The following is a 52,027-nucleotide window of genomic DNA, read 5'->3' as shown; positions in this document are numbered from 1 at the left end:
AAGTTGCTTGCTCATTTAATTTGCGGTTAAGCATGATAACTTCATTTCGCAAATGATCTATTTCGACTAAAGCTGCTTGGTGTAGCTGTAATAAGTTGTTATGATGATGTTCAAAAGAATGAGTATTTCCTATAACAGCAGGTACTTGCTGATCGATCGTTTCTTCTTGTACTTGTTGAACTGATGAGATAACAACAGTAGATTCAGCATTCTTAGTATGTTGTTTAATCTCTTTTGCATCTTTAACAGCTTGTTCATATTGCTTTCTTACAGTAGAGTTCCAACGGAAAGCACATGCAGCCGTTGTCCGCTCTAATTTCGAAGCTACCTCTTCAAAAGCTTTCATCTGTGTGCTACCAGTTTTAACATGTCTTAAGACAGTCTCCGCTAGTAATAAATCGTTATCATCACTCCATGAATTTCTACGTTCCATAGTTTTTCCTCCAATACTTTTAATTAATATTCATTTTTACCATTTATATTTAATTTATTCAGAAATAAGTATAAAATTACTATCATTTTGTGAGAACTATAAAAACCACCAACATTCTGTATGTTAGTGGTGAGATAAAAGGTATATACGTTGCACCTATAATATTATGTTTAACAAGTAATCTAATTGTTAAACTGCAACTTGATGAAAAGGTGATTTTATTATGTAATTTAAAAGAATAAAATATTTAAAATACGTAAAAAATTATGTTGACATCACGGCAGCGTGAATGATATTATAGGTTTATCGGATAAGTAAAAGTAAATACGAGTAAGGATGGTGAAAATGAGAATTAACCTTAATGATCCTGAGATTATGGATTCAAAAACGGCAGTAGAAAAATGGAATATCGATGATTCCACTTTACGAAAAAGGAAAAATGACTTCCCTGAAGGAACAATTCGAAAGATAGGAAATAGCTGGGCAGTCACTCGCGAAGGAATGGAAGCAGTGTTTGGAAAGCTGCTTGATGAGCAACACAAAGGAAAGTAATCAATGCTAAATAGAATGGAGAGTTTGAAAATGAATGTATATGAAATAATTTGGTTACACGGGAAAAGTGAATTTGTAACAGGAAATGATGTATCAGAAGCTATGAATAACGCGGGGCTAAGTGCTGGTGCTTTACGAGCGTTGGATTATTGGAAAGAGGTCGATGAGTTGCCTGACCACTTGAAAAACTACATAAGTATTTCTGAAGACGAGAATGTAGAGGAAATCCACAATGAGAATTTTATTGATAAGTTGAACGGAACTGGGTTTGAAGTTGGATCTATAACAGAAATAAAAATGGGAAGTTTGATATTTAAGTATCAATTTGTTGGCAAAACAAAAACAGGATATCAATATAAAAAGATAGTAGCGTGATTTTCATTAAAAAGGTTACTTTAATGGGAGGGAGAAGTTTTATGAAGCATTCGGTTGGTGATTCATTCACTGGACAAACGATGGATACATATCACATTGTTGAAGTAGATGAAGCGAAAAAAAGCTATAAGTTTAAGGTATTAAATGAAGATGGTTTATTTGAAAGGTTTGAAGAAATTTCAGAAGAGGATTTTGAAAGTGATATGGATTGGCAAATGCTTTAAGCCATTAAAATGACTGTTGTATAGGGAGTTGAAATTATGCAAAACTCAATTAATTTTAAAAAACGATTTGACATAAAGCAACGTTTACTAGAGAATAGTGGAGCATTTTTGACTAGTGAAAATTTAGGTAAATTGGAAGCAGCGTTCAAACCTAATGGAGATTTTGACAGAATAGTAGCAGAGCAAGTCGTTAAGGAGATTCTTGACATTCAAAGTCAGATGTTCCAATAAAATGGCTATTTCATAAGGGGGTGCAATGTTGGCATTTCACGGAACGCTTGCAGGCAATGACATTATACTAAGTGGTGCTATTGAACCTACAACAAAAGAGAACAGTGTATATGGAGTAAGAGAGGAAGACAATTTAAATCTTATGACTTCTGCTGGATACATATATTTGGCTTTGGAATTTGAAAAAGCTTATGAGTTTGCTTTAGCTTCTATGTTGCAAAAACGAAGAACATTTCTTGAATCAACAATATATATTTTTGAAACTGAAACCAAAGGTATGGAGTTCTACCCTGATTACGATGAATTAGGGAGATATGAAGAAAGTTTGAGAGTTGCTATTTCAGAGACGAAGACATATGCAGTAAAAGATAAGTTGTTAATTGGCACAAGGGTTAATAGGTACAAAAAAATTCTTGTAAAAAATTATAAAGAGGCATGTGAGTTATTGGATAGTGGTAAAGTTAATGATTATCCATGGGAAATATTAAAAAATAGTGAATAAATTTACCAATAAATTGCAAGTTTCATCTTAATATTATGGGAGGAATTCAAATGAAAGAGACATGGGTAATTGTTAATTCAAAAGGTGAGTATTTAAAGAAGGTATTAAATGCTTTCACTCAAGAATATACAACAGATAAATTTCAAGCTTTACAATATGAAGATAAATCATCAGCGCTTAATGAATGTGATGTTTTTGAGTCACCAAAATTAATTACAATATGACGATGAAAGAGATCTTTTATCTTGAAATTAAATAGGAGATGATGTGATGAGTACTGAATTAAGAACCAATAGCGAGCTGAAATTAGGAGATACATTGACAAGAGTCATTGTCACATTAGAGAAAGACGCAAATATCAAAGTAAATGTAACTCAACACGTTATCACAAGACAGTTCAGCGAGAATGGATTTTGTATTGATAATACGTATTTTAAATTATATGAAGATACAATTTACAAAACCAAATCCCATTTTGTGCAAGATGGTTACGGTTCGGAAATGTATTTGGTAGGAGAGGATGATAAAGAAGTAAAGAGATGTGAAGAAAATCTGATTGAAGATGTCAGAAACAAAGTTGAGGTAGCGTTACAGAATATTATTAGTTACAAAAACCGAATTGATAGTAATGAAAGGAATTATATTAGTGAAGTAGATAGAACTCCTTGGGGTGTAGACAAAGGATCAAAATCAGAATGAAATAGATATTTCAAGTGAATCGGAGGATAATAAATGAGAAAATATGAAGGTAATGATAACTACGGTCAACCAAAGACAAAATATGTAGAAGATATTTCTACTATGGAATATAAAGAGCTTATTAGAGAGACGAAGGACAAAATTTGGCTTTCAGCATATGCAAACAACAATCCAAGATCTGATTACCATTGGCATGTGGACGTATGCTATGACGAACTTTTGAAGCGTGATGGTAATGATTCTGGATATGTTCGTGCATATGAAAGTGTATCAAGAAGCATTTAACCCACGATGAAATATAGATTTCAATGTCTATTCTAAAGCCCTTAGCAGATAATGCAGGGCTTTTTTTTGTACTCTGTGTCTCTGTGGTTATTCGCAATAAAGTAAAATAAACAAACATAGCATATATTGTAGATATTTGTCAATATGAAAGTAATTAAACTAAATAATATTGACATTTAAATAATTAGAACAATTGTTCGCTTGTAAGGTGTAAAAAATGATATATAATAAAACTATATTGTTACTAAAGAGGTGATATTATGATTAACAACGAACTGCAAGAGACATACCGTAGAGGCGAAGTTTGGTTGGCAGATTTAGTAGGTGGATCGGTTGGCAGTGAGCAAGGTGGTGTGCGACCTCTGCTTGTCATCTCCAATAATGTAGGAAACCGTCACAGTCCCACAATTATTGGTACTGTAATATCTTCAGCAACAAATAAAAAATTGCTTCCTACGCATGTACACTTAATAGCTGAAAAACACAATTTGGATAGAGATTCTTTTGTTGGGACTGAACAAATCAAAACAATAGATAAATGGTGCTTAATGCACAAACTGACCGAAATTAATGAAGAAGCAATGGATGAAGTCAATGAAGCACTTATTGTTAGTTTAGGACTAAGCGACTACATAAATAAAAAATATATTAAGAGAAAGGAAGAACAATATGTTTAAAGTGATCGGTAAAGGTGTATTTTCAAAAGAGGCGTTAATAGAAAAGCTGCAAGAGTGGGGGGTTATTAACTCACAATTAGCAATAAAACAAGCTGAAACAAAAGGGAGAGCTTTATGTGGAGAGATTAGGATATTACTTTTCAGATAAAATGACTTGAGCCTACATGATCCAATTTGGATTGTGCAGGCTTTTTTATTTGTATAAAAAATGAGAATCATCAAAAATACATGTTGACTTTACTAATGTAAATGTTATAATTTACTTATAGAAAACAAGAGGCATCAAGATACATAAGTATTAAAACTATATTTTTATTGGGAGTTGAAGACATGAAGGCAACAGGTTTTAAAGATAAAAACAACAAGGAAATTCACGTTGAAACAATATGCTACTATGATGAAGCTGAACTTGAGATTTATATTGTAGAGGAAAATGGAGTGTATTATGCAGACCCAAGACAAAGAGATATGGAGAGAGAGCCATTAGAACAAGTTGCGCAGTGGTTGCGAATTATCGAATAAAATGATCATTGATCAAGAATAGAGAGAAAAAAGTATTGAATTTTGAGTCTAACGATGTTCATGAAAAGGGAGTGTTGATATAATCGAGTAAAGATGCGACTCAGTCTGAAAGATTAATATTATCAAATGGAGCTGCTTAACATCATGAGTGCTAATAAATCGATTATAATAACTCACAACGACATAATGAAAGATTGGGACTACGATAGGACAAACTTCTCACCTCTAGAGATATCAATTGATTCGCATAGAAGAGCATGGTGGATATGTGAAACAGGACATAGTTTACTTGAACCAATAAGGGTAAGGGTAAAGAACAATGGTTGTTCGGAATGTTTAAAAGTAAAAAGGAAACAAGATGAGGAAGCGAAGAAACAAAGCGATAGTATTGGTGAAATTGGATTAACTATTACATATGATGACTTAATTAAATATCCAAACGTATCAATTAGACGCTTTTTCAATGCTAATGCTGTATATTCTGCAATAACACTGAAGGATTTTATATCTATTACATGTGACAATAACAATGAAGCTAGGATCCACAATGCTTTATTAAGATTTGGGATTGAAACTTTGGAAGATGTACTTAATTCAACATATGATGACCTTTGCAAAATAAGGAATCTAGGTGAGCTATCACACAAACGTCTGTATGAATTACTAAAGTTTTTTTTCGAAAAACATCCAGAGTATTAAAATAAAAAGATCCATTTATGAGGAGATGATGAGTTTAAGAATGAGAAAAATATTATATATAGAGTCGTGGACTCAAATACTTTTTATTGCAAAACAAGTTGATTCAAAAATACACATTCAAGGAGAAGAAAAAGATATTAGAAAACTATCTTACCCAAGAGAGATTCTAATATGCGGTAATGATGAAGAACAATTCCTATGGGTATAAGTAATTTACTATGAATTGAATATTTGATCGTGAAAGGAGTGAACAATGTGAAATTTTCTGATATTAAACCGTACATTCAAATGAATGGTTATTCTGTCAATAGCACGTTAAGGTATCTTCCTACAACAATTAAAGAGTACCAGGATGATTTAGGTTTGGATTTGAATCCTGATTTCCAAAGAGGATATGTATGGTCAGTATTACAACAAGAACGCTATATAGAACACTTCCTAAGGGGTGGTACATCTGGATTAGATATTTACTTTAACCATACAAATTGGCACAAAACAAAGGGGAATGGTGATGGATGGTTTGTATGTGTAGATGGTTTACAACGTCTTACAGCTTGTCTAGGGTTCATGGATAGTAAAGTAAAAGCGTTTGGTCATTACTACCATGAGTTTGAGGACAGATTATCTACAACATTGACACTTCGACTACATATAAACAGCCTACAAACGCGTAAAGAAGTATTAGAGTGGTATTTGCAAATGAACAGCGGTGGAACTATTCATAGTGAAGAAGAACTGACGAGAGTCGAAGAATTACTAGCAGCAGAATCTCGTTAAATAGATTATTTTATGAGGAGATGTGATAACTTGTTAACTATTTATATGTATATGAAACAAGAACATCCAGAGATATTCGATGAATATAAAAGGTATCGGGAAGCACAGATATCGAATATACATAAAAACAAAGGTACAAAGGTTATAACGTTAAGAAGCGGTTATGGGGGATTTGGAGGACAAGAATTGATCATTCTTGGTATATCTGAAATCAATGATTATTACTATATTAATTTAACGAATTATAAAGGAAATGAATATTTGTGTTCGTTTGAAGACTTTCATAAGTCACTTAAAATTGTTGATAAGTTTGAATATGATTGGAATCTTGAAGATATTGAAACTGAAGATGATGAAGAAGAATAAAAGTTGTTGAAAGGATTCTTATATTTAAACTTTAATAAGTGGAGGGATGAAGATGTATAGAGTTATTAATCATGATATTAATGATGATATTTTAGATAAGGTGGATACTATCGAACAAGCAAAGAAAGTACAAGAGGAAAACTATTTTTTTATGACAGGAATCCAAGAGCTTAAGAGTGGAAAATGGATCGATGTTGATGGAGTACACGAAGAGCTTAGCGATTACATAAGCAATGCATTGCGATAAAAGAAGTATTTCATTTATATTTTTAGGGGGGATAAAATTGAAGATCAGGACTTTTACGTGTTTAAACGGTTTAGAGTTAATTGTTAAACATCGAAAATCAGCAGTAATTTTCGAAATGAATCAAGATCAAATTAATAATAAGCATGGTGTTACATATATTTATGAGCCTAAAGATTTTCTTGAATTATTTAATTATATTGAAATGATTTCAAAAGAATCTTGGGCTAATTTAACCTCCAAAGAAGCCGATAGTTTAGGTGCTGATTATTACGAATACTATGATAAAGAACTTGATAGTAATGGCTATCTTAGTATTCGTGAAAATACGTTACTTATAGATAGACCATACTTAGAGAGTAACAAATTGTATCAATTTAATAAAAGAAAAATGGAGTCATTTATTCATGAATTTAACAAATTAATTGTTAATGAATAGTTTGAAGAATTAAGCATCAATGGGAATGAAAGAAGTCTTACATTCTGTCAGGAGAGTGTTTACATGAGAAAAGAATTAATTGGCTGGTTAGAAGTCTATGAAGAATTAACTGCACTTTATGATACTAGAGCTGATATGAACGATAAGGACAGCCTTCGAAAATACTTGATTTCTCAGTTGGATGAATTTGATGGTTTAAAAGTGAAAATAACAATAGAGACAATGAAATAATCTTTCATGAGGAGATATAGAAAATAAAAACATGTCAAAATATAACTTGGGACAAATGTTCAATGTTCAGGTAACTGGTGTGAGAGAACCAAACATAGGTGAAGTCATTCCATATAAAAAAATGAGGATCAGGACGCATACTATTTTCGGATTAAGGAGAAACAAGACAAGGAATATTTGGCAGAACTTATTGGAATAAACATGTTAGCAATAATAGCTGGTTCGATGATTTATCATGAATATTTGAAATAAGTAAGCCTTCATAGTGGTGAATATCGAGAAAATATAAATATAAATAATAGAAAGTAGGTAGTTTAAATAAATAATGGTGCAGCTATAGGTTATATGATACTCGCAGCGAAAAACTGGTTAAAACTTGATGAAACTATGATTAGAAAATTAGAACGTGCAATGTATGATGCAATGGATGAGTACACTGAGCATGAGGCAGAAAAAGCTTATCACAATAACTAAGACTAGGAGAGAATACAATGCAAACACCTACAATTTTTCAGTTAGGCAAGCTATCTAGTGTAATAGAAGAAATCAATAAAGGAATCGGTTCTACATTGACTTTTATATCGCAAAGTGAACGATGTGGTTTGGAAATCTCCCTAACCTTTCCAAACTTAGTAAATGATATTGGAGAAATTAATGCAGTTTTAGAAAAGATATACAATTATTTTGGACTAAAGAATACTGATTTTAGCACATCTATTGAATCTGGATATGGGAAAACAAGAGTCATTCTTAAGAGCACAATTCAGGAATTGGTTATTACGGCATCAAACAGATGAAATGAAAGAGCGATTTCATGGGGAGATGAATACAATGGATATTGAATGGAAAGAGTGCCCCAATTGTGGGGCTAGGCATTGTGGCATGTTTGAGGACTGTTATCCATGTTTTGATTGTGATAGTGAAGCAGCCTATGATGCAAGGTATCAAGCCATTAGAATCGGTGTTAATGGCTTCAATGATCAGGTATCAGTTTTTAATCAAATAGGAAATCACAAATTAAGCTCGCATAATGTATATGATCGTGTTGCAGACGTCACCAAAGATTTCTATAGATGTGTTATTAAAGTCTGTAGTGAGGAAGTCGAGTTTGAAGTCGATGGTATGCGGTTTAAGGTCACTTGTGAACGTATTAAATAAGATAAAGAGGTAAAGAAAGCAGATTATATTAGGAAGTAAGCTTAGGTTAGGTTATTGGATAAATATCACAAGTGAATTTCTATCAGGAGGTTAATATATGTTTAGAAGTAAACTAATAATCAACGATATCGAGATATATTCAATTTCAAATCCTGCGCTTGAAAATTACAGAAAGTACGCAAAGAAAGCAGCCAGTATAGAAAGAGAAGTGCTAGAAAGAAAACTTACTGCCATTATTGTTAATTCAACAGATATGTCGAGTGTACTCAATAATAAACGAGTGTATAGATTTGGTGGCTTCACAATGATTGCAAATGAGAGGACAAAGAAGATCGAGGTACTTACTTGGGACTTTGATAGTCATAAGCCAAGCATAGGATTCGCAGCACGAGAAATGTCAAATAGGTTAAAAAAGACATATAAAGAATTGGGCTTAAGTAGTACTGGGAACAGTTTGGTTAGTGTGTAATTATAAAATAAAAAATAAAGGATGATATGCATGATTAACAGAAGACTTATCGAGAGAGACTACATGTTTAAAAAAATTAAAAACAACTCAGAATACATAGCAGACGATCAAATTAACAAATTGTTAGATGAGCATTCATGGTGTGATCTGACCTTCAGATTTATTGAAAAGGTAACTGGTTATAAGATAATTGTTCTCGATAATGACACTGGGACGGAAGTTGCTATTGATGACCTTAATCGAGTAGCGTATGACTTTATGATAAGAAATGTTGAATCTCTAAGTGTTCAACGTGCCAAAAACTTAAATTTCCAGAGTTATGAGCTGCTACATGCGTAAGGAGTAGAGTAGAATGTCAGAACGAGAAAGAATGATATCGATTTCAGAGGATCAGAAACGTTCATTAGCCAGTTTTTGATTGATAGTAAGAAGAAATACACTATAGATAAATTGATGGTTTAGAAAGCGAAATAGAGTTTCTAGACAGCAGATTGAAAAGATACTTGGAGGAGTCAACGAAGTGAAAATTATAGAATTTGCAGAAGTAAAATTAGGATTAAGGTTAAGTTGTCTTCAACAAGATTTATTATTGATTTTAGAAAAAGACTCAGATTTTATTAAATATGTAAAAAATGATTCACAGACCATGAGTGAAGTTTTTGATGTTTATCGGTTATGGCACAAGCGTCAAGCAGCTTGATCCGAAATTAATATTAGAATTAATACAAAAGCACAGGGATTTTACTCCTCTGTGCTTTCATTGTTACTATTTGTCGTATCTTCTTCTTCATCAACAATTGTTATCAGTTCATCAATATCTTCAATTCCCAGTGCATTAATAATTTTGTTCAGATTTTCTCGCGTGAATGTTTTGTTTTCATCGTTAGCCATATCGCCAATTGTTGCTTCTCGTACCTTGGTAATCTTATGTAATGATCTTTGGTCAAGCTTATGTTTAATAAGTAAATCGTCAAGCTTTGATTTAATAACTCTACGTTTCTTCTGCATAATATCCCCTATCTATCTATTAACAGGTTAGTGATATTTTCATTATATATGTAGGAACGAGAACATGACAATTAAATTAACATAATTCTCTTGACAATTGCGAAATTCGCAATTATAATATTCAGATTCTATAAAATAAATGCGAATTCCGCAATTGAGGACATCTATGAATGGACAAAAATATAGACTTGAAAAGTTAAAGCACTATGATCCTAAATCAAAAATCGAAACTTGGATATCGACAAATCTTAAAAGTGATGAGATCTATACATTAGAGATATTTTTAGTTGAGGGCTATAGAATTTTTGATTGTGAATTAAATAAAGAAGTTAAACGCATACTTATTCTAAACCAATAATAAATATAGCCCTCTACATTTAAAATAGTAGAGAGCCTATATTTATTTAGATGTCATACATATCAAGGACTTCAATCCATTTTATCTGGCAGTGGTCAGCAACAATTAAGTGTTCTTTATTGTCTGTAGTATGTATTTCTGCTTCAATTAGTTCGATAGTTTTTATGTTTAGCATATTTGATATTTTTTCCAGTGCTGTATCTTTAGATTTTTCTGAAATTGAAATAGAAATTGGTATTGTAATTTCTCCATAAACTGTAAAGCTCATTTAATCATCTCCCAATTGTGTGATTGTTCGTTAAGTGAACTTTCGATAGATTTAGTTTATGTTCGTTTAACGAAAAAGTCAATACTAAACTGAAGATATTTTGTTTGTTAAACGAACAATTATATGATAATATCCAGTTATAATAGTAAAGAGGTGAATTTATGTTCTTATTCCCTAAAAGATTGAAAGAGTTGAGAGAGAAAAGGGGATTGTCTCAAGAAGATCTGGCGGATAAATTAAATATTCCTAGGTCATCTTTAGCTAATTATGAGTCAGAGGACAACGACAGAACTCCAAGAAGAAAAAGATTAGAGGAAATTGCAGACTTGTTTGATGTTTCAGTAGATTATCTACTTGGAAGAGACGATTCAACATATATAGAATCCACTCCAGATGAATTCAAAGAAATAATATCTAAATTTGAAAACATAGAAGAAATTATTAAAGATTACTATTTAATAAGATTTAATGATATGTATAAAGATATATTTGACTATATCGATAAAGAAAAACTTTTTATAAAAGATCGTTTGAATGAAACTTTTGACTATTCACAATACGATGATTTTGAAACTCCAGAAGATGTCTATTTATCACTTAGTTTAAATTTCAAAATTCAATATCTTCAAGCTATGATAATAGATGCAAAAATTAAGAACTTAACTTTTGAAGACTATTTAACCAGTTATAATGTAACTTTTAAGTATAAGCAAGTGAGAACTAATGAAATTGATAATGCAGCAAATCAAGTGGATATTATGCTTAAGCGAACTCATGAATATTTACAAGCTATCGGTAGAGGGAGCAGGATTAATTCCGACAAGGGTTTCTTTGAGGATGCTTCAATTATTCAGATACCAATTTATGGTGAAATAAAGGCGGGATATGACTTCGTGGCTGAACAAAACATCATTGGTTACAAAATTGTGTCAAAAAAAGAAGTGTCAGATGGAGAGTACTTTTATTTAGTGGTAAAAGGCGATTCAATGATTGATGAAGGTATTAGGGATGGTTTTAATGTTTTAGTTAAAAAGCAAAGTTTTGTAGAGAATGGAAAAATAGGCGTAGTTATAATTAATGGGGATGAAGCAACTTTGAAACGTGTGTACTATGATGGTCTTAACGTAATTCTACAAGCCTCAAATAAGGAGATACCACCAAGAGTAATCCCTGTAAACGAAGTAATGATTCAAGGTCAAGTGAAATCAGTGGTGTTTGATGTCTAATGGCTAAGATTGAGATTTATTATGACTACTATGATAGTAAGTTATGTCCTCAGTGGATGATCATCCACTTTGGTAGTAAAGGAATTGATTGGAAGAAGAGATATATGTATATTCCCCTTGCAGCACCATTTAAAAGAAAAACATCAGAAGAGTTTATGGATTTAGAAATGATGCTTACTATTACTCTAGTTGATTTGGTTATGAATCCTGACAAGGAACATCAAATTGGTGTTAATCTGAATAGTGTTGTGAATAGAGTAAACAAAATGCGAGGCGAAGGGAGCTTTCCTTATGATATTAGTGATGTAAGTACATTTATCTTACAAGTATCAGATATAGAGGATGTTGCTGCTATGGACAGGAATGAACTCTTTGCATGGCGATAAAATAGATGAGCATTAGATATTGATAGTTTAGTTATATATATGAACAGACATTTAATTTCTGTTCATATGAAATAAATTAAATATGAAAATATATGTGTATATTATTGACTTTATAAACGTAAATATGGTAATATTCAGTTAATAACGAAAGGAGATTGAATAATGGATAATAAATTAAATTATGACAAAAAGTATTATAGAAATAAAAGAAGAGAAAAAGAGATACCACTGAGTGGAGCGCTAGCAAAATATGTTGGAACAAGTTATGGGCATATTCTTCAGTGGGAAAAGAAAGAGAATCACCCAATGCAAAGAGACAAAATCGAGAGATATGTTGCATATATTGAAGCTTATCCAGAAGAACCACTTGAGACAAATATCAATGTTTGAAAAGATTGAAATCGAAGATAGGATCAAAGTAATGTAGTCCACAATATGGTAGAATGATTACATAATATGAAAATTAAAGTTGATGAAATTCAGATTTTATGGGGAGATGGATTAAACATGGCATGGACTACTGGAGTTTATTATTTTACATTAGCACAAAATCACACACAAGATAATTCACTATCAACTGAGCCAATTAAGATTGAGGGAGCAATATGTTTGATTGATGAGTAGTTAAGTTTAGAGATATGATGGGTTATCCAAGTGTATTGAATTTTGAGCAGTATGAACAATTTTCGGCTATTTGGTTTAACCTAAGCAGCGAAGATACGAGTTTGGGTCTATGTTATAAGATTGAATCCTAATGAATGTCTGATTTCAAAAGGAGGGTTACACCTTGACGTTTGTTGAAGTGATTGATAATTCTGGTTACAGTTGCACTCATGGAGAGCTAGACAAGATTTTGTGATAGGTGAAATTGTTGAATTAATGTATCAAGATGGATGCTGTTACAAAGTCAAGAAAACAAATGGGTATGAAGCAACACTCAACATGAGTAGATTTAAGAGTTCATAGAACACGGATTTCATGGGAAAAGGAGAAATATTAAATGGGTAAAGTAATTGATACTGAATGGGGAAAATTAAGCGATCCAGTTAAAACAATTTTGGAAAGAATCGATATCAATCGTTCAAGTGCTGACATTAGAATTGGTGAGGTAGTAGATATCCCTTATTTCAAAGGAATATTCACCGAGGAGATGTCAGATGAAATTTTAAAATATCAACATTCTTCAGAGAATGAAGGATTTTATTCAGCTCAACAGGTTGGTGAAATTGTACATATCAATTTTTTGAAAGCGGCTTTTTGAAACTAATATTAACGATATTCACTGAGAAAGGTGGATTATATGCAGTATGATACGTTGGGAGAAGATTATTCCGAATGGAGATACTTTCTGGTACAAAGCTGTAATCAAACAAGAGACTTCCACAATTAGGGGTTCAATATTTTCTTATGAATGTTACGAAGAACATAATGACGGATCGAGAGGAAGTTCTCTGATACATGGGTGGCATGACACACTTTAAGGAGCCAAAAGATCCGTTGATAAAGAATATGACATAGATCCAAATGTAATAGCGAAGTGGAAGATGATAAAAAACTGATTTCATCAAAATAAAAGTGAGTAGGGATGCAGATGGGTACAAGATTACTAGCAGAAAAACTAATAAAAGCAGAATTTCCAGCAATTAAATATCTTAGAGTTCATACAACTGGAAAGGGAATAGCAACAATTTACGCTTGGGATGAAAACTTCAAAATAGATGATGTGAATATGAGAAAACTAAGTGAATTCGGAACAAATGAGATATTAGCTCACGTTTATTTTAATGTGAAGCCTTATGATCAATTAATGGTTGATGCAATTCCTGACTACCAAGAGCCATCTGAAATTATTGTCGAAGCAGCTTTAACAGGAGGCTTGAATAAAGAAGGTATTATAAGAACAATCAATAAAATTTTTCCGGATATAGATTTGGTTTATAATGGATATGACTCTGGTTCTGGTAATGTAAACTTTTATGTGTCTGATTCTGATAGAATTACGCAAATTGAGCGAGAGATAATAGAACAATATGTTTCTGAGATAATTCCTCTTGGAGGAACAGTTCAGATTTAATATTTATAAAGAATATAGACACGAGTTTCATGAAGAAAGGGAGTGAGTTTTAATGGAGATTGAAATTGGAAAGTTTTACGCTATGGATCATGAGAATGCTAAAGGTGAGATTGAAACGAATGTAGTACATGTGTTAGGTATACGTGATAATTTTGAAATAGAAGTAGAAAAACAATTTTACTTAACAGAGACAATGTTTTTAATTAATGGGAAGCTTGATTCCATCTATAAAAACGATTGGTTAGGTTGTTTTTTCAAAAGAGAAGGAACAACAGAAGAGATCGATTTGTTCCTACAGAGTAAAGAATCAAATCCAGAATTAAAAGAATGGGCAGAGTTAGTTGTAGGTTCTTTAATCAAATAAAACGGAGATTTCATATCTCAATAAAATATTTGGGAGGCAATGAATATGAATTACCATGATGCCATTTCTATGTTATTTGAAAAGTATAAAGATAATATTAACTGGATTTCAACCAAAGAAGAAAACAAATTGACAGAAGTAACTAGTATTGACAACTCGTCTAACGACAGGATCTATTTTCAGAGCAATGACAACTATATCTGTGCTAATCCAGAAGTTATTACAACAATTCGCTTTAATTCTAATATAAAAGTACCTCAAACAATCGAAGATTTATTTGTTCAAATCGATGGAGAGTATTCTCGTGGGGTAATCCCCTTTTATATTCACTTTCTTACAAGCTCGAACAACATTGAAGTAACTTTCGAATTCAAATAAAATACTAGTTTTATCGCATGTAGGAAGGAGGAATGTGAGTTGCGAATTGAAGACTTTGATGCAAATGAATGTATTAAAATTATAGATGTATCGAAAATAGTTCAGGGTGACATGCTTTGGAAAAATGGTGATATTGTACAAATAAAAGAGGTTGATGTATATGAGAATAGACTAGATGTATGGCGAAAAGATAAATATCTGAGTGAATTTATTTATGATTACGAGTTAAGAGCTATTGAAAAAGTTAGTGCGAGTAAATAAAAGAGTTGTTTTATGTGCTAACTATGGGGGAATTAAATGAAGAAAAACTGTGAAAGGTGTAAAGCGCTAGAATCGACATTTGTTGATTGGGACTGTAGTTTGGGATATAAGATTGATCCGAATAAGGCAATCCCATTGGAAAATTGCCCAAAACCTAAAACTAACATTAGGCTGGCAGAACTTGGTCTATTAAAATCCAGATATAGTTTAACACTTCAAGAGCTTGCTGAATGGAAATTTGTTTAATACCATAAAACCTGAATTACATGGGGTGAGGATTATTAAAGAATCAGTAAGTATTGTGAAAAAATTTCTGTTTGAGAGTACCAATTTTGAATCGAAAGAATCATTTCATGATAGGTTAGATGAATTGGCAGAAGCATATGAAACCATTCCTGAAGATGTTGCTGATGCTTATGATCAATTGACAGAGTATGAAATGTGGGAAATTATCAGAAAAATGGCTGTTGAAGGCAAGAGAAGGACAGCCAATAGAAACTGACTTTCATATGATAGGAGAAGATAATCATGGGATACATTAAAATCAGAGAAGGTACTTATAGAATGAGCAGTGTTTTAAGTGGTATTGACGCTGCTCACGCAATTAAAGACATTATCAGTAGTGAGAGAGGCATACCACCTTTACGTTTTGAATTCGATCATAGTACAGGTGGGTTTGCAGATGTTTTGGGTATGTACGCAAAGCAACAATTGGGTATTGGTTTAGAAGTAGATTTTGATCAAAAATCGGGTAGGCTAGTTATGTTCTATTTAAATACATGAGCTTATGAAAGTTCACTTTCATAGTATTGTGAGGGAGATTTGAAAAATGGATTTGACAGAAATGTTTAAAAGAAAAGGTTTTAAGTATAAGTACGTATTTATATTGGGAAATTTAGGAGATACATCGTCAATAAAAATTGTAGATGGATGGGAAAAGGAATTAATCAGTCCTGAAGAATTAGAGACACAAAAGCGCACAATGATGAAGAATTATAAATTGCCAGTGATCAATGTAGAAGTTGAAGAATTGTAAATAAAAGGTCAATTTCATAAGGATGGGGGTTAAATCAAAATGTTAAATAAAGAAGAAGTGTTAGACCGATTGAGCGATATCATTCTTTATGCCAAAACTGCAAAAGAAGACTACAACAATGACGATAAGAAAAAAGCAACTACAAGATTAATTGCTACTAAAGTTTCAATTGAAACGCTTCTTGACGATTTGAAAAACAAATAAAATGTCAGTTTCATGCTAAATAAAGGAGGGGTTTAGATTGAAGTTAGAGTTAAAGGATTATCTGGCAAACTATAGACCAGAAATTATTGAGGAATATCAGAGATATGTCGGTGATATACCTAGCGCTGGAGATAAAGTAGTATCTCTTGTTAGTGGATATGGTGGTTCTGCTGGAGTGACACGAATTGTTTTCGAAGTAAACGATAGAGATATTGTGTTACAGAATCCATCAGATCCTGAGAGAAGATTTTTATGCAGCAAAGTTAATTGGTGGAGAGAAGTAAAGCTAGTATGACGATAAAAAATCCATTTTACTATAAGTGAAGAGGAGATTAAGGTGAATCTATTTTCTATACTACAAAACAACCCTACTTATGTTACAGTAAATTTGCAAAGACACAATGGTGCTAAAAGAAGTATTAAGGTGATGATTGGCAACTCTTACATATGTGAACCACTAAATAAAAATAAGTTGAAGCATCGAGATCGTAAATTCGTAGTGAGTGGATTTAGGTATAGCAAATCTAAAGAACCATATCAAGCAAAGGTGATCTTTCGAGATACAGGGAAAAATGGATATGTTGATTTAGAAGATATAGTTGAATTTGAATGATAGTAAAAATACTATTTGATGAGGATGATCTAAATGGATATAAAGGAATTTTACTCAAATGAGATTGCATTTCTTAGTAATCATACTATCAAAATAAATTTTAATGAGAATTCTTTAGGTGTTACTTTAACCGATGAAGATGGAAAACAAATTGATTTTAAAGCTTTTAGTTTTTTACTTGAACAAATAAATACCTTGTATAATAAGAAAAAAGAAGAGTATTATGGTGAAGATAACAAGGGACCTATTGATGAATTTACTCGAAAAAGATTAAATCTTCAAGATTATTTACTTTACAAATATGAAGAGTTTGGAAATCATAAAGCCATTTCAGAAGTATTTCATGATGATAATCGAATATTAACTATACAAGAGTATGCTGTATCAAAAGAAACAAATTTACGCGCACAAGACTATGGGTTCGCTGCACATTTCAATATTTACGATCTAGAAAAAATTTTACCATCGATACTTAGTTTCTATGAGAAGAATAAACTAGAAAAGTAAATAAAAAGACTCTTTCATAGGAAAAATAAAGCAAAAGGAGAATTAAAATATGCCTATCGATGGAAAAAAAGAAGAACATGAAAGTTTTGGAATGCTTGGATTTTCGAGAACAAGTGGAGGGTATTCTAATCTGTTTGGGAGCAGCATTAAACACCAACATACGATTACAATGAGACTCAGACATGCGATTAAGGAGCGCGATTTAAATAAAGATTGGTATTACGGAAAGAGTGAAATTGTTGAGGTAGAAATGTCTCAAAACCAATTTGCTGAATTGATTACATCTATGAATATGGGCGATGGTGTGCCTGTAACTATTCGTCGGTTGAATGGTAAGAGGATGGATAATTGCCCAGAAGAAAACAAACGTGAGATTTTCGAAAAAGAATTTGAAGAAAGAATGGTTAATTTAAGTGAACGGTTAGAGAAGATTACAGAGGACGCGGAACGCATATTAGAAGATAAGACAGCACCGAAGAAATCTGATAAAGAACTTATTCTTAAGCAACTTTCACAACTTAGACAAGAAGTGTCTTCTAATATTCCATTTGTGGCAGCATCCTTTAATGAGCAAATGGATAAGACAGTTACTGAGGCTAAGGGAGAGGTCGAGGCGTTTGTAATGAATAAAGTCCACTCGTTAGGTATTGAAGGTCTAAAGGCAGAGTTTCTTAGCTTGAGCGAGGGAAAATCAGAATGAAATAACGGTTTCAAAGGGACAGAGGGTTAGAAGAATTATCTGAAATACTATTTTGCAATGTGAGGAGGTTACTTTTTTGAAGAATTTTTTCAAACATCCAATTACTGCATCGGTTATTTCATCTTTTATTATATTAGCTATTATCACTCCTTTTGTTTCATATGTAAAATCAATTCCACTTATAGAATCTATTAAAGTAATTTGGGAAGTTATACTATCTGTATTAAACTTTGGGGTTCCTATTTGGATAATAATATGCTTCTTTGTAGTTTTTTGGATCATTGTAAAAGTATTAAATTCTAAATCTAGCACAGAAATTCATCCATTCAATAGTTACAAGGAAGACATTATTGAAGGAGTTAAATGGGAATGGGAATGGATAAAGATGTATGATGGAAGTTACGACGTTAATAAAAATACTCTTGTTCCAACTTGCAAAAAGTGCAAAGGATTACTAATTTTAAAGCCAGATAGTGGAGATTATTATTATTCTGACAGACAAGTATTATATTGCGAACATTGTGATTCTAAACACAAAACATTGCAAGACCCAGAGGAGTTAATAAATAAAGTTAAGCGAGAGATTATTAGAAAAGTAAGATCAGGCGAGTGGAAACTGATAGAAGATATAAAACGATGATTTCATAGGAAAGGAATATGAGAAGTGAAAGCAAGGGGAAAAAGAAAGATATCTTACACTAGTTGATAAATTCAACAAAACGTGAAGCAGGATATACTTTCACTGAAATCTAGATCAAATATCGTTTTTATGGGGGAATGTATGAAACATTATCGCTTAGAAATTCTTAAAAGAATAATTGAATCAAATATACACATTATCGATTTAAAAAATGGTGAGATATTTAGTAAAAGAACTGGGTTAAAACTAGGTAGTTTTGACAATCATGGATATCTAACGTGTACTCTAACTTTAGAGAATAAAAATTACAGATTTAGAATACATGAGATTATTGCTATTGCTGGTTCATTGGTTGTAGCTGAATCTAGTCATATCATACATACTAATGGGATCATATCTGACAATCGCCTTGAGAATCTTCAGGTAGTAGAAAAAGGTGGGGGAGCAAAACATGCTTACAAAATGGGGAAAGTAATTGTACCTGTACTGTGTGGAGAACATGCCCCAACGGCAAAACTTACACTGAAGAAAATAGAAATTATTAAAAAAGAATGGAGTAATGGATCGAGCATGAGAAGTTTAGGAGTGAAATATGGAGTTTCTCATACTACCATTCGAAGCATAGTCCGAGAAGAAAGTTGGTCGCGGGGAAACTATAGAAATAAATAAAATTGGCATTTGATTTGGAATGAAAGGAGAAAGTAGTTGGAGAAGACAGTTAAAAGTGGCATAGCAGGTATGTGGAAAACATTCGTTAAAGGTGAATATTACACTTCAAAGGGCTATGAACCTTGTTTCTATTGGGGAAGGATTGAGTTCCATAGGAATTCATGGTTTGTAAATGAGAAAGAAGTTATTAGTGAATATTATGTCGTATTTCTAAATTATAATACAGATGAAAATTCACCCTCTTGGGTAAGAGATTCCTATATATATAGCAACAATTCAAGGGCTCATGATCCTGCAATAGAATTTAAATCACTTGATAATGCAAAAAGATACATTAGGAAAAAAATTAAAAGTAAAGAACGAATAAAGTGGATTTTTGAGAAAGTTTATGATACAGAATAGAATTGGGATTTGATAAAGAAAGGGGTATGATAATTGAAAGCAAGAGGAAAAACGAGGGATATACTTAAACTAGTTGGAGAGATTCAATTGCTAGTTGGTAGTGCAAAAGCAAATCAAGACAATGATAGGGACAGAATTAGTCATGAAGTTGCACAGAAACAACTAGAAAAGGCACATGAGCTTTGTATTCAGATTAGGAGTATGTACGATCCGATTGAGGATTAAATGTTAATGTGATGTAATTTAAATAAGGAGTTCAACTTCGTCACAAATTTATACTAACTGAAAGGATGGCTAGAATATATGAAAGAAACAAACTTGTCTATGTTAGAACATTTTGAGAAGTTGAGAGCTGCACTAGGAGTCAATCCTCCTTTGGTAATTGGTGAAAAAGCTTCTAAGTATTTAGATGAAAACGGTTATAAAAATTCCAGAGCTGGATATGAAAAATCAACAGACACAGTGTATATCCGAGATCCTAAAAGATATATCTCACTCGCACACGAAATGCGTCATAGCTGGCAAAAGAAACACCAAGGAAAAATAAAAATCGCGCTAAAGGAAGATTCAAATAATTTAAAGGGATTTAAAGGTGTATTTAATGATATGTTCATTTATCCCTTTACATTAAAAGAATTGGATGCGAATTGGTACGCAATAAAATATGGATGGATTAATGTGGGCAAATGGAGGACTGTAAAATATATTTTTCAAACTGCGCTAATGCGTACAATGTATTTTTTTATTACGGTGTCACTTATAATTTATTTTAGTAGGGAACATCTTTTATTTATTTTCGACACTTTTTTAGTAGAGTTGAACAGAATGAACTTACATAATTTCTTTTCAGATCCATCATGGCAATCTATAGGAGTTCTTTTTGGTGGTGTTCTAGTGTTTGTTGGTGCTTGGTTTGGAACCAGATTAGCCAATAATGCTAAAAGTAAGAGTGATCTTGAAGAACAGCGGAAAACCTTTGAAGCATATCTAGAGTTATTAACTACTGAGTTATATAATAACAAAAAAATATTAGAGGATATGATGCGCTATCTTTATAAAAACCCACCAATTCTTAATGCATTTGATGCAGTTCTTGTTGGAGCTAATCACTTGTCATATAAAACTTGGGAACAGATAATAGCATCAAAAGTTACACATTTACTTGAGCCTAAACAGTTATTAGGCTTCAATATTGTGAATCAGAACATTAAGAAACTCATAACTGCAACAAGCATGGAAGTTGCAGATTGGAGAAGAGCTTACGAATTCCACAAATATTATAAAGTAAACCCATCTAAAGAAGCTATGCAGCTTATTGACTTGCAGCACATCTTAGACCAGAAAACTAGTTTGTTAAAGAAGGAAATTGAGAAGGTATTAGAACATACTCAATCCGTTTGTAAATTAATCGAAAAGAGTTGTCAAGACACATGATTTTGATATAACGAATCTAATCTTTGTTCGAGAAATGAAGAATCTTTCTTAATGAACAAGTTTCATTTTTTTAGTACAGATTATTCTAGATGCATTTCAGACGAATGAGTGCGACAATAAATTCAGGGAGGTTGATTAATAATGGTGGAGATTACTAAATTAGTAGAATATCGAAACATTAAAAATAATGGTGTGGGATTTCTAGCTATCACAGATAAGAAATTACCTGTAAATTGCGTTCATCATACATCTTGCTATGAAGTTAAAGAGATGCATTTTAAACAAAAGGTTATTATCAGTGGATCGAAGAATGGTTCGTATTATTTTACTAGTGATTACCAAGACGCAATTAATAAATTTAAAAAAATGAAAACATGCCAGAAATGTTTCGGTGAATGAAATGACGGCTCCATCATAAAGATAGATTTGAGATCGCTATGAGTTTGGGGATAAGAATATGAGTTCTGTTAAATTTATAATGACATACAAAAATAAGACTAAATTTGCATCCAGTCTTTTAGAAGCCAAAGCTTGGTCAGAGACTTTACTAAAAGCGAATAGAATAACTTATACAATTAAAGACGCTCTAACAGGGCGTATTATGGTGGAATGGTTTCCCCTTGGTATTTGAGAGCAAAAGTACATACGAGGCTCTAGAGTCATTAACAGAAGCCATTAATGATAGTCTGAAACACCTCAATGTACCCCAGATAGATTAGCAGCTACCTCATTTACGCACAGCAACAGGTTTAATATCCCCCTTTTGAATGCTTTAAAGATATTTAATTTATTGTTCGGATATATTTGCGATGGCATGGTACAAAAGGAGAGGATTTATGAACAATATTGAGCAAACAAACGAACCATTAGTTGTACTAATGTATACTTTAATAACAGGACATCAACGTTCTGTTAATTTAACGAGAAACCAAGTTAAAGAATTTATTGTACACTTTTTAGCGAAGAAGATGTACGTAGTAACTTCATTAGGGGTATCTTATGGGCTCAATCCTGATCAAATATCAGATTTTCGAGTAAAAGGGATTTATCAAAGAGAGATCAAACTATATATTGGGGATTTGGACATACAAAGAGAAGAAATCGCAAGTAGTTATGAAAAGAGTGTAAATGAATCGCGTAAAACTGATTCTGAAATTTATAAAATAGAATGCAAATGTGGAGCAGCCTATACTATTATATTATCTAGTAAAACTTTTAAAGGAAGATGTAATGGTTGTGGTGAGACTCTATTTGTTGACAGAAAGTCAGAAAGAAGGATAACTCATAAAGGTTTAGCAATGCTAATGACTAATAAATACTTTGTAAACCAAGCATCTACAACATAAAATAGTTACTAATAATATAATAAGTATTTTATAATAAACATATTATTTGCATTTATTTTATGCGGAAAATATGTTTATTTTTATGCTTAATGTGATACAATGATAAAAAAGAATATTGATTATAAGGAGTGTTATGGCGAACATGGAGAATCAAATAGTTGAGTTGTCAGATGTACTACCTTTAATTTTCGCAGAATTGAATAAAAATAAAGAGCAACAAAGAGAAATTGAAGAAATTCTAGCGACTAAACATAAAATTCTAAGAGGGACTTTCGCTGAAATTTTAGTTAATTACGAGAGAATAGACCAATTGAATCAAGAAGAATTGATAATTTTAGTCAATGTATTATTTGATGTTACACAAGACACGAGAATAAAGCCTACTAATTTTTATAATAACAGAGAAATAACAAAAGCTAATAAATATCAACAAGAAAAAGCACCAGTACTGCAATTTCCATACACATTTAATAGTGTAATAGCTGCCCCTTCAGGTAGGGATTATGTAACTATCATGGATGTCAGAGAGTTGCGCGATTTATGGTTTTCTAAAATTCTAACATATAATTTTAATACACAAAGACTTTCGAAGAAAAAACTACTTAAAAATAGTAAGATTTCTGAAAAAGCTGATGTTAATATGAAGAGTGTAAAGAATATTGCTCGCTTAATGCTTGAGGGAAAATTTAAAGCTGACACAATTCTATTAAACATTCTTGTAGATGGGAATGACAATATAGAGTATTCTGATGGCGAACTGACTATTCATGAAGGCACAACAATTAACTTAATTGATGGAATGCACAGGCTTCAAGGCATGATCGCAGCTTTAGAAGAAAACCCTGATTTAGAGGGATTTATTAATGTTGCGATAAAGCATTACCCACTTGAAGAGGCACAGTTTTTACTCGGACAAATTAATACAGTAAACCGATTCGACAAGACACTTGTTAAACATTACATGGCTGAGACTATCGGTGCTCAGATAACTAAGGACTTAATGAATATACCTGAATTAAAGAATAGAATCTCTATCAAGACAACATTAGATAAGAAGCTAAATTTCTATACAAACTTTGCTATTCTTTCTGAAGCGATTGATTCTATATTTGAACCTCAAAACAATAAAGACAGATATGATATTACTGAAGTTCTAAAGAAATTTTTTGGATATCTTGTGCCATCATTTGAGAATGAGCTAGAAAAGAACAAAAAGGAAGTCGCAAAAATAAGTTGGATCAATCATCACAATCTTTTTGTCGGTTTCGTAGTAATAGCTAAAAAGCTTTATGATAAGTATGGAAAAGACTTCCCTGTGGATGAAATTGTACGGATCATTAATGGAATCGATTTATCTAGAAGTGAAGGTTCTAAATTTAATGACTTAATGACAACACAAGGAAAAGTTAATAGTAATAAAGTTAAGAAACAAATTAGAGAGTTCTTTGAAGTTGAAGTTGATAGCTTATTAGCATAATATCTGGTAAGGAGGGATCTCCAATATGTCTAACATTCTTTACGAGGACAAAATGTATAACGGCGAAGTTAAAGAACTTTTTATTTCTGAGTATGGATTAGGAACTCAGAAAATATTGAATAGAATATTTAAAATTTCTCAAGCTTCAGAAAATGATCTAGGGAAAGATTTATTTGAATTTAATCGAGAAGAATTAAGACTACTCTTTTTTCTTTATCGTGCTAAAACGGAGTACTCATCTAAGGCAAATGTGAGTTGGGTGCAGAAGTACATCGATTGGGCAATTGAAGAAGGGTATTATGATGGTATGAATCCACTTGATACAGTAGATACAAAGTGGAAAGAGCAATTTGTCAATAAATCCATTAAGAAGTATTGGACAGATCGTGAGGTCGAAAAAATTATTGACAGTCTTGTAAACTATCAAGATCGAGTTGTTGTTATCCTCCCTTTTAATGGAGTAAGAGGTGTTGGGAATTGTGAGATAATAAATCTTCAAGTGCATGACGTAGACGCATTTAATGAGAAACTTAGCCTTAGAGACTCTGATGGGAAAGTGGCTAGAACTATTCCAGTAAGTGAAAAGTGTATAAAGCTTTGTGAAGCTGCGTTAAAAGAAGATGTTTATGAGAAGAAGAATGGGAACGCAAGCCCTGATATTAAGGCTCCAAATGCAAGTTTAGTGGATAATAATTATGTTGTTAAATCAGCTATTACGAGAACTGATCATCATGACGAAGCAGAGAAGAATGTTGTTCACAGAAGACTAACTAATATCTCCAAATCAATTGACGAACCTCAGTTTACTCCATTGAATATTATTTATTCAGGTATGCTTGCTATGGCTAAAGACTTATACTTGAAAAATGGCAAGCTAGAAGATGAAGAGTATAGAAAAATATGCGAACAATTCAATGTATCTGTTGAACAAAGTTTATATAGGTTAAAGAGTGAGTTCTTAAACATAGAAACTATCAAAAGTTTATACCCCCATATTTAATGGGGGTTTTACTTTTTTTGAATTGTTAGAAATATGTGTTGACTTATTGGTATAAAAAATGATATATTGTATATAGAAATACATAATACAATTAAGGAAGTGGTAAAAATAGGTGGTCATTGAATGGATGGCAGATAGTACAGCAAAAAAAATAAGAAAGGTTGATCCAATTAGAACAGCTAGTTTTGAAGTACTGCAATATGGATTAAAAATAACATATAACACTTTGATGATAATTATTTTTTCGCTTCTCATAGGAATAGTATTAAATAAAACACATGAAGTAATTATAAGTATGCTATCGTTTGCTCTATTGAGGTTTTTTTCAGGGGGGTTTCACTTAAAATCATCTGATCGCTGTGTAGCATTATCTGTATCTATGATACTGTTGATAGCATTTACTAACTTTTTACCAGATTATCTATATGAATATATTAATTTCTTAACTCTGCTAGTATTACTGAAGTTTGCACCATCCAATATACATATTAAAACCAAGAAATCTTTTAACCAAAAATTTGTCTTTAAATCAATTTCATTGATACTAGTAATTACTAACATTACATTGATAGGAAATCAAATTATAGCAGTTGCATTCTTTATTCAGTCACTTACGACTATATATAATAGGAGTGAATAGCATAAATGGAATACATATTTTTTGTCCTATTATCAACATTGGAAGGGTTTTCAGTAATTTTATTAGGTCTAATTTTGTTTAGATATAGGTTTAAGAGTGTTCAAGTCTATTTAAAATGTGTCTTGGGTGGTCTTTTAATGGCTACTGCATCATTGTATTTTAATAAAATTGGAATTAGTTATATGAGCACAATTTCACAGATAGTTATTTTGATACTTACATATAAAGTCCTATTTTATAAAAGCATGTTATCATCAGCATTGATTACTGCAACATCATATTTAATTTTTGGAGCAATACAAGGTTTGTTTATTGTAGTTCTCATGCTTAATAATTTGGTTAAAACAGCAGACTTACAACCATTTACAAGTGATGGATACGCTATTCAATTCTTTTCATCTATGATCATAATTATCATTGTATTTATAATAAAGAGACTAAATGAAGGATTTTCATTCGATCCACATGAAAGAAAAGGTGTCAACTTTAAATATGATAATAAAATGTTATGGTTTCTAATTACGCTATTCCTTGTTTCCGTTATTTCATTTTATTCTGAGTATAAGGCGTTCATGAATCTTGAGGCATTTGCAATATTATTATCTATTGTTGTTATATTCTCAATAAGTTTGTTGGTTATCAATATAAAGAGAGAGCAGGAAGATTCTAAGTAAGAGACATGATAATTAACGAGAGGAGGTGAGTGCTTTGAAGAAAAAATTCGTATTATGTGTGTCCTCTTTTATTGCATTAGTAGCTACTTTTTTTGCAGTTTCTGATTCAGTGTTTTGGATCAATAAACCTGTTGCTCCAAAGGAGTTGATTAAGTAAGAAAGCAAAATTAAACTTTATGCTTCAATTAAGTAATAAATACATATTGAGGCATAAAGCTTCTTATTCTGGAGGTTACAATGGATATTGTTAATAAACTTATGGATTTTATTTATGCTCGCACAGATCGTGAAAGCAGTAAGAGTAAATTAAGTAATGAAATTAATGACTTCCTTCATGATTACATTCAATTATTTAATAGTGAAAATAAATTAGTGTTTGTCAACATTAGAGAATGTTTGTTTATTGATAGAAATGACAATATGTCAGAATTTACAACAAGAGACGGAGTTTACAAACATTATTTTCCATTTGAAGTTTGTTTGGACATTGTTAATAAACATAATTATTGCAAATCGGACAATAGAGTTCTAGTTAATATTGATCAGATAAAAAAATATGACAGTGAACTTGGAAGGATATATTTTGAAGATAATATAGATAAAACGAACTTGTATGCTCCTATGGCAAACAGGAGATTAAATAGTATCAAAGATTTAGTTGGAGAAGATAAGGACACCAATAAGAATAAAGTTCCAATTAAGCAGATGGGAATATCTGAAATGAAAAAAGCACTATTCGGTATGTTTTAATCCATTCGACAAAATAATACATTAATTGCAAATAATACATATCGCATATACAAAGTAAATAGAAAAGATTCTGTATACTTTGATAGATCTAAAATCACAGAGGGGTGGTATTCTTATTGAAGGATATTATTACATGAGTAAAAGGAGAATGTACTTTGACAACAGGCAGTATGGACGAGAGATCATTTTACTATGACATTTTGGAAAATTGGGATAAGAACAAGATGTATTTTATGCTGTGGATTGAATTTGTTTGTGGGTTTGGTTTCGATACTTTACTATATCAGGAGTTAGAATCCCTGATGATTGATAGTAACGACATAGATGCTTGGATTGATTGCTTCGACGGAAATTTTGATAGTGTAATAGAGACTACTGAATTGTTTAAACAGAGGCATAGTGCATAAATAAAAGACTACATAAGCTGCATTGTCAGCTTTTCTTCTTGTTATAATAATAAAAAATAATAAGTAATAAATATTGACTACGTATTTTCAATATGTGATAATTTTATAGAAGTTAATAATTCACATTAAAAAGATTAGTCCATAAGGAGAGAGAATTATGACAATCTTGTTGAATACTGAATGGAAAGCATTAATTGAAGATTTATCCCAGACGCTTCTGAACTCAGAGCCAACTGACCTCAGTAATCGAAAGTCTATCCCCACAACTGGTGGTGTGTATATATTCTCATCAATTGATGATAAACAGATCATCTACATCGGTCAAGCTGGTAATATCAGAGGGAGAGTTTTCAATTCACATTTGTACGAGATGAGAATTTCGAGCTTCAGGGGTGCGCTGCTAGGGTTAAAGAAGAATCAATTGCACACTCCTGTTGTTGAACGTAATGAGGATTTAAACCTATACATATTAGAAAACTATCACTTACGGTACAAAGAAGTTAATGATACGATTATACGTGGCTGCTTAGAAAGCTATTTGATTGGATTATTAAAACCGAAATATTCAGTCCCAACATTTAAGAGATAAGCAAATAATTCAACAATTTCATTTGAAATGTGGTGATAGTTTGGATCAAAAGCGATTAAGTGAGCAAATCACCATTTGGATAAATGATTCTGAAAAATATCTTAATTTAATTGAAAAAACTACTGGTCAAAAGTTATATTGGCATCAAAGATTGATATTGAAGAGATTTTTAAAGAAGAATAGGGCAATAAAATAATACTATCATAGGGAATTAAAAAAAGAGGAGGTAATATTTATAGCACCAAAACGTAAAGGGTTTAATGATTATAAAATAAATAATAATGAAGTAATAATATATTTAGAAAGAAAATCGGGTGAAATCCTAGAAACAAAAATTGACGTTGATGATTTTGAAAGGATTAAAAATCTAGGCTACCATTGGCATGCATGGTGGAATAAAGATACTCAGTCTTACTATGCCAGAACAATGATAAATTCATCTTTAGATAGTAAATATAAAAGAGGTACTCCGTATCTTCATAAATTGATTAAGGATGTCGAAGGAAGAGGGATAGTTGATCATATTATTCCAATGAATACATTAGATAATCGAAAATCAAATTTGAGGGTTGTCACAAAGCGCTCCAATACGGTCAATCGAAAAGGGGCAAATAAGAACAACCAGTCTGGAGAAAGAAATGTTAGTCTAATTAAAGGATGGTATTATGTACAGTTTCAAATAGAGGGTAAAAATACATGTGTAGCCAAATTTCGATTTTTTGATGATGCTAAAGGCTATGCTAACACATATCGAAATAAAATATACACTGTTGATGAAATGTAATATTATTAGAATGAAACAATTCTTTCAAAGGAATGGGAGTTGGCTATATGATTCAACATGGATTAGGAAATTTATTCAGCTTACTTAAGCAGATGGAACTTGAGTTATTGGAAATTGAAAAGAGGATCGCTAATGGAGTCTTAAGTAATTCGACTGATAAGGATTGGTACAAAAAATTAGTTGAAGATTATAGACAGAAGAGAGCTGAATTCGATAATTGGCTAACGAAGAAAGTGTATGAAAAAGAAGAGTAAATGAAATGAAGTCTTTCAATCGAAGTTAATAACTTGGTAAAAACTGAAATTGTTTCGGGATGTGCTAATAATTATTCGGTATTGGTTAGGAGGAGATTCTATGACTGAAGATAAATTGCTACATTTGGTAGATGCATTTCTTAATAGAGTACATGGTGTTTCTTATTCGTTTTCAGATAGCAGTATTGGAGAACTAAGACTGAAGCAAAAACGTGAGCAAGAATGGTGTAATCGAGCTGGTGTTTATTATTTTTCCCAAAATGGGGTAATTAAGTATGTTGGTAGAGCCACACCTAGTAGTGGTCTTGGTGAACGAGTCTATAATCAAATCAATGCATATGGTGGTAAGAACAATTGGGATAGTGTAATTACTGATGGGGAAGTAAAGTGCGGTTTAGTCATATTCACCAATAATGACGACTGGCATTGGTTAGCTGCTCTTGAAGTTCTCCTTATTGATAATCTTAGACCACAGTATAATTACCGAACATGATGATATAAGTCCCTTTTTTGGAGATATTTATGGAGGAATGAAATGTCTAATTTAACAAAAGCAATACTAATTGCAGCCAAATCTCATGATGGTCAATATGATAAAGGTGGCAATCCATACATATTACATCCATTGAGATTGCTTACAAAAGCTTTAGATGGTGAGTCTAGAATTGTTGCAGTGTTGCATGATGTGGTTGAAGACAGTGACTACACACTTGATCGATTAAGAGCTGATGGATTCACAGAAACAATTTTAGAAGCTCTAGATTGCCTAACTAGAAGAAGTAATGAAACATACGATGAATTTATTGAGCGTATCAAACCAAACCCTCTAGCTAGGCATGTAAAGCTTTTAGATATTAATGACAATAGAGACCTTTCAAGGATTCAGAATCCAACAGAGAGGGATTTTAAGCGTTTGAGAAAGTACGATAAAGCCATATCTGATTTATTAGCTTATGAAATGGAATGTGATTGAAGCTGTAAAGTTGTAGACTGCCGACCTTGATTTAACAAGGCTTTCGTCGAGACAAATCGTCAGCTAGAAAAATAAGTATTAGACTGAGGGGGGGAGAAATTGAAAATAGTAGGTGAAGTCCTTGCTATTGAAGGCGGTCAGAGTCTTGCGAAAATAGTGTTTCGAGCAGAGATCGTTCCTGCTGGTCGTGGATTCAATTTAGACATCTACAAAAAAGAGTATGACTACAAAATCAATGACTATCCGATTTATTCGCATACGATTGAAAGTGCAAAGAATAAATTTCGCAAGGCTGTTTCTCTCAGAATTGAAAGAATAAGATGGTTTGAAGAACCTTAGAGTCTTATACTTTATTTTCGAATCGAAGTTTTATTAAAAGGGGAGACAACATGAAAAAGTATTCTACTGATCAATACACTACTGTTAGAATGTGATATAGGTATGTACCTCATGATATATTAGTAAAAAATATAAATTATAAGGAGAAATTAGTATGCCCAGACCAAGAGTTTATAAGCTTGAATTTACACCCTCTATTGATGGTGGGGTAGATCCACAGATATACTTCAAGACAACAATAAAAGATGAGGAATTAGTAATGTTAATCAAAGTTTGGATGTACAAACTTGCTGATTTTGTGATGGAGTATTATTTTACTGAGGAAGAAATGATGGAACTTCTCGAAGCATTTGGCTGTAAGCAGATTTCTAAAGATGATAACTTTAGAACATATTATTCTGCGGATATGTATGAAATTTGGGAAGCTGCAAACATAGAACCAACTGAAGAGGATATGAACAATCTTAAATTTCAAAATGAACAGGCACAAAAAGTATTTGACAAAGTTTTAAAAAGATCTGATGATGAATATCTTGAACATGCTTTAAAGGATGAGAAATATAAAAAATATAATGATTATGCAAAAAAAGATTTCGATGCAGTTGCCCAAAGAAATGGTGTTGTATTGGAATGAAAAATAATATAGATAATCAGTTTGGTCTGTCTTACTCTAATTATTTGCAGATTCCTCGAAAGGTTTTGTAAGATCCGTTGGAGAACTGCGATAAAGGTAGGAGAATATTTCTAATGAGATGTAATGAAAGCCAAAATTAAGGCTAAGAATACTATTAAATAAAATATATAAAACTATTGACTGTAAATAATAATAGTGATATATTAAACACACGAAAGAGAAGATGTGCCACATGTCGATGCAAATGCATATGAAAGATACATTTCATCGCCACATAGAACAATAGAGTTGAATAAAATACATATCGTGTCCATGGCACGTTTATATATAAAATATACTCTTTGATAAGAAAATATCTCAGTGAAAGGATGTGACAGAGTATAGCTAAGACTAGCTCAAGATCCCCTCCAGTGTTTATCGTTTGCTTATAAATAAGTAATAAATGATAAACACACATAAAAGGGAGATTGATAATAAATGAGTAATTTACAACCTACATACGGAAATTTTGTTTTAAAAGGAATTGTTGGAGGAACGCAGTCAGACAAGTTTTATTCAGAAGGAACATCCAATGGTAATGCGTGGAGACGATTAAATTTTTCAATTAAGACAAATGACAATGCATCTGTATACGTTGAGATGATGGGCTCAAAAAACGAAAAAGTGAAATTTGTTGATGCATCAGATAGGAAGAATAAGAAAGAATACTTTGTTCCTTGGGCAGATCGCTTCAAAGAACGAACAGATAAAGCAGAAATTTTCATGGCTTCTAAAGTAGGTTTGATTAAAGATGAAGCAGGTAAGAATAAAGTATTAAGTCTGACTCAGTTCGATGCTGTTGAATGTATTAAGAAGCACCTCAAGGAAGGAGATTCAATTTATGTTCGTGGATCGATGCAATTTAGTGTCTATGAAGGTAAAGGGCAAGTCAAATACATAATTCAACAGATTTATCATACCTCTGAAGCGCTTGATTTTAGTGCAGAAGGATATGTGCCAGAAGCTTCATTTAATCAGGATATCGTATATCTCGAATCTGAATATGATTCTGAAACAAATAAGACAGCAATCAACACCAATATTATTTATAAGAGTAAAGGCGAAATTTGTGTAATGCCCTATATGTTCTTTATCAATCATGAAAAGTATAGAGGCGATGAAGATAAAGAAAAATTATTGCAAACACTAAAAGACAGTTTTGAAAATCTTTCTTATGGTTCTACGATTAAGGTGAATGGAAATATTAATATTTATGTAGAAAAAGTGGAGTCAGAAGTGGAAGAAGATTCAATTCCAGTGTCATTTGGTGGTTTCCAAGCAAAAGGACAAGAGTCTTATGTCAGAGGAACAACAATTCGTGAACTTGAAATCACAGGTGGTGATGGATCTACGCTGATTGATGCACGGTATAGCGAAGAAGACTTCGTACCAAAAGAAAGCCCATTTTCATCAGATAGTGTTATTGATATCTCAGATGATGAGGAAAATGACTCACTTCCATTCTGATAAAAGTAAAAATAATCTTTTATAAAAAAAAGGAGATTGTTTTATAGAAACAAAAGATAAAATTATTAAAGGTATCAGAGACGCAATGAGAATACTTACAATTCACAGAATGCCAACTTCCACTGAGTTGAGATCAATTAACTTTACTTGGTTAGAATCAGACATTTCTAGGAATGGAGGTCTTATATTCTGGGCAAAACAATTAAATTTGCCTTCCAAGAAACCCATCTTTAAGATTAAAGATGATGAAATTATAATACATATCAGAGAAATTATGAGTGCACTAAAAATTAATAGAATGCCATCGAGTTCTGAAGTTTTACAAACGTTTCATGAGGGTGAGGCATTACACAAACGGATTTGTGATTTAGGTTATCGATTCTGGGCAGAAAAGCTTAATCTTGAGATCAAACAAAGTGAGACGCAACTAGGTCAAGATTATGAGCTGGTTGCAATCAAAATGCTTGAAGAAAAAGGTTATAAAGTTGAGAGAATGACAACAAAACACCCCTTTGACCTATTAGTCAATGATTCTATTAGGATTGATGTGAAATCTGCTAGTGCTTATGATTTGAAAGGTAGTAGGTGTCATACATTTGGAATTAATAAAAGGTATGGATCTTGTGATTTGTATATTCTATTGGCTCTCAATGAAGAATCAGATGTTATAGAAAGAACATTTGTAATTCCATGCAATAAGTTACGTGTAGTTTCGATGTCAATCGGAAGAGAAAGTAAATATAATAAATATATTAATAAGTGGGATTATCTAGATACATATAATGCTTTTTATAAGAAAATTATATAAAATAAAAAAAACAAAGGGAGATGTTTAAATGAGTTTTGATTTAAGTTTATTGGGTGTTGACAAGAATATTCCGAAGGTTAACTTCCTAGAGTACACTGGTATTTTTGAAGCTCCTGAGAAATTTGGTAAGACCGCTTTTGCTGCTTTGTATCCCAATGCTATTCTTTTAGCTGCTGAGAAAGGCTATATGGCTCAGGTGATTAATAAGAAAGACATTAATAACTGGTCAGACTTTGTTAAGTTTGTTGACCTTCTCGCTAAGAATCGTGAGGCAATTGGAACTAGTGTTCAAACAATTATTATTGATACAGTAGATGAGCTGTATCCTATGGCTTCACCATATGTTGTAAAGAGAGAGAGTATCAATGATCAAGTGGCTTATAAAAGACTGAAGGACATTCCTTTTGGTCAAGGATGGACATTAGTTGATGAGGAATTTAAAAAGCAAATTAAACGAATTATCAGTATGGGCTTTACTATTTTATATTTAACTCATAGTACAGTTAAGAACATGAAGCCAAAAAATGCTGAAGCTTATGATGTATATAAATCAACTATGACAGATCGATGTGCGAACATTGTTTATCCTGCTTGCGATTATATCATTCATGGTGAGAGACGGAAAGTCGAGGTGTCTGAAGGTGTAACAGAACTTAAACGTGTCTTAACAGTTAAAGGGTCTGATGAAGCAGTTGCTGGAAACCGAGTCTACTTTGATGAAGATATCGTTTTTGACTCTGAAGAGGAAGCAATGGAAAAGTTCCAAGGCAAGTTTAAAGAAGGAATCAAACGTAATCTTGAAAAGGCAGGAATTAATACTTCATTAGAAAAACTAGAAGTTCAACAATTAAAAGAAAAAGAAGAGCAGATTAAAAAGTATATGGTAGAGGAGCAAGTTGAAATCGTTGCTCAAACTAAAGAAGAAATTAAAGATGAAATTGCCAAGGTTCTAGGAAATTTGAATGAAGAAGTTAAGAAACCTGATGTTGAGGCTAAATTCTTAGAATTATTAGGGATGAAGAATTTCACTAAAGTAGAAGATATTAAAAAGCTTCAAAAAGCATTGGATTATGTAAAAACATTGCCTACGAAATAAGTACATAACAATAAAATAAGTACATAACAATAAAATAAATATTTTAAAGTAATACATAGAACAAAACCCCTGACGTAAAACTCAGGGGAAATTAACTAAATATAAGGAAGTGAAGAATGAGAAGGAATTATGTTTATTCTTTAATTTGTTTCCTTGTGCTGGTGGCTACAATCTATGTTTTAAACAAGGATACCGATAAAGAAGAGAAAAAATTATATGAAAGTCCAGTTAAGGTCACAATGTCGCTGCCATATGAATTTGTTAAGTATAGTGTAAAAGATAAGGAATCAGAGTTAGAACCAGAGATAGAATTAGAGTCTGAAGTTGCTGACGAAAAACCTAAAAGAAAATATATAAAAGATGCAAAATTAAATGAAGATTTATTGGAATACATATGGAATAAATGCAATGAAAATCACCTATCATATGAAATGTTTTTAGCAATGATCAAGGTTGAAAGTGATTTTGGAAGAATTAAATTGAATTATAATAAAAATGGTACTGTAGATAAAGGATTGATGCAGATAAATTCAAGTAGTTTAAAATGGCTTGCTGATTTGGCAAATATCAAAAATCCCAACCCCATGAATGACTATCAAAGTGTTGATATGGCGATTGCCTATCTTGTTGAAGAAAAAAGTTATTGGAGTAGATTAGATATGTCAGATAAGCAAGTCTATTCTGCTATGCTACTTAGTTATAACAGAGGCAGAAATGGTGCTAAGAGCTATATTAAATCTCATGGATTTGAAAATGGTTATGTTAGAAAAGTTACTGAGTATAAACTTAAATATGAGAATGAAGGCGAGGAAGAGTAAACATGAAGATTATTGTTCTCGAAAGGCTTTGACAAATCTGGAAAAGCAACTCAAGCAGAACTCATATTTAATCGTTTGAAGATGCTTAGAATTTGGTAGATGAAAATTTGAAGTAAAATTTGTAAAAGATTAAGAGGGAGAATTGTAGGTTAAAAAATGCCGAAATTTATTAATTTAATTGGAGTGAAATTTAATAGACTTGTTGTTATTGAGAGATCGGTCAACAAGAATGGTAAAACAGCATGGTTGTGTGAATGTACCTGCTCATTAAAAACAAGAAAGGTTGTGCAAGGCGGACATCTTAAAAATGGATCAATTAAAAGTTGTGGGTGTCTCGCACGGGAAGTAAAGACTAAGCATGGCATGCATAATACTAGAATTTATTCAATACTTAGAGATATGAAGGATAGATGCAATAACATAAATAATAAATCTTACGATAAGTATGGTGGCAGAGGAATAAACGTATGTGATGAATGGTTGGATAAAGAGAATGGGTTTATTGATTTTTACAAATGGGCTTTGGAGAATGGTTATTCAAATAAACTGACAATAGATCGTATTGATGTAAATTCTAATTACGAACCAAGTAATTGTAGGTGGGTAACTATGGAAGTACAACAAAACAATAAGAGAAATAATGTATCAATTGAAATAAACGGACATACAAAAACATTATCAGAGTGGTCAAAATTTAGTGGAATACCCAGAGTGACGTTGGACAATAGATATAAGCAAGGTTGGGACAATGAAGATATATTAATACCCCAAAAGAGAAATACTGCCATTAGGCAATCGGGAGTTAAAGGAATAATTTGGGATAAGAGAAGATCGAAATGGTCAGTAATAATTATAGAAAAAGGCAAGAAAAGACAAATAGGGTCAGCAGATACAGTTGAAGATGGAGTTAAGATTAAAGAAATCTATTTAATGAAAGAGAGTGGTAAAAATTAAAATAGTTGTTATTTCTGGACTTGACAAAAGTGGTAAGCACACACAAGCCAATATGTTGACTGCAAGATTGGAGTCTGACGGTTATAGAGTTGTTAAGAGTGAATTTCACCGCTACGATACTGAAACAGGAAAACTGATAAGGAAATGGTTAAACAGAGAATGGGATGTTAATCAAATCAGTATCGAACTACTGATGGCGTGTGATAAACAAGCTCAACAAGAATGGATTAATGAGCTAGAAATGGAGGGGGTTGATTTACTGATTCTTGATAGATATATTCTTGATCAAGAAGTTTATGCTTCGGCAAATGGAGCAGATACAAAATGGGTAAAAGAATTACAAAGATATATGAGGCAACCAGATATCAATATAATTATCGATATTCCTTCAGAGGTAAGTATGGCGCGTAAAGGTAAACACAATAACGGAGACAATGACAGATACGAATCGGATAAAGAGATGTTGGATGCAGTAAGGAAATATTACTCAGATTATAGCAACAATAATAAGAACACTACTATTTACATAGATGGAATGCAATCTATTGAAGATATACATAGTGAGTTATTTGATAAATTAGTACAAATGGGAGTTGTAAAGATATGAGATGTATCAATTGTAGATACGAATATCCTGAAAACGAACAAGAAAGTAATATCTGCCCTCGATGTGATCTTTTCGAGGGTATTGAAACTAACAACATAGAAGAACTGGTCGATGAAAGATAGTTTTTATCAAAACAAGAGGAGTTGCTAAATGAATAAACAATTTAAATGTTTAAACGATGAACAGTTGCTTGAACTTTATGCCAAAACATTTGGATCTCTTAAATTTGAATCAACCGATAGTAGTTTGAATGATAATTTGGTCTTATATAAGAATGAGATTATTGAGAGAATGAACCAAACACCAGTTGAAGCTGAGAAACTTAGAGAATTATTAACAGATGTGCAGGTTGTAATGTCTGGAAAACGTCAAGAAGATGTTTTTAAATTACTCAGAGAAGATATATCCTTTTACCCAGAAATGCTAAAAAATAATGCAAAGATCATAGTAGCTATGGACAGGTCAGGCTCGATGGGTAGCTGGGAAAAATACATGGGTAGATCGATAATGCTCTGGATTGAAAAATTGTTATTGACCCTATATTCAAATGTTGAGAAAAATTTTATTGGATATGACACTGAAGCACATCATTTAGATGAAGAAGATTTGTATTCTATTGGTGAAACAGGCGGTACGATATGTTCAAGTGGTTTAGCTGCTGTAAATGAGCTGATTAATAATTATGACTACGAAACTGTAGATACATATGTTTTTCTTATTGGTGATGGTGATAATCTCTCATCCGACAATGATAGATCAATTCGCATCATGAAAGATATAACCAGAAAAGCAGAAAGGCTCTATTATTTCGAAATGAATAATTATGTCCGTTTTTCTACACTAGCAAGTGGAATTAAGCAAAATAATTTTACGGCAAACAATTTTAGAAGTTATATTGTTCAGACCAATGAAGACGTTTATTCGATAATTAAGTCAATGTTTGATAAGCAAAAATGGATTTTCAGTTAGAGGTAGATTGGATAAAAGGTAATGAAATTCGACTTTTATGGGAAAAGAAAGGAGTAAATAAGCTTGGATAAAACATTTGGATATGAGCTAGGAGATAAAGTTGTTGGAATTAGTATAACGAAAAATAGCTGGAAAGATATTGATATTAGAGGAATTGAAGGAACTGTAGTTGATTTTTATCATGAAGCTCCTCACATTGGAGTTGAATTTGTAGTAAACATTGGTGGTCATCATTGTTGTGGGCATAGTAAATATGGACATGGATGGTATCTGTATCCTGATGAAATAAAACTGTTAAGTTGTCAAAGTAGTTTAAAACGTCACGTATATCAATTATTTGAAAATAAACACATTAATGAAAATGATGTGTTTAACGATGATGAAATTTTCGAACAACTATGCGGATTATATGATAATGGCATTACATTAAAAATGATGAGCAAGGTTATCAAAGAGATTGAGAAAGAGCGTAGAGCTGATCAAATCAGTGATTTCGATGTCTACAGATTATGAAATGGAAATTATATCAGGAAAGTAGAGTGGTTAAAATGTTTAGTCCACACGGTCATGGAATGAGTTGCTTCCATTGTGATAATTGCCATTGTGGTTTCGGGGTTGATTGCCTCGATGTAGTTTCAGAAGATGAAATGATTTGTCCTCGATGTGGCAGTGATGACACAACTTGGACAGCAGAAAGAATTACGGGAAATACCTCGCGCGAATGGTATTTTGTTGAGCATTATGAAAAAGAGAAATCATGATCAAATGTAGATTTTAATGCAGACAAAAGAGGTAAATATTTATTGTTGAAATGGAGCTATTTCTATGAGTTTAAATAACCTGAAGATTAGGGTCAGTCCAATAACGAATACTATTTATGCAGGATACACAACTGGAAATACAGTTCGAAATAAAATAGACATCACAAAACAAGTGTACAATGCATTGATGCAACATATGGATCAGGATAGAGAGATTGAAATTCTAAGTTTAGCTGGAACAATCACATTCGCTCCAAAGGGGAGTAAGGATGGTCGTTAGTGTTCAATACATAGGAGCTTTAGAAGAGATGTTGAAGTACACTAGAATTGGAATTTTGCTTAATGATCTAGAGCAGTCGGATGAGAAGTATTATGTGGGAGTTGATTATGCAGGATTGAATAGTAATGAATATTCAATTGTTAGTGCATTCACCAAGGATGAGGAAGGCAGCTATATTTTTAAGTTTACAAAGATGATTTGAATTTAGCTAACTGATTTTATCACCAGCTCTTATAGAAAAGAAAAAGCAGCTTAATGCTGCTTCAACCAATTCTGTACTCACTCCAACGCAATGTTTGAGGATTGATTCTTGAAAGCTGGTTAAGAGTAGATTGGTTGCTACCTCTGTATTTATATCTACCAGCAGACTCACCAACAAGATAAGCAGGTTTTCCAAATGATGAAGATAAATACGAGATGACATCAGAGCTTGTACTCTGACTTGCAATAACCGTTGGTTTAACTTGTACTAACACGATGTTACCAAAATCAACTGCAAAAACTTTTGACATATAATACCCCCTATTTATGTGAGTGTTATGTAATGTCTAGTTGCTTTAAAATGAGTATATATCACTATATATTGTATGTCAAACATAAATTTGCACTACATTTAGTTAGGCTAGACCAATTTACAAAATGAAATGGTAGTTCTATCAGATTTAATGAGGTGACTTGATTTGGGTGAAATGGCTGAATACTATTTAGAAAGAAATATGATTAAACGTGGCGCAGTTGATCCACCAAGATCAAGAAAAAATAAAAAAATTACATGGACTAATTCAGAAGGTCAAAATTTTTATGAACCGCATGAAATGACTAGTAAACACTTGTTAAGTTGCTTGCATCTCTGTGAAAGGCGCGAAGGTTATAAAGGTGAAGGTTTCCTGAATCATGCGCCTACATATCGTGCTATGGTATTAGAATTGATTGAGCGAGATATCTTAGCATATGACTATTTTCAAAAATCCATCAAAGAACGACTGGATGTATTCTTTTGAAATTCTTCTTTTATAGGGAGAATGTAAGCCACGAAAAGGAGTAGACAATGGTTACTTTTAAAACAAGAAAATTTAATCCAATCGTATCTTTCAATGATGTTGAAGTGGATGTATCTTCATTACCTGACAGATCGATTACAGTAGAACAATACAAAACAGTCCGAGCGAATTCTGACGGATTCTCAGCTCTTCACTGTAAACTTGATAACGAATGTTTAAGATATGTTGTTGCTCACTATTTAAACAACAGTAGAAGAGAATCAGCCACAACATACGATTACGCACTAAAGAATGATATTATTCCAGAGTTACTTAAGAGACTGGAAGAGTAGAAGTTGATGGTTCATTATTTTATGAGGAAGTGAAATATGAAAAGAGAAAAAACAATCAAATACATAGTGGAAACAACAGTTGAAGTTATGGTTTCTCAAATTCTTGAGAAGAGTATAGATATTAGACATACGATTTGTGCCACTAAAGAAGCTAAAGCAGAATTTGGTTTGAAAGCAGAGGAGCTGATAAGTAACCTTGCTTCTTATCTTCCTAAGTATGAAGTCGGTATGATTCTTGAAGCCTTGGAAGATTGTATGAACAACTTTAGAAAAGGTGACCGACTTGAGATCACAAAAATTGAAGGTGAAAAAATTGTCTTAGATGGTGTTGTAGGGACTGATGAAGAGACTGTTACACAGTATTTCAAAATCGAAGGAATGATTTGTTAGTAATAATATTTCATAAGGAGAGATGAGTGTGTCTAATTATCAAATTAAAGTGCCAGTAACAAATTATCACGATACTAATATCACCACTAAAGATGTAATCAGTATTCTTGAACAAGAACAGAAATCAATTTGTGGTTGGTGGGATACTATTATTAAACACTCAGACGATAAGCATCGTTACTATAATCGAGGATATGGAAGTCATGATATTGGAGAAGAATATGGTGAAGTAGTGTCTGAGCACACATTAGAAAGCTTTAAGGTGATTGAGGCTGCTATCAATTACTTTAGATCGAAGAGTAAGTGAAACCTGTATTTCATCAGAAGAAAAAAAGGAGTAAAAAATGACAATTTCTTTATGGTTAATAGGTATTTATGTTTCCTGTGGTTCTATTTATCTCTTGTGGACTGTGGCGAATGAAGGTTGGGATTGGGATATAGGTCAGGGATGGATTAGCAATTGGATTGCCTATACTCTCGGTTTAATGTTTTGGTGGCTGTGGTTATATAGATATATAAGAAAGTAATCCATTAAAACTTGGATTTCATCTGAATCATTAAGGAGGGTCTATAACATGAAAACCTATAAAGTTAGTTTGTTTTATAATATTGGAAATTTACCTGAGTTACTAATACCTGAAAATTTGAGTCCAGATGAAGTTATAGTTTTTAGTACTTATGAAACCCATTATCCAGCAATCGAAAAAGAAGCTTTCAGATACAGTAAATCAAGCCCTATAAGGTACAGTGCAAAAGTAGAGCTATTGCATTAAGAATATATGATATTTGCTAAATTTCATCTGGAGGAGATGAAAGTTGAATGTATAAAAGATATGATCGTGGAATCAGAAGAATATGTTGGGAGAATTGCATTTCTTAAAGATAAAACTTATAAAAGTTACTACAAAGATATTACAAGTTATTATGAATGGAATCTAAGAACGAATTTGGTAAGAATCAAATGATAGGCAATGAAGATTAGTTTAATATGCACATTAAAGAAATCCATTAGATATTCGATTCTATTTGATAAAAAGGAGGGATTAAATGGACAAAGAAACACAAGAACGAACAACCAATCAAAAAGGTAGAATTCTCAATTTGCTTAGGGATGCAGGTAAAGATGGTGTCATGAATACTCAATTATCCAAAGTGGCATTGAGATACAACGCCAGAATACAAGAACTATATGTTCAAGGTTATGAGATTGAGATTCAACATTTAGAGGGCGGTCTTTCGAAATATATCCTATTGTCAGAACCAGAACAGATTAGTAAGAAGCCAGAAGCGGCTTTAGAAATTGTGGTTAATCAAATAAAAAATACATATGATAATAAAATTTCAAGTGAAGATCTAGAAGAATTACTGCAAAGAATGAACTGTAATGTTCGCAGAAATATTGGAACTTTTAGCCGATGAAACAAGGATTTCATTTAAAGGAGGTGCAAAGTTGAAACATTTTAGATCACACTGGATAATTTACACATTCGCATTTTTAACACTTTTTCTCTCTATACTATTCCCTGAATTTAAGATTGAAGTTAGTGGTGGATTTGCATGGTTCACCTTCTTAATTGCTCAATTTGTAGGTTTGTTAATGATATATACTGGTTTGTGTGGTGGTGAAGTTACTTATCAATCTAATGGATTGATTCCAATTGTAAAAGAATTGATTACAAAACTAAAAAACTCCAGATGAACTAACATCTGGAGAAGAATAAATGGTTATGAATAAATTATCCACATGCCTATTTTAACATAAAGAATAAAAAATATAAATGTTAATATCAGGATTGTGTGCATAAAATCAGCACTTCATACAGATGAGAGTTAGTTATAGAAAGGGGTATGATGTTAATTAAGAAAAGTAATCATAAGCACGAATATGAATTGGTTGAAATAAAAGAGAAGAACTGGTTTACGCATAAGAAAGTATGTATGATCTGAGGACATGAGTACAATCGATTAAGAATTGTGAATGATACGGAGGGAACTAAGTGTGTTTAACAGCAGCAGAACGAGAAGCAGTATTGACATATGACGAGGTATCAAACATCTATCATATCTTTTGCAGTTCTGGAAAAGAACAAACACGAATGAAAAGAGCAGGTTTTGTTCCATATAAAACAGATGCTGAAGGAAATACATATTACAAGGTAGAGCGTAAACAGATATCATTTAGAGCAAAGAGTAAACCAAGACATCTGACTGATGAGCAACGTCTGAAGCGCTCAGAGCGATTTAAGCAAATGCACCAAAAAAATCAGAATGCACAAGGAGAGATATTGTGAGTTTATATGTTTGCAAAATTGACGGAGCCGAGTTTCTAGAAGAGCAGCAGTTGATTGAACACATTAAAAATAAATATGTGAGTGTTTTGGACACAGAGATTAAAACTGATGGATTGAGCTGTGATAGCATTTATAAGATATTTAAAAATGAATTACCTAAATACGTTGATATTGATGTCAGAAGCGATATTGAAGATGGTGGTTATATTGTTAGTATAACATCCAAAAAATTTGAATGTGATTTATCATGTCAGGTGGGTGAGGGGGAATGGAACTATTACTATGCTCGATACCTAGATCCGGCTGAAGCTGTTAATTACTACAAGCAGTACTTTGAATTTGCTGACAATATCATTCAGAAAATCAAGAAGGAGTACAGTATCATTTTAACTGTCGAACGAATGTTTGAGTCTTCAGGAGAAGGAGAGCGAGACATAGTTTTCTCATTCCATATTGATGGTCAGAAATTAACAGAAGTTTACGAATTCCAACATGTTGATGATTTTGCAAAGAATTTTAAACAATATATCAGTAACGTTATTGAAGGGAAGATTGAAATACATAGACATGATTATGACACTGTGTTGACTATTGATGGCATCAATATTGGTGGGTTTATTAGTAGGAGTAAAAAAGTACGACTTGAGATCATTGAGTAAGGAATGAAATGAGAATTTGATCAGGAGGCAATCTATATGAAATGTAATAATACATATTGTTATTGGAACACTTATGAACAGTGCTGCCCAGATAGCGAGAAGAGGTACAACAGCGCAATCCCTAATACTCTTGACTGTCCATCTTCATTAAGAAAAGATTTTGAAGAACATTTAAATAATTTGGCGGATGAATGCATTGAGCTAATTCTTAAGCGCAACATGAAGGAACTAACTCAGATCAAGAAATTTATTGAGGGTCAAAGGAGACAGGTATGATTGAACTCTTTAAAAGTACATTCATTATCCTAGCAATCTATTTAATAATCGGCTTATTGTGGATAGCAGTTGAAATGCTTATTTATGGTCAGAGAACGCCTAGAATACTAGATGATATTATTGCATTTTTGTTCGCTGTTTCTCTGTATTTCAATTTCAAATGAAATCGTGATTTCATCAAGAAAGTGAGGTTAAGATAATGAAAATCAATAAAAATGAAAAGCCTTTAGATAAGATGTTTTTTGAAATTATCGTGGATACTTCAGTAATGAAAGCTTATAAATTGGGTACTGCAAATATGGCAAAATTTTTAGTTGATGTCTTGGAGAAGATGGAAATCGGAGGATTCAAAACAATTGGAACAAATGATCTTAGAGATATCATTAATAAGACTATGCTAGATGACAAAGAAACACATGCTTATTTTGAAAGACTATAAAATTGTAATTTTATATAAAGGGAGAAGATAGTTTGAGCGTGTTTGAATCAACGAGTATAGATAAAAATTTCGATTCTGTCATTGAGGACTTAAATAAGCTAAAGGAAATTACAATTAATAATTATATAAAGCTTGAAGAGTCAACGGAACTATCTAAAATTCAGAGACTACAACCATTGAGAATCGAATCATTTAGTGTTCGATTAGCAGAGAAGAAAGATTGCTGGAACTATAAACCAGTGCTTCGAGTGGAATGGAATGGATATGACACAGATAAATATATAAAAGAAAATGGATTAGCCAAAGGAATTCGTTTTGAAGAAAATTATCATTATGTATATATCTATTTTGATGAGACTAACAGCGAGTCACTGGATAGTCTGATCGAATTCGTGAAAATGATTGCAGAATCGGAAAAAAATATCCACGAAGAAAATATCGAAAAAGCAAAAGTAAATCGATCAACCGAAAAGAAAGTATTTGATATTCTTAAACAAATCGGAATCAATGAAACTTATTATGGTTATAAAACAAGCAGGTCTAGAGATACTTCAAAAATGTATTATGCTTTCCCATCTGAAATTAAGAAGCAGATTCCAACATACTATTCTGATAGTAAACTTGAGGATTTGTGTAAGTCAATTATCGATAAAGTGAAAAATATCTGGAACGATGAAGTTAATAAAATGAAGAAGCAGCGTCTTGAAAAAGAGAAGCAAGAAAAAGAGAAGGAAAGTAACAAGAAGTTGGCACTGTTGTTAGCTAAATATGATTTAGATCTTACTGATTCATGGAATGAGCTACTTGATAAAATCATTGAGAAAAATAAATATTTACGTTTAGCGCACTACCTTGAAGAAAATCGAAATGATTGGACTGATGGCTTCAGTTTTGCTGAAGCTGGATTAAGAAATTTCTCAGTTGAGAATGAAGTTGATCAAGATATTATTGATAACATTGAGTCTCACATGTACGAAGATTGGGATGGAGATGGCAGGGTGTTTAGAGACTGCAAATATAACTACAGCATTATTTATGGTATGGCAGCAGAACAAGATCCTCAATTGTACAAGGATTATGAAATCGTCAAAGAAGAGGTTGAACATTTTTAAGTTTTGCACACTAATCATGCAATGAAATAGGAATTTTAAGGGAGCGTATTGAATGAAGTTAGTGTCAAGAATGTTTCAAATAAATACTGATAAGGATTTTTTTGATAAATTCATTGAACTGTCTGAAAGAGTGAAAGGATTAGGATATTTATTTCAAAACACAAGCATCACCGTAACTGACGAAGAAGTCGCAGAGTGGGACTGGTCGAGTTGTGATGTTCTAGATGAAATTAAAGGACTACTTGAGGAAGCAAGCAGCAGAATTATCAGAAATAAATAGAGAAAAATAAATTGTAAAAGGATAATAGATGAAATATATAAAATACATATTAAATTTATTTGAAAGAAATAAATTATCAAATGAAGAGCGACAAAGGTCAAAACTTGACTTAATCGTTATAAGATTGGCGAATGAAAAGAATAAACTACTGTCCCTATTACCAAAAAAGTTTCAGTCTGAGTTTAAACAACAGGCGTACATTTCAGGAGGATGTATTTACTCACTTTATAACGACACAGATCCAAAAGATTATGACTTTTTTATTAAATGTCCAAAATTAGCAGCAGATCTATCGGATTATTTTAAAGAAGTCTCTGAGTACAAAGGAAAAAGTATTTGTGGTGGAGTGTATAAGAAACTAGGACTAACTGTTACGGATAATGCAATCTCTATTGGAAAGTATCAAATAATTACTCAATGGGTAGGAACTCCAGAAGAAGTAGTTGGACAGTTCGACTTCAAACATCTTCAGTTTTTTTATCAAAATGGAGTAGTTAATACGCTTAGTTCTTTTAATTTCTTATCAAGCAATCAACTAGTTTATAACGAAAAGAGAGCTAGAGATATTTGTGGGACAATTGTTAGAACAAGTAAGTTTCTACAACGTGGGATGAAGATCAAGCATAAAGAAATGGGGAAAATCCTTCTCAAACTGAGTGAGATTGGTTTCAGTGATCGTGAGATGAAAATCTTGAATGACATTAATTCCGAAAAGCATTTTGGATCATAGGTGAAACAAGAACGATTGATGAAGGACGTAAACAATATTAAATATTAATTTGGAGGATAATATGGGGATTCTAAATAATGAAGTTGAACTAATTACTGACAAGTGCATGGAAGAAATAGAAGATGATTTAGAAATTGAATTAGCTGAGTTTCAATCAGAAGGTTGGACAATCAATGACAAAGAAACAGCGATGAGAATTGATTATGTGTTGCATATGTTGGAAGAGAAAATCGCTGAAGATGAAGCTATTGCGAAATCACAAAAGGAAGTTATACAAGCTAAAATTGATAAATTGGAAGAAGATAAGAGCAGGTATGATGATTGGTTAGAACGATCAACAAAGGGATACCGTAACCGAATTGCTGACCTGAAACTACATCTCCATCTTTATCACCAAAGACTGATCGAAGCTGAAGAATTAGAAAATGTGAAGCGTGTATCAAATGGGAACAAACCATTAAAGATTAGTAAATCGATTAAATTGACATACAGAGACTTAGTTAGTAAACAACAGCAGCCTGAAATCATAAAAAATGATGAACTATTAAAAGATTGGATTGTAGATAACTATTCTTCATATATTTCATATGCTGAATTAGCTGCACTACTCGAAAGGAAAGAAGCAGAAGAGGTTTGTCAAGTTTCAGTAAGGGAATTAGAAGAATTAATTAGCAAAAACAATTCCGAGTATGTAAAACGGGATGTCAAAGTAAATTGGGGCGAGTTTAAGAAAACTCTGCAATTGGGAACAAAAAACATTAAAGAAACTTTGGAATCAGGTGAAGAGGTAGTGGTTGGTACGAAATTAATCTACTGCGATGAAAATGGAGTAGAAATCCCAAATGTAACTTTGATTGATCAAGGAGTTAAATTCGATTGGAAACTTAATAAATAATAAAAAATATGTTTACTTATAAAAATTAAAAATGATATAATAATATAGTAATATTAGTACATAGATAGATATTGAAATATTAGCCTCTTGAATATCGAACGCATGTTTGGTTATAATAAAGAAAACGTGTGTTCGTATTTAGGGAGTGATTAGATGAGTTTAGCTCCATTAGAAACCAAAGACGATATAAGATTAGTCAAAGACTTCATGATGCTTCCGATTGTTATGGATGTTTTAGAAGCTGATATCGATAGTATGCACAAGTCTAACTTGAAGATGCCAAAAATTTACACAAAGGCACTGAAAGCTGCTCAAAACAAAATTTTAGTGGATGTGTCTGATGTAAAGAAATTACTTAGAGTAAATGGAATTAAAATTTATGATCAACGTAGAACTAATCTTGGCTTAGAAGCCGACTATATGTGCAGAGGTTATCATCACAAAACATCTTTATTATGGAGCATCGTGAAATCTGATGTTCAAGAGCGCTTGTGCAAATACATGAGTATAGACATTACACAGGAATCTTAACATGGATAAGAGATGTGTGATGTTGATTGATTGCCAAAGTTTCTACGCGTCTGTAGAGAAAGTTGCACATCCAGAATACAAGGACAAACCCCTTGTAGTTGCAGGTGATCCTGAAAGAAGGTCAGGAATCGTACTCGCGGCTTGTCCACTTGCTAAGAAGTGCGGCGTTTCAACAGCAGATCGATTGTGGGAAGCACTGAAAAAATGCCCAGAGTTAGTTGTGATTAGACCGCGTATGCAAGAGTACATTGATGTTTCGCTGCAAATTTCAGAGATATTTAAGTCTTATTCAGATTTGGTGGAGCCATATTCGATTGACGAACATTTTGTTGAGATATCTCAAGTATTGAACATGTTTGGATCACCTTTCGAGATTGCAAAATCAATACAAGATAAGGTCAAAGAAGAGACAGGGATATATGTGAGAGCTGGAATTTCGGAAAATAAGATCCTTGCTAAGATAAGCTGCGACTTGATTGCAAAGAAAAATGAGAGTGGGATTTTCTATCTTCCAAAGACTCAATTGGATCAACACATTTGGAGTTTCCCAGTTGAAAAAATGTGGGGAGTCGGAAGAAAGATGAAGCAGCACTTGAACCGGCTAGGCATTCTGACTATTGGGGATTTGGCTAAAACATCATTGCCGCGATTAATTAAGTTGTGGGGTGTGAATGGTCAAGTGCTATGGCAATGTGCAAATGGTATTGATAACTCACCAGTAACCCCAAATACACACGATACACAGAAATGTATTGGGAATGGTATGACTTTACCCAGAGACTACGTGGAAGCTTGGGAGATTGAAGTGGTGCTTCAGGATTTGGTGTCTCAAGTTACGCGCAGGATGAGAGAGAAGAAGGTAATGGGAATAGTGATATCAGTAAGTTGTTCAGGTGCAGATTGGGATTTTCCTACGGGATTTAATCGTCAAATGAAGATGGAAGACCCTACAGATGCAACTTCAATTATCTTTAAGCAAGTTAAGAAGATATTCCATGCCAATTGGGATAAGGAGCCTGTTAGACGTTTAGGTGTTGCAGTTTCTGGCTTATCAAGTTCTGAGGTATATCAGCTATCGATGTTTGATAATAGTGTAACAGAAAGAAAGATTGACAGTGTAATGGATTTAATCAAGAATAAGTATGGCGAAACAGCGATACTTAGAGCAAGTTCGATTACTTCAGCAGGGCAAGCAATGGACAGAGCAGCTAAGATTGGAGGTCATTACAAGTGAGTAAAAAGCTACATGGTAATGGGATGTGGGAAGCAAGTAGGATGATGATTTCCGAACATAAAGAGGCAATATTGAAGCGAAATGAGGAACCAAACAGAGTACTAAAGCCAACTCTGGTTGATGATGAGATTACTTATATTGCTGATTTTATTACAGGAGCATATTGTGAAAAAGAGAGAGTGGCAATAGATATCTACGGCACTTGGGGTAAAAGAGAAATACTTGGCATTGTAAGCAGCATAGACCAGTACGGCAAGAAGATTAAAGTTGAATTCGATAATGGTTTTGAGTGGGTAGATTTTGATGAAATTTTAAGTGTAAGATCCAATTAAATCTTTATTTCAACGGGATATGACATGGGACGAAGAAAATGTGTCATATCCTGCGATTACCCAAGAAATAATGGAAGTGGAGGGTTGTGGGTGGCATTAGTAATATGTCAATGGTGTAGAAATAAGGATGAGAAGAGTTTGATGATTAAAGATACAAAAGGCTATTATCACAATGGAAAAGGTTGTTATAAAAGCTTACTAGATGATAAGGAATTCAAAAGAATTGAACGTGAAAAGCAAACAAAGTTAGCAGAGAAGATTGCAGAAGTATATGAACTGGAAAACATTCAGCTTATTCCGAGTCAGTTTTATCCGTATTTGCAAGACATACGTAATGATTCGAAATTGTTTGGAAAATTGGGCAAGTCTTATAAGAACGGAATTCCTTATGATGGAATCGCTTATACATATGATTACTGTAAAGATGCTATTAGAGAAGCACATAGAACAAAAGAGTTTAAGAATTTTTTAATGGAATTAAGATATGGATTAGCTATAGTTAAGAATAATTTAGTGGATGCTAAAGAACATTCTATCCGACAACATAAGAATAAGTTATTAACTGATCATAGTATTAAACAAGTGGAATCTAGAGATATGTCGTTAGATACAGGAGTAGAATATAAAAAAAGAAAAGATATGAATGATATTTCTAACTTATTATAGGAGAGTGAATTATATAGTTACATCAAAATACATAGAGCAATTTACTTTACCATCAGAAATTCACGAATCACTGTTTGTTGGTAACCTGTGGAAAAATCCGAATAATTATTCCAAGTATAAGACTCATAAAATTGTGAGGGAAACATTTACACAAGATATATGGTATTTCTATTATTACATTGGAAAAGAGATGTTTGATAATGGTGTAAGGAGCTTTGAGGACACAACTGTTTATTCTTATGTTTCTTCAAAACCGAAAGAAGGCAATAAAAAATCATATTTCGAACTATATAACGAATATGGTGGATTCTCGACAATTCAAGAACTAATGAGCGAATGTAGTAACAATAAAGGAAATGATGAATTTCATTTCAGTGAGATTCAAAAGTATGAAAGCTTACGACAAATGCAAGATAACAATATGATTAATGTTTTAAACATGGAGCATGTATTAAAATTAATTAATATGACATTGAAAGAACTGCAAACATTCTGTTCAGTAAAAGTAAAAGATGTATTTTCTCATATAAACTCAGGAGATGTTGTTGAATATAATTTAACTGAAGATATTGAGGAAGTTGTAGACGAGCTAGATGAGGGTGAGGAAGTAGGTCTCCCATTATTTGATTCACCAAGACTAACTAAAAAAATTAATGGACAAAAGCTTGGCAATCTGATGTATTTGGTACTGTCTTCGGGGGTTGGTAAAAGCAGTATTGTTACAGAAAAATTTGTGCTATCGTGTTTCGAACATAATGTTAAGGTGCTAAAAGACGAGACAGGTGAAATGAAGTTTGAAAAAGCACTTATCTTCGTAAATGAAGAGGGGAAAAAACGTTGGCAGTCCCGACTTCTTGCTACAGTAGCCTCTAGAATTCTTAAGAAGCCGATTCCGCGTGATGTTGTAAATAGGGGTAAGTATACTCCAGAGGTCAAAGAGATTCTAAAAGAGGCTGCAAGATGGCTTAAACAAAATCAGCCAGACTTTATAAAGCTAATTGTTTTAAAGAAGTATCGCATCGAAGATGTTATTAATCGGATTGAGCAGTATAGGGCAAGAGGTTATGATAAGATCTATTTTGATACTTTTAAGCCAGACCAATCACAAAATGTTGAACGTTGGTTGGCATTTTCAAACTCTGCACAAGATTTATACGATTGTATCAAGGAAGAAAACTATAACTGTTCAACTCTTGCTACGGTACAGATGAAGATCGGTAAAGAGTTTAGATATATTGATCTCGATAGCATTGGTAAGTCTATGGAAATAGTTGAAGTCGCAGCGATAGTAATGGCAGGTAGACTAATGTTTGCAGATGAATATCCAAATTGTAAATATGAATTAAAGCCTTACAACTGGGAAAAAAGTGGCTTTGATGGTAAGTGGCATAAAAAAGAATATGTACTAGATCCTGAAAAGAAATATTTAATTCTCTTCTTACCAAAGAATAGAGAGGGAAGTGAAGATGAACAAATCATCTATGAGGTGATATCAGATCTGAATGTTTGGAAAGAAGTTGCTTTTGTTCAAGTCCCAAACAATGGATCAAATTACAATAAGTAATCTCCGATATGGGGGAACTAAATGAGTACAGATTTAAAGGAAATTAAACAAACTCTTTTAGAAGAGAATAGAATTCAAGAGTTGCTTGAAAAAATGGAATGTGAATGCATTAAGGAGCGTTCAAATAGGTACGAAGCACAATTACCTGATAAATTCTATAGCGACAACTCCAGAAGCGTTCAAGTCTATTTAAATGAATCTATATCCTGTAAGATACG

At 32.5% G+C, this 52,027-nt stretch carries 97 protein-coding genes (2 of these 97 only partly in view); 93 read left to right on the top strand and 4 right to left on the bottom strand.

Translation table 11 applies throughout. The features are described from left to right. Positions 1-433, bottom strand: partial view of an RsfA family transcriptional regulator gene (locus tag NV379_RS02465; RefSeq protein ID WP_258205678.1) — the 5' portion only. 77 nt of this gene lie to the left of the window's left edge; only the first 433 of its 510 coding nucleotides appear in the window; the start codon lies at positions 431-433; the stop codon falls past the left edge of the window. A gap of 345 nt (positions 434-778) precedes the next feature. Between NV379_RS02465 and NV379_RS02460 the strand changes: the two genes are divergently transcribed. From NV379_RS02460 to NV379_RS02350, 23 genes are all read left to right on the top strand, one after another. After that, complete coding sequence (locus NV379_RS02460; protein WP_373426065.1) at positions 779-985, top strand: helix-turn-helix domain-containing protein; 207 nt, start codon at positions 779-781, stop codon at positions 983-985. A 30-nt stretch (positions 986-1,015) separates the two neighbouring features. After that, positions 1,016-1,360 carry a hypothetical protein gene (locus tag NV379_RS02455; protein WP_258205677.1) on the top strand — a complete coding sequence of 115 codons (345 nt, stop codon included), beginning with the start codon at positions 1,016-1,018 and terminating at the stop codon, positions 1,358-1,360. Positions 1,361-1,401: 41 nt separating this feature from the next. Next, positions 1,402-1,584: a hypothetical protein gene (locus tag NV379_RS02450; RefSeq protein ID WP_258205676.1), complete on the top strand. Its 183-nt coding sequence runs from the start codon at positions 1,402-1,404 to the stop codon at positions 1,582-1,584. A 36-nt stretch (positions 1,585-1,620) separates the two neighbouring features. Further along, the gene (locus tag NV379_RS02445; RefSeq protein WP_258205675.1) at positions 1,621-1,815 is read left to right on the top strand and encodes a hypothetical protein; all 195 of its coding nucleotides are present in this window, start codon (positions 1,621-1,623) and stop codon (positions 1,813-1,815) included. 28 nt (positions 1,816-1,843) lie between these two features. After that, on the top strand, positions 1,844-2,317 hold the full coding sequence (locus NV379_RS02440; protein WP_258205674.1) for a hypothetical protein: 474 nt from the start codon (positions 1,844-1,846) through the stop codon (positions 2,315-2,317). Between the two features lie 50 nt (positions 2,318-2,367). Next, positions 2,368-2,541 carry a hypothetical protein gene (locus NV379_RS02435; protein ID WP_258205673.1) on the top strand — a complete coding sequence of 58 codons (174 nt, stop codon included), beginning with the start codon at positions 2,368-2,370 and terminating at the stop codon, positions 2,539-2,541. Between the two features lie 46 nt (positions 2,542-2,587). Next, positions 2,588-3,016, top strand: a complete 429-nt coding sequence (locus tag NV379_RS02430; RefSeq protein WP_258205672.1) for a hypothetical protein — start codon at positions 2,588-2,590, stop codon at positions 3,014-3,016. A 33-nt stretch (positions 3,017-3,049) separates the two neighbouring features. Further along, complete coding sequence (locus NV379_RS02425; RefSeq protein WP_258205671.1) at positions 3,050-3,301, top strand: hypothetical protein; 252 nt, start codon at positions 3,050-3,052, stop codon at positions 3,299-3,301. Between the two features lie 260 nt (positions 3,302-3,561). Then, positions 3,562-3,978, top strand: coding sequence for a type II toxin-antitoxin system PemK/MazF family toxin (locus NV379_RS02420; RefSeq protein ID WP_258205670.1), 417 nt, complete (start codon positions 3,562-3,564; stop codon positions 3,976-3,978). Then, positions 3,971-4,126 carry a hypothetical protein gene (locus NV379_RS02415; RefSeq protein ID WP_258205669.1) on the top strand — a complete coding sequence of 52 codons (156 nt, stop codon included), beginning with the start codon at positions 3,971-3,973 and terminating at the stop codon, positions 4,124-4,126. The genes NV379_RS02420 and NV379_RS02415 overlap by 8 nt, the downstream gene beginning before the upstream one ends. A 182-nt stretch (positions 4,127-4,308) precedes the next feature. Then, a complete protein-coding gene (locus NV379_RS02410) occupies positions 4,309-4,500 on the top strand; it encodes a hypothetical protein (RefSeq protein ID WP_258205668.1) in 192 nt (63 codons plus the stop codon). Between the two features lie 144 nt (positions 4,501-4,644). Next, positions 4,645-5,199, top strand: coding sequence for a zinc-ribbon domain-containing protein (locus NV379_RS02405; protein WP_258205667.1), 555 nt, complete (start codon positions 4,645-4,647; stop codon positions 5,197-5,199). Positions 5,200-5,227: 28 nt separating this feature from the next. Then, positions 5,228-5,407, top strand: coding sequence for a hypothetical protein (locus NV379_RS02400; RefSeq protein ID WP_258205666.1), 180 nt, complete (start codon positions 5,228-5,230; stop codon positions 5,405-5,407). A gap of 47 nt (positions 5,408-5,454) precedes the next feature. After that, positions 5,455-5,976, top strand: coding sequence for a DUF262 domain-containing protein (locus NV379_RS02395; RefSeq protein ID WP_258205665.1), 522 nt, complete (start codon positions 5,455-5,457; stop codon positions 5,974-5,976). A 51-nt stretch (positions 5,977-6,027) separates the two neighbouring features. After that, a complete protein-coding gene (locus tag NV379_RS02390) occupies positions 6,028-6,342 on the top strand; it encodes a hypothetical protein (RefSeq protein WP_258205664.1) in 315 nt (104 codons plus the stop codon). Positions 6,343-6,394: 52 nt separating this feature from the next. Further along, the gene (locus NV379_RS02385; protein ID WP_258205663.1) at positions 6,395-6,589 is read left to right on the top strand and encodes a hypothetical protein; all 195 of its coding nucleotides are present in this window, start codon (positions 6,395-6,397) and stop codon (positions 6,587-6,589) included. Positions 6,590-6,626: 37 nt separating this feature from the next. Next, a complete protein-coding gene (locus NV379_RS02380) occupies positions 6,627-7,025 on the top strand; it encodes a hypothetical protein (protein WP_258205662.1) in 399 nt (132 codons plus the stop codon). Positions 7,026-7,088: 63 nt separating this feature from the next. Then, a complete protein-coding gene (locus tag NV379_RS02375; RefSeq protein WP_258205661.1) occupies positions 7,089-7,256 on the top strand; it encodes a hypothetical protein in 168 nt (55 codons plus the stop codon). A 491-nt stretch (positions 7,257-7,747) separates the two neighbouring features. Beyond that, a complete protein-coding gene (locus tag NV379_RS02370; protein WP_258205660.1) occupies positions 7,748-8,053 on the top strand; it encodes a hypothetical protein in 306 nt (101 codons plus the stop codon). Between the two features lie 34 nt (positions 8,054-8,087). Then, complete coding sequence (locus NV379_RS02365; RefSeq protein ID WP_258205659.1) at positions 8,088-8,414, top strand: hypothetical protein; 327 nt, start codon at positions 8,088-8,090, stop codon at positions 8,412-8,414. A gap of 97 nt (positions 8,415-8,511) precedes the next feature. Beyond that, positions 8,512-8,883, top strand: a complete 372-nt coding sequence (locus NV379_RS02360) for a hypothetical protein (protein ID WP_258205658.1) — start codon at positions 8,512-8,514, stop codon at positions 8,881-8,883. 30 nt (positions 8,884-8,913) lie between these two features. Next, positions 8,914-9,222, top strand: coding sequence for a hypothetical protein (locus NV379_RS02355; protein WP_258205657.1), 309 nt, complete (start codon positions 8,914-8,916; stop codon positions 9,220-9,222). Positions 9,223-9,403: 181 nt separating this feature from the next. Beyond that, positions 9,404-9,583: a hypothetical protein gene (locus NV379_RS02350; protein ID WP_258205656.1), complete on the top strand. Its 180-nt coding sequence runs from the start codon at positions 9,404-9,406 to the stop codon at positions 9,581-9,583. A 41-nt stretch (positions 9,584-9,624) separates the two neighbouring features. On the opposite strand, the gene NV379_RS02345 is transcribed toward NV379_RS02350, so the two are convergent. Next, the gene (locus tag NV379_RS02345; RefSeq protein ID WP_258205655.1) at positions 9,625-9,891 is read right to left on the bottom strand and encodes a helix-turn-helix domain-containing protein; all 267 of its coding nucleotides are present in this window, start codon (positions 9,889-9,891) and stop codon (positions 9,625-9,627) included. 166 nt (positions 9,892-10,057) lie between these two features. Between NV379_RS02345 and NV379_RS02340 the strand changes: the two genes are divergently transcribed. Continuing rightward, a complete protein-coding gene (locus NV379_RS02340) occupies positions 10,058-10,249 on the top strand; it encodes a hypothetical protein (RefSeq protein ID WP_258205654.1) in 192 nt (63 codons plus the stop codon). Between the two features lie 46 nt (positions 10,250-10,295). On the opposite strand, the gene NV379_RS02335 is transcribed toward NV379_RS02340, so the two are convergent. Next, positions 10,296-10,517: a hypothetical protein gene (locus NV379_RS02335; RefSeq protein WP_258205653.1), complete on the bottom strand. Its 222-nt coding sequence runs from the start codon at positions 10,515-10,517 to the stop codon at positions 10,296-10,298. 161 nt (positions 10,518-10,678) lie between these two features. Between NV379_RS02335 and NV379_RS02330 the strand changes: the two genes are divergently transcribed. The 49 genes from NV379_RS02330 to NV379_RS02090 all read left to right on the top strand — a co-directional run bounded on the left by NV379_RS02330 (position 10,679) and on the right by NV379_RS02090 (position 39,279). Next, a complete protein-coding gene (locus tag NV379_RS02330; protein WP_258205652.1) occupies positions 10,679-11,743 on the top strand; it encodes a helix-turn-helix domain-containing protein in 1,065 nt (354 codons plus the stop codon). Next, the gene (locus tag NV379_RS02325; protein ID WP_258205651.1) at positions 11,743-12,129 is read left to right on the top strand and encodes a hypothetical protein; all 387 of its coding nucleotides are present in this window, start codon (positions 11,743-11,745) and stop codon (positions 12,127-12,129) included. The genes NV379_RS02330 and NV379_RS02325 overlap by 1 nt, the downstream gene beginning before the upstream one ends. A gap of 162 nt (positions 12,130-12,291) precedes the next feature. Beyond that, positions 12,292-12,519, top strand: a complete 228-nt coding sequence (locus NV379_RS02320) for a hypothetical protein (protein WP_258205650.1) — start codon at positions 12,292-12,294, stop codon at positions 12,517-12,519. Between the two features lie 66 nt (positions 12,520-12,585). Further along, positions 12,586-12,753, top strand: a complete 168-nt coding sequence (locus NV379_RS02315; protein WP_258205649.1) for a hypothetical protein — start codon at positions 12,586-12,588, stop codon at positions 12,751-12,753. 376 nt (positions 12,754-13,129) lie between these two features. Beyond that, positions 13,130-13,390, top strand: coding sequence for a hypothetical protein (locus NV379_RS02310; RefSeq protein ID WP_258205648.1), 261 nt, complete (start codon positions 13,130-13,132; stop codon positions 13,388-13,390). A 330-nt stretch (positions 13,391-13,720) separates the two neighbouring features. After that, entirely contained in the window at positions 13,721-14,203 is a 483-nt protein-coding gene (locus NV379_RS02305) for a hypothetical protein (RefSeq protein ID WP_258205647.1), read from the top strand. A gap of 52 nt (positions 14,204-14,255) precedes the next feature. Further along, positions 14,256-14,567, top strand: a complete 312-nt coding sequence (locus NV379_RS02300; RefSeq protein WP_258205646.1) for a hypothetical protein — start codon at positions 14,256-14,258, stop codon at positions 14,565-14,567. 45 nt (positions 14,568-14,612) lie between these two features. Then, positions 14,613-14,945 (top strand): hypothetical protein, encoded by a 333-nt coding sequence (locus NV379_RS02295; protein WP_258205645.1) that lies wholly within the window; start codon positions 14,613-14,615, stop codon positions 14,943-14,945. A 39-nt stretch (positions 14,946-14,984) separates the two neighbouring features. Continuing rightward, positions 14,985-15,206 carry a hypothetical protein gene (locus NV379_RS02290; RefSeq protein WP_258205644.1) on the top strand — a complete coding sequence of 74 codons (222 nt, stop codon included), beginning with the start codon at positions 14,985-14,987 and terminating at the stop codon, positions 15,204-15,206. Positions 15,207-15,507: 301 nt separating this feature from the next. Beyond that, entirely contained in the window at positions 15,508-15,708 is a 201-nt protein-coding gene (locus NV379_RS02285; protein ID WP_258205643.1) for a hypothetical protein, read from the top strand. A gap of 26 nt (positions 15,709-15,734) precedes the next feature. Then, entirely contained in the window at positions 15,735-15,989 is a 255-nt protein-coding gene (locus tag NV379_RS02280) for a hypothetical protein (RefSeq protein ID WP_258205642.1), read from the top strand. A gap of 46 nt (positions 15,990-16,035) precedes the next feature. Then, entirely contained in the window at positions 16,036-16,242 is a 207-nt protein-coding gene (locus NV379_RS02275) for a hypothetical protein (RefSeq protein ID WP_258205641.1), read from the top strand. A gap of 39 nt (positions 16,243-16,281) precedes the next feature. Further along, a complete protein-coding gene (locus NV379_RS02270) occupies positions 16,282-16,446 on the top strand; it encodes a hypothetical protein (protein ID WP_258205640.1) in 165 nt (54 codons plus the stop codon). A 37-nt stretch (positions 16,447-16,483) separates the two neighbouring features. Then, complete coding sequence (locus tag NV379_RS02265; RefSeq protein WP_258205639.1) at positions 16,484-16,741, top strand: hypothetical protein; 258 nt, start codon at positions 16,484-16,486, stop codon at positions 16,739-16,741. Between the two features lie 42 nt (positions 16,742-16,783). Next, on the top strand, positions 16,784-17,059 hold the full coding sequence (locus NV379_RS02260) for a hypothetical protein (protein WP_258205638.1): 276 nt from the start codon (positions 16,784-16,786) through the stop codon (positions 17,057-17,059). Positions 17,060-17,092: 33 nt separating this feature from the next. Then, entirely contained in the window at positions 17,093-17,566 is a 474-nt protein-coding gene (locus tag NV379_RS02255; RefSeq protein ID WP_258205637.1) for a hypothetical protein, read from the top strand. Positions 17,567-17,615: 49 nt separating this feature from the next. Further along, positions 17,616-18,266 (top strand): hypothetical protein, encoded by a 651-nt coding sequence (locus NV379_RS02250; protein ID WP_258205636.1) that lies wholly within the window; start codon positions 17,616-17,618, stop codon positions 18,264-18,266. Positions 18,267-18,342: 76 nt separating this feature from the next. Continuing rightward, the gene (locus NV379_RS02245; RefSeq protein ID WP_258205635.1) at positions 18,343-18,906 is read left to right on the top strand and encodes a hypothetical protein; all 564 of its coding nucleotides are present in this window, start codon (positions 18,343-18,345) and stop codon (positions 18,904-18,906) included. Positions 18,907-19,047: 141 nt separating this feature from the next. Beyond that, a complete protein-coding gene (locus tag NV379_RS02240) occupies positions 19,048-19,575 on the top strand; it encodes a hypothetical protein (protein ID WP_258205634.1) in 528 nt (175 codons plus the stop codon). 36 nt (positions 19,576-19,611) lie between these two features. Further along, on the top strand, positions 19,612-19,977 hold the full coding sequence (locus NV379_RS02235) for a hypothetical protein (RefSeq protein WP_258205633.1): 366 nt from the start codon (positions 19,612-19,614) through the stop codon (positions 19,975-19,977). A gap of 33 nt (positions 19,978-20,010) precedes the next feature. Next, complete coding sequence (locus NV379_RS02230; protein ID WP_258205632.1) at positions 20,011-20,202, top strand: hypothetical protein; 192 nt, start codon at positions 20,011-20,013, stop codon at positions 20,200-20,202. A 78-nt stretch (positions 20,203-20,280) separates the two neighbouring features. Continuing rightward, positions 20,281-21,411 carry a hypothetical protein gene (locus NV379_RS02225; protein ID WP_258205631.1) on the top strand — a complete coding sequence of 377 codons (1,131 nt, stop codon included), beginning with the start codon at positions 20,281-20,283 and terminating at the stop codon, positions 21,409-21,411. Positions 21,412-21,552: 141 nt separating this feature from the next. After that, complete coding sequence (locus NV379_RS02220; RefSeq protein ID WP_258205630.1) at positions 21,553-21,810, top strand: hypothetical protein; 258 nt, start codon at positions 21,553-21,555, stop codon at positions 21,808-21,810. Between the two features lie 58 nt (positions 21,811-21,868). Beyond that, complete coding sequence (locus NV379_RS02215; RefSeq protein ID WP_258205629.1) at positions 21,869-22,042, top strand: hypothetical protein; 174 nt, start codon at positions 21,869-21,871, stop codon at positions 22,040-22,042. Between the two features lie 205 nt (positions 22,043-22,247). Then, a complete protein-coding gene (locus NV379_RS02210) occupies positions 22,248-22,757 on the top strand; it encodes a hypothetical protein (protein ID WP_258205628.1) in 510 nt (169 codons plus the stop codon). Positions 22,758-22,899: 142 nt separating this feature from the next. Further along, positions 22,900-24,234: a DNA sulfur modification protein DndB gene (locus NV379_RS02205; RefSeq protein WP_258205627.1), complete on the top strand. Its 1,335-nt coding sequence runs from the start codon at positions 22,900-22,902 to the stop codon at positions 24,232-24,234. Between the two features lie 25 nt (positions 24,235-24,259). Further along, complete coding sequence (locus tag NV379_RS02200) at positions 24,260-25,234, top strand: phage lytic cycle repressor MrpR family protein (RefSeq protein WP_258205626.1); 975 nt, start codon at positions 24,260-24,262, stop codon at positions 25,232-25,234. Positions 25,235-25,361: 127 nt separating this feature from the next. Beyond that, on the top strand, positions 25,362-25,874 hold the full coding sequence (locus NV379_RS02195) for an accessory gene regulator B family protein (protein ID WP_258205625.1): 513 nt from the start codon (positions 25,362-25,364) through the stop codon (positions 25,872-25,874). A 137-nt stretch (positions 25,875-26,011) separates the two neighbouring features. After that, the gene (locus NV379_RS02190; RefSeq protein ID WP_258205624.1) at positions 26,012-26,548 is read left to right on the top strand and encodes a hypothetical protein; all 537 of its coding nucleotides are present in this window, start codon (positions 26,012-26,014) and stop codon (positions 26,546-26,548) included. 237 nt (positions 26,549-26,785) lie between these two features. After that, positions 26,786-27,298, top strand: coding sequence for a LytTR family transcriptional regulator DNA-binding domain-containing protein (locus NV379_RS02185; protein ID WP_258205623.1), 513 nt, complete (start codon positions 26,786-26,788; stop codon positions 27,296-27,298). Between the two features lie 155 nt (positions 27,299-27,453). Beyond that, entirely contained in the window at positions 27,454-27,705 is a 252-nt protein-coding gene (locus NV379_RS02180; protein ID WP_258205622.1) for a hypothetical protein, read from the top strand. Positions 27,706-27,862: 157 nt separating this feature from the next. Continuing rightward, on the top strand, positions 27,863-28,294 hold the full coding sequence (locus tag NV379_RS02175; RefSeq protein ID WP_258205621.1) for a GIY-YIG nuclease family protein: 432 nt from the start codon (positions 27,863-27,865) through the stop codon (positions 28,292-28,294). 532 nt (positions 28,295-28,826) lie between these two features. Next, on the top strand, positions 28,827-29,078 hold the full coding sequence (locus NV379_RS02170) for a hypothetical protein (RefSeq protein ID WP_258205620.1): 252 nt from the start codon (positions 28,827-28,829) through the stop codon (positions 29,076-29,078). A 32-nt stretch (positions 29,079-29,110) separates the two neighbouring features. Next, positions 29,111-29,332, top strand: coding sequence for a hypothetical protein (locus NV379_RS02165; protein WP_258205619.1), 222 nt, complete (start codon positions 29,111-29,113; stop codon positions 29,330-29,332). A 100-nt stretch (positions 29,333-29,432) separates the two neighbouring features. Then, entirely contained in the window at positions 29,433-29,825 is a 393-nt protein-coding gene (locus tag NV379_RS02160) for a hypothetical protein (protein ID WP_258205618.1), read from the top strand. A gap of 42 nt (positions 29,826-29,867) precedes the next feature. Continuing rightward, entirely contained in the window at positions 29,868-30,305 is a 438-nt protein-coding gene (locus NV379_RS02155; protein WP_258205617.1) for a GTP pyrophosphokinase, read from the top strand. A 99-nt stretch (positions 30,306-30,404) separates the two neighbouring features. After that, positions 30,405-30,644 (top strand): hypothetical protein, encoded by a 240-nt coding sequence (locus NV379_RS02150; protein WP_258205616.1) that lies wholly within the window; start codon positions 30,405-30,407, stop codon positions 30,642-30,644. Positions 30,645-30,798: 154 nt separating this feature from the next. After that, positions 30,799-31,278, top strand: coding sequence for a hypothetical protein (locus NV379_RS02145; protein ID WP_258205615.1), 480 nt, complete (start codon positions 30,799-30,801; stop codon positions 31,276-31,278). A gap of 477 nt (positions 31,279-31,755) precedes the next feature. Beyond that, positions 31,756-32,784 carry a YorF family protein gene (locus NV379_RS02140; protein WP_258205614.1) on the top strand — a complete coding sequence of 343 codons (1,029 nt, stop codon included), beginning with the start codon at positions 31,756-31,758 and terminating at the stop codon, positions 32,782-32,784. An 85-nt stretch (positions 32,785-32,869) separates the two neighbouring features. Next, positions 32,870-33,592, top strand: coding sequence for a hypothetical protein (locus NV379_RS02135; protein WP_258205613.1), 723 nt, complete (start codon positions 32,870-32,872; stop codon positions 33,590-33,592). 28 nt (positions 33,593-33,620) lie between these two features. Continuing rightward, positions 33,621-34,688: an AAA family ATPase gene (locus NV379_RS02130; protein ID WP_258205612.1), complete on the top strand. Its 1,068-nt coding sequence runs from the start codon at positions 33,621-33,623 to the stop codon at positions 34,686-34,688. A 116-nt stretch (positions 34,689-34,804) separates the two neighbouring features. Next, positions 34,805-35,506: a transglycosylase SLT domain-containing protein gene (locus tag NV379_RS02125; RefSeq protein WP_258205611.1), complete on the top strand. Its 702-nt coding sequence runs from the start codon at positions 34,805-34,807 to the stop codon at positions 35,504-35,506. A gap of 156 nt (positions 35,507-35,662) precedes the next feature. Beyond that, on the top strand, positions 35,663-36,460 hold the full coding sequence (locus tag NV379_RS02120; protein WP_258205610.1) for a hypothetical protein: 798 nt from the start codon (positions 35,663-35,665) through the stop codon (positions 36,458-36,460). Further along, positions 36,447-37,067, top strand: coding sequence for a dTMP kinase (gene tmk, locus NV379_RS02115; protein WP_258205609.1), 621 nt, complete (start codon positions 36,447-36,449; stop codon positions 37,065-37,067). The genes NV379_RS02120 and tmk overlap by 14 nt, the downstream gene beginning before the upstream one ends. 150 nt (positions 37,068-37,217) lie before the next feature. Continuing rightward, positions 37,218-38,036 (top strand): DUF444 family protein, encoded by an 819-nt coding sequence (locus NV379_RS02110; RefSeq protein ID WP_258205608.1) that lies wholly within the window; start codon positions 37,218-37,220, stop codon positions 38,034-38,036. Positions 38,037-38,099: 63 nt separating this feature from the next. Further along, entirely contained in the window at positions 38,100-38,549 is a 450-nt protein-coding gene (locus tag NV379_RS02105; RefSeq protein WP_258205607.1) for a hypothetical protein, read from the top strand. Next, positions 38,546-38,797, top strand: a complete 252-nt coding sequence (locus NV379_RS02100; RefSeq protein WP_258205606.1) for a hypothetical protein — start codon at positions 38,546-38,548, stop codon at positions 38,795-38,797. Before NV379_RS02105 ends, NV379_RS02100 begins: the two co-directional genes overlap by 4 nt. 64 nt (positions 38,798-38,861) lie before the next feature. Continuing rightward, a complete protein-coding gene (locus NV379_RS02095) occupies positions 38,862-39,077 on the top strand; it encodes a DUF7446 family protein (protein ID WP_258205605.1) in 216 nt (71 codons plus the stop codon). A gap of 28 nt (positions 39,078-39,105) precedes the next feature. After that, the gene (locus NV379_RS02090; protein ID WP_258205604.1) at positions 39,106-39,279 is read left to right on the top strand and encodes a hypothetical protein; all 174 of its coding nucleotides are present in this window, start codon (positions 39,106-39,108) and stop codon (positions 39,277-39,279) included. Between the two features lie 61 nt (positions 39,280-39,340). Here NV379_RS02090 and NV379_RS02085 read toward each other — a convergent pair whose 3' ends face one another. After that, complete coding sequence (locus NV379_RS02085) at positions 39,341-39,589, bottom strand: hypothetical protein (protein ID WP_258205603.1); 249 nt, start codon at positions 39,587-39,589, stop codon at positions 39,341-39,343. A 177-nt stretch (positions 39,590-39,766) separates the two neighbouring features. Between NV379_RS02085 and NV379_RS02080 the strand changes: the two genes are divergently transcribed. The 20 genes from NV379_RS02080 to NV379_RS01985 all read left to right on the top strand — a co-directional run. Further along, positions 39,767-40,078, top strand: coding sequence for a hypothetical protein (locus NV379_RS02080; RefSeq protein ID WP_258205602.1), 312 nt, complete (start codon positions 39,767-39,769; stop codon positions 40,076-40,078). A 47-nt stretch (positions 40,079-40,125) separates the two neighbouring features. Beyond that, a complete protein-coding gene (locus NV379_RS02075) occupies positions 40,126-40,410 on the top strand; it encodes a hypothetical protein (RefSeq protein WP_258205601.1) in 285 nt (94 codons plus the stop codon). A gap of 36 nt (positions 40,411-40,446) precedes the next feature. Continuing rightward, positions 40,447-40,800, top strand: coding sequence for a hypothetical protein (locus NV379_RS02070; protein ID WP_258205600.1), 354 nt, complete (start codon positions 40,447-40,449; stop codon positions 40,798-40,800). Positions 40,801-40,828: 28 nt separating this feature from the next. Next, the gene (locus tag NV379_RS02065; RefSeq protein ID WP_258205599.1) at positions 40,829-41,107 is read left to right on the top strand and encodes a hypothetical protein; all 279 of its coding nucleotides are present in this window, start codon (positions 40,829-40,831) and stop codon (positions 41,105-41,107) included. Between the two features lie 268 nt (positions 41,108-41,375). After that, on the top strand, positions 41,376-41,573 hold the full coding sequence (locus tag NV379_RS02060; RefSeq protein WP_258205598.1) for a hypothetical protein: 198 nt from the start codon (positions 41,376-41,378) through the stop codon (positions 41,571-41,573). A 274-nt stretch (positions 41,574-41,847) separates the two neighbouring features. Then, complete coding sequence (locus NV379_RS02055) at positions 41,848-42,219, top strand: hypothetical protein (RefSeq protein WP_258205597.1); 372 nt, start codon at positions 41,848-41,850, stop codon at positions 42,217-42,219. Continuing rightward, a complete protein-coding gene (locus NV379_RS02050) occupies positions 42,185-42,499 on the top strand; it encodes a hypothetical protein (protein ID WP_258205596.1) in 315 nt (104 codons plus the stop codon). The genes NV379_RS02055 and NV379_RS02050 overlap by 35 nt, the downstream gene beginning before the upstream one ends. A 298-nt stretch (positions 42,500-42,797) precedes the next feature. Continuing rightward, positions 42,798-43,091, top strand: coding sequence for a hypothetical protein (locus tag NV379_RS02045; protein ID WP_258205595.1), 294 nt, complete (start codon positions 42,798-42,800; stop codon positions 43,089-43,091). Continuing rightward, positions 43,088-43,750, top strand: a complete 663-nt coding sequence (locus tag NV379_RS02040) for a hypothetical protein (protein ID WP_258205594.1) — start codon at positions 43,088-43,090, stop codon at positions 43,748-43,750. The genes NV379_RS02045 and NV379_RS02040 overlap by 4 nt, the downstream gene beginning before the upstream one ends. A gap of 475 nt (positions 43,751-44,225) precedes the next feature. Further along, on the top strand, positions 44,226-44,465 hold the full coding sequence (locus NV379_RS02035) for a hypothetical protein (RefSeq protein ID WP_258205593.1): 240 nt from the start codon (positions 44,226-44,228) through the stop codon (positions 44,463-44,465). A gap of 32 nt (positions 44,466-44,497) precedes the next feature. Further along, entirely contained in the window at positions 44,498-45,577 is a 1,080-nt protein-coding gene (locus NV379_RS02030) for a hypothetical protein (protein ID WP_258205592.1), read from the top strand. A 52-nt stretch (positions 45,578-45,629) separates the two neighbouring features. Continuing rightward, positions 45,630-45,857: a hypothetical protein gene (locus NV379_RS02025; protein ID WP_258205591.1), complete on the top strand. Its 228-nt coding sequence runs from the start codon at positions 45,630-45,632 to the stop codon at positions 45,855-45,857. A 28-nt stretch (positions 45,858-45,885) separates the two neighbouring features. After that, positions 45,886-46,587 carry a Gabija anti-defense Gad2 family protein gene (locus tag NV379_RS02020; RefSeq protein ID WP_258205590.1) on the top strand — a complete coding sequence of 234 codons (702 nt, stop codon included), beginning with the start codon at positions 45,886-45,888 and terminating at the stop codon, positions 46,585-46,587. A gap of 61 nt (positions 46,588-46,648) precedes the next feature. Then, entirely contained in the window at positions 46,649-47,482 is an 834-nt protein-coding gene (locus NV379_RS02015) for a hypothetical protein (protein ID WP_258205589.1), read from the top strand. Positions 47,483-47,635: 153 nt separating this feature from the next. After that, a complete protein-coding gene (locus NV379_RS02010) occupies positions 47,636-48,013 on the top strand; it encodes a YhjD family protein (protein WP_258205588.1) in 378 nt (125 codons plus the stop codon). Between the two features lies 1 nt (position 48,014). After that, entirely contained in the window at positions 48,015-49,247 is a 1,233-nt protein-coding gene (locus NV379_RS02005; RefSeq protein WP_258205587.1) for a DNA polymerase IV, read from the top strand. Continuing rightward, positions 49,244-49,579 carry a YolD-like family protein gene (locus tag NV379_RS02000; RefSeq protein ID WP_258205586.1) on the top strand — a complete coding sequence of 112 codons (336 nt, stop codon included), beginning with the start codon at positions 49,244-49,246 and terminating at the stop codon, positions 49,577-49,579. The genes NV379_RS02005 and NV379_RS02000 overlap by 4 nt, the downstream gene beginning before the upstream one ends. A gap of 90 nt (positions 49,580-49,669) precedes the next feature. Then, positions 49,670-50,245, top strand: coding sequence for a YorH family phage-derived protein (locus NV379_RS01995; RefSeq protein WP_258205585.1), 576 nt, complete (start codon positions 49,670-49,672; stop codon positions 50,243-50,245). A gap of 4 nt (positions 50,246-50,249) precedes the next feature. Next, on the top strand, positions 50,250-51,809 hold the full coding sequence (locus NV379_RS01990) for a replication protein (RefSeq protein ID WP_258205584.1): 1,560 nt from the start codon (positions 50,250-50,252) through the stop codon (positions 51,807-51,809). A gap of 21 nt (positions 51,810-51,830) precedes the next feature. Beyond that, positions 51,831-52,027: the 5' end (the start) of a DNA primase gene (locus NV379_RS01985; RefSeq protein WP_258205583.1), read on the top strand. The gene runs 892 nt beyond the window's last position; only the first 197 of its 1,089 coding nucleotides appear in the window; the start codon lies at positions 51,831-51,833; the stop codon falls past the right edge of the window.

This window comes from Paenibacillus radicibacter (genome assembly GCF_024721995.1).
GTDB classification, from domain to species: Bacteria; Bacillota; Bacilli; order Paenibacillales; family NBRC-103111; genus Paenibacillus_AM; species Paenibacillus_AM radicibacter.
The sequence above is the reverse complement of the archived record's forward strand: the minus strand, read 5'-3'. Positions and strand labels throughout refer to the sequence as shown.

Coding starts and splice junctions, on each gene's coding strand:
- NV379_RS02015 (WP_258205589.1), top strand. CDS start 46,649: ATGGGGATTCTAAATAATGAAGTTGAACTAATTACTGACAAGTGCATG.
- NV379_RS02305 (WP_258205647.1), top strand. CDS start 13,721: ATGGGTACAAGATTACTAGCAGAAAAACTAATAAAAGCAGAATTTCCA.
- NV379_RS02320 (WP_258205650.1), top strand. CDS start 12,292: ATGGATAATAAATTAAATTATGACAAAAAGTATTATAGAAATAAAAGA.
- NV379_RS02225 (WP_258205631.1), top strand. CDS start 20,281: ATGAAAGAAACAAACTTGTCTATGTTAGAACATTTTGAGAAGTTGAGA.
- NV379_RS02205 (WP_258205627.1), top strand. CDS start 22,900: ATGGAGAATCAAATAGTTGAGTTGTCAGATGTACTACCTTTAATTTTC.
- NV379_RS02455 (WP_258205677.1), top strand. CDS start 1,016: ATGAATGTATATGAAATAATTTGGTTACACGGGAAAAGTGAATTTGTA.
- NV379_RS02445 (WP_258205675.1), top strand. CDS start 1,621: ATGCAAAACTCAATTAATTTTAAAAAACGATTTGACATAAAGCAACGT.
- NV379_RS02220 (WP_258205630.1), top strand. CDS start 21,553: ATGGTGGAGATTACTAAATTAGTAGAATATCGAAACATTAAAAATAAT.
- NV379_RS02155 (WP_258205617.1), top strand. CDS start 29,868: ATGTCTAATTTAACAAAAGCAATACTAATTGCAGCCAAATCTCATGAT.
- NV379_RS02165 (WP_258205619.1), top strand. CDS start 29,111: ATGGGAGTTGGCTATATGATTCAACATGGATTAGGAAATTTATTCAGC.
- NV379_RS02330 (WP_258205652.1), top strand. CDS start 10,679: ATGTTCTTATTCCCTAAAAGATTGAAAGAGTTGAGAGAGAAAAGGGGA.
- NV379_RS02125 (WP_258205611.1), top strand. CDS start 34,805: ATGAGAAGGAATTATGTTTATTCTTTAATTTGTTTCCTTGTGCTGGTG.
- NV379_RS02405 (WP_258205667.1), top strand. CDS start 4,645: ATGAGTGCTAATAAATCGATTATAATAACTCACAACGACATAATGAAA.
- NV379_RS02250 (WP_258205636.1), top strand. CDS start 17,616: ATGCCTATCGATGGAAAAAAAGAAGAACATGAAAGTTTTGGAATGCTT.
- NV379_RS02025 (WP_258205591.1), top strand. CDS start 45,630: ATGAAGTTAGTGTCAAGAATGTTTCAAATAAATACTGATAAGGATTTT.
- NV379_RS02055 (WP_258205597.1), top strand. CDS start 41,848: ATGGACAAAGAAACACAAGAACGAACAACCAATCAAAAAGGTAGAATT.
- NV379_RS02200 (WP_258205626.1), top strand. CDS start 24,260: ATGTCTAACATTCTTTACGAGGACAAAATGTATAACGGCGAAGTTAAA.
- NV379_RS02430 (WP_258205672.1), top strand. CDS start 2,588: ATGAGTACTGAATTAAGAACCAATAGCGAGCTGAAATTAGGAGATACA.
- NV379_RS02340 (WP_258205654.1), top strand. CDS start 10,058: ATGAATGGACAAAAATATAGACTTGAAAAGTTAAAGCACTATGATCCT.
- NV379_RS02095 (WP_258205605.1), top strand. CDS start 38,862: ATGAGTTTAAATAACCTGAAGATTAGGGTCAGTCCAATAACGAATACT.
- NV379_RS02075 (WP_258205601.1), top strand. CDS start 40,126: ATGGTTACTTTTAAAACAAGAAAATTTAATCCAATCGTATCTTTCAAT.
- NV379_RS02140 (WP_258205614.1), top strand. CDS start 31,756: ATGAGTAATTTACAACCTACATACGGAAATTTTGTTTTAAAAGGAATT.
- NV379_RS02010 (WP_258205588.1), top strand. CDS start 47,636: ATGAGTTTAGCTCCATTAGAAACCAAAGACGATATAAGATTAGTCAAA.
- NV379_RS02005 (WP_258205587.1), top strand. CDS start 48,015: ATGGATAAGAGATGTGTGATGTTGATTGATTGCCAAAGTTTCTACGCG.
- NV379_RS02255 (WP_258205637.1), top strand. CDS start 17,093: ATGGATATAAAGGAATTTTACTCAAATGAGATTGCATTTCTTAGTAAT.
- NV379_RS02300 (WP_258205646.1), top strand. CDS start 14,256: ATGGAGATTGAAATTGGAAAGTTTTACGCTATGGATCATGAGAATGCT.
- NV379_RS02020 (WP_258205590.1), top strand. CDS start 45,886: ATGAAATATATAAAATACATATTAAATTTATTTGAAAGAAATAAATTA.
- NV379_RS02090 (WP_258205604.1), top strand. CDS start 39,106: ATGTTGAAGTACACTAGAATTGGAATTTTGCTTAATGATCTAGAGCAG.
- NV379_RS02240 (WP_258205634.1), top strand. CDS start 19,048: ATGAAACATTATCGCTTAGAAATTCTTAAAAGAATAATTGAATCAAAT.
- NV379_RS02295 (WP_258205645.1), top strand. CDS start 14,613: ATGAATTACCATGATGCCATTTCTATGTTATTTGAAAAGTATAAAGAT.
- NV379_RS02375 (WP_258205661.1), top strand. CDS start 7,089: ATGAGAAAAGAATTAATTGGCTGGTTAGAAGTCTATGAAGAATTAACT.
- NV379_RS02360 (WP_258205658.1), top strand. CDS start 8,512: ATGTTTAGAAGTAAACTAATAATCAACGATATCGAGATATATTCAATT.
- NV379_RS02085 (WP_258205603.1), bottom strand. CDS start 39,589: ATGTCAAAAGTTTTTGCAGTTGATTTTGGTAACATCGTGTTAGTACAA.
- NV379_RS02425 (WP_258205671.1), top strand. CDS start 3,050: ATGAGAAAATATGAAGGTAATGATAACTACGGTCAACCAAAGACAAAA.
- NV379_RS02415 (WP_258205669.1), top strand. CDS start 3,971: ATGTTTAAAGTGATCGGTAAAGGTGTATTTTCAAAAGAGGCGTTAATA.
- NV379_RS02410 (WP_258205668.1), top strand. CDS start 4,309: ATGAAGGCAACAGGTTTTAAAGATAAAAACAACAAGGAAATTCACGTT.
- NV379_RS02435 (WP_258205673.1), top strand. CDS start 2,368: ATGAAAGAGACATGGGTAATTGTTAATTCAAAAGGTGAGTATTTAAAG.
- NV379_RS02135 (WP_258205613.1), top strand. CDS start 32,870: ATGAGAATACTTACAATTCACAGAATGCCAACTTCCACTGAGTTGAGA.
- NV379_RS02175 (WP_258205621.1), top strand. CDS start 27,863: ATGACAATCTTGTTGAATACTGAATGGAAAGCATTAATTGAAGATTTA.
- NV379_RS02355 (WP_258205657.1), top strand. CDS start 8,914: ATGATTAACAGAAGACTTATCGAGAGAGACTACATGTTTAAAAAAATT.
- NV379_RS02420 (WP_258205670.1), top strand. CDS start 3,562: ATGATTAACAACGAACTGCAAGAGACATACCGTAGAGGCGAAGTTTGG.
- NV379_RS02270 (WP_258205640.1), top strand. CDS start 16,282: ATGTTAAATAAAGAAGAAGTGTTAGACCGATTGAGCGATATCATTCTT.
- NV379_RS02195 (WP_258205625.1), top strand. CDS start 25,362: ATGGCAGATAGTACAGCAAAAAAAATAAGAAAGGTTGATCCAATTAGA.
- NV379_RS02190 (WP_258205624.1), top strand. CDS start 26,012: ATGGCTACTGCATCATTGTATTTTAATAAAATTGGAATTAGTTATATG.
- NV379_RS02080 (WP_258205602.1), top strand. CDS start 39,767: ATGGCTGAATACTATTTAGAAAGAAATATGATTAAACGTGGCGCAGTT.
- NV379_RS02450 (WP_258205676.1), top strand. CDS start 1,402: ATGAAGCATTCGGTTGGTGATTCATTCACTGGACAAACGATGGATACA.
- NV379_RS02370 (WP_258205660.1), top strand. CDS start 7,748: ATGCAAACACCTACAATTTTTCAGTTAGGCAAGCTATCTAGTGTAATA.
- NV379_RS02110 (WP_258205608.1), top strand. CDS start 37,218: ATGAATAAACAATTTAAATGTTTAAACGATGAACAGTTGCTTGAACTT.
- NV379_RS02310 (WP_258205648.1), top strand. CDS start 13,130: ATGGGTAAAGTAATTGATACTGAATGGGGAAAATTAAGCGATCCAGTT.
- NV379_RS02145 (WP_258205615.1), top strand. CDS start 30,799: ATGCCCAGACCAAGAGTTTATAAGCTTGAATTTACACCCTCTATTGAT.
- NV379_RS02385 (WP_258205663.1), top strand. CDS start 6,395: ATGTATAGAGTTATTAATCATGATATTAATGATGATATTTTAGATAAG.
- NV379_RS02050 (WP_258205596.1), top strand. CDS start 42,185: ATGTTCGCAGAAATATTGGAACTTTTAGCCGATGAAACAAGGATTTCA.
- NV379_RS02280 (WP_258205642.1), top strand. CDS start 15,735: ATGGGATACATTAAAATCAGAGAAGGTACTTATAGAATGAGCAGTGTT.
- NV379_RS02460 (WP_373426065.1), top strand. CDS start 779: ATGAGAATTAACCTTAATGATCCTGAGATTATGGATTCAAAAACGGCA.
- NV379_RS02325 (WP_258205651.1), top strand. CDS start 11,743: ATGGCTAAGATTGAGATTTATTATGACTACTATGATAGTAAGTTATGT.
- NV379_RS02185 (WP_258205623.1), top strand. CDS start 26,786: ATGGATATTGTTAATAAACTTATGGATTTTATTTATGCTCGCACAGAT.
- NV379_RS02335 (WP_258205653.1), bottom strand. CDS start 10,517: ATGAGCTTTACAGTTTATGGAGAAATTACAATACCAATTTCTATTTCA.
- NV379_RS02160 (WP_258205618.1), top strand. CDS start 29,433: ATGACTGAAGATAAATTGCTACATTTGGTAGATGCATTTCTTAATAGA.
- NV379_RS02170 (WP_258205620.1), top strand. CDS start 28,827: ATGAATACATTAGATAATCGAAAATCAAATTTGAGGGTTGTCACAAAG.
- NV379_RS02390 (WP_258205664.1), top strand. CDS start 6,028: ATGAAACAAGAACATCCAGAGATATTCGATGAATATAAAAGGTATCGG.
- NV379_RS02130 (WP_258205612.1), top strand. CDS start 33,621: ATGAGTTTTGATTTAAGTTTATTGGGTGTTGACAAGAATATTCCGAAG.
- NV379_RS02100 (WP_258205606.1), top strand. CDS start 38,546: ATGAAATGGAAATTATATCAGGAAAGTAGAGTGGTTAAAATGTTTAGT.
- NV379_RS02345 (WP_258205655.1), bottom strand. CDS start 9,891: ATGCAGAAGAAACGTAGAGTTATTAAATCAAAGCTTGACGATTTACTT.
- NV379_RS02400 (WP_258205666.1), top strand. CDS start 5,228: ATGAGTTTAAGAATGAGAAAAATATTATATATAGAGTCGTGGACTCAA.
- NV379_RS02035 (WP_258205593.1), top strand. CDS start 44,226: ATGAAAATCAATAAAAATGAAAAGCCTTTAGATAAGATGTTTTTTGAA.
- NV379_RS02070 (WP_258205600.1), top strand. CDS start 40,447: ATGAAAAGAGAAAAAACAATCAAATACATAGTGGAAACAACAGTTGAA.
- NV379_RS02060 (WP_258205598.1), top strand. CDS start 41,376: ATGAAAACCTATAAAGTTAGTTTGTTTTATAATATTGGAAATTTACCT.
- NV379_RS02315 (WP_258205649.1), top strand. CDS start 12,586: ATGAAAATTAAAGTTGATGAAATTCAGATTTTATGGGGAGATGGATTA.
- NV379_RS02120 (WP_258205610.1), top strand. CDS start 35,663: ATGCCGAAATTTATTAATTTAATTGGAGTGAAATTTAATAGACTTGTT.
- NV379_RS02210 (WP_258205628.1), top strand. CDS start 22,248: ATGAACAATATTGAGCAAACAAACGAACCATTAGTTGTACTAATGTAT.
- NV379_RS02365 (WP_258205659.1), top strand. CDS start 8,088: ATGGATATTGAATGGAAAGAGTGCCCCAATTGTGGGGCTAGGCATTGT.
- NV379_RS02275 (WP_258205641.1), top strand. CDS start 16,036: ATGGATTTGACAGAAATGTTTAAAAGAAAAGGTTTTAAGTATAAGTAC.
- NV379_RS02215 (WP_258205629.1), top strand. CDS start 21,869: ATGAGTTCTGTTAAATTTATAATGACATACAAAAATAAGACTAAATTT.